This window comes from Endozoicomonas sp. ALE010 (assembly GCF_049310165.1).
Taxonomy (GTDB): Bacteria; Pseudomonadota; Gammaproteobacteria; order Pseudomonadales; family Endozoicomonadaceae; genus Endozoicomonas.
This window is the reverse complement of the sequence record NZ_JBLYNV010000014.1, coordinates 57,672-103,118: the sequence shown is the minus strand read 5'-3', so window position 1 is coordinate 103,118 and position 45,447 is coordinate 57,672. Positions and strand designations below refer to the sequence as shown.

40 protein-coding genes and 1 riboswitch (1 of these 41 cut by a window edge) are annotated in these 45,447 nt (G+C 50.4%); of the genes, 14 read left to right on the top strand and 26 right to left on the bottom strand.

From position 1 onward, the window contains the following. Positions 1-145 precede the first annotated feature (145 nt). Positions 146-664, top strand: a complete 519-nt coding sequence (locus tag ACO6UY_RS08575) for a hypothetical protein (RefSeq protein ID WP_101748481.1) — start codon at positions 146-148, stop codon at positions 662-664. Between the two features lie 131 nt (positions 665-795). On the opposite strand, the gene ACO6UY_RS08570 is transcribed toward ACO6UY_RS08575, so the two are convergent. Further along, the gene (locus tag ACO6UY_RS08570; protein ID WP_422447335.1) at positions 796-1,668 is read right to left on the bottom strand and encodes a tetratricopeptide repeat protein; all 873 of its coding nucleotides are present in this window, start codon (positions 1,666-1,668) and stop codon (positions 796-798) included. A gap of 219 nt (positions 1,669-1,887) precedes the next feature. Here ACO6UY_RS08570 and ACO6UY_RS08565 point away from each other — a divergent pair, with 219 nt between their 5' ends. From ACO6UY_RS08565 to ugpC, 4 genes are all read left to right on the top strand, one after another. After that, positions 1,888-3,192, top strand: a complete 1,305-nt coding sequence (locus ACO6UY_RS08565; protein WP_422447333.1) for an extracellular solute-binding protein — start codon at positions 1,888-1,890, stop codon at positions 3,190-3,192. 119 nt (positions 3,193-3,311) lie between these two features. Next, on the top strand, positions 3,312-4,148 hold the full coding sequence (locus ACO6UY_RS08560) for an ABC transporter permease subunit (protein ID WP_269676852.1): 837 nt from the start codon (positions 3,312-3,314) through the stop codon (positions 4,146-4,148). Then, a complete protein-coding gene (gene ugpE / locus ACO6UY_RS08555) occupies positions 4,148-4,996 on the top strand; it encodes a sn-glycerol-3-phosphate ABC transporter permease UgpE (RefSeq protein WP_422447331.1) in 849 nt (282 codons plus the stop codon). The genes ACO6UY_RS08560 and ugpE overlap by 1 nt, the downstream gene beginning before the upstream one ends. 12 nt (positions 4,997-5,008) lie before the next feature. Further along, complete coding sequence (ugpC, locus tag ACO6UY_RS08550) at positions 5,009-6,109, top strand: sn-glycerol-3-phosphate ABC transporter ATP-binding protein UgpC (RefSeq protein ID WP_422447329.1); 1,101 nt, start codon at positions 5,009-5,011, stop codon at positions 6,107-6,109. A 155-nt stretch (positions 6,110-6,264) separates the two neighbouring features. Here the strand turns inward: ugpC and ACO6UY_RS08545 are convergent, their stop codons facing one another. Both ACO6UY_RS08545 and ACO6UY_RS08540 read right to left on the bottom strand, forming a co-directional pair. Further along, complete coding sequence (locus ACO6UY_RS08545; RefSeq protein WP_422447327.1) at positions 6,265-8,169, bottom strand: DUF4105 domain-containing protein; 1,905 nt, start codon at positions 8,167-8,169, stop codon at positions 6,265-6,267. Between the two features lie 69 nt (positions 8,170-8,238). Continuing rightward, positions 8,239-8,790 carry a DUF3015 family protein gene (locus tag ACO6UY_RS08540; protein ID WP_422489633.1) on the bottom strand — a complete coding sequence of 184 codons (552 nt, stop codon included), beginning with the start codon at positions 8,788-8,790 and terminating at the stop codon, positions 8,239-8,241. Positions 8,791-9,180: 390 nt separating this feature from the next. On the opposite strand from ACO6UY_RS08540, the gene ACO6UY_RS08535 reads away from it, so the two are divergent. From ACO6UY_RS08535 to ACO6UY_RS08525, 3 genes are all read left to right on the top strand, one after another. Next, complete coding sequence (locus ACO6UY_RS08535) at positions 9,181-10,209, top strand: metallophosphoesterase (protein ID WP_422447323.1); 1,029 nt, start codon at positions 9,181-9,183, stop codon at positions 10,207-10,209. Positions 10,210-10,484: 275 nt separating this feature from the next. Next, positions 10,485-10,691 carry a hypothetical protein gene (locus ACO6UY_RS08530; RefSeq protein ID WP_422460440.1) on the top strand — a complete coding sequence of 69 codons (207 nt, stop codon included), beginning with the start codon at positions 10,485-10,487 and terminating at the stop codon, positions 10,689-10,691. A 241-nt stretch (positions 10,692-10,932) separates the two neighbouring features. Next, a complete protein-coding gene (locus tag ACO6UY_RS08525) occupies positions 10,933-11,562 on the top strand; it encodes a hypothetical protein (protein ID WP_422489631.1) in 630 nt (209 codons plus the stop codon). Positions 11,563-11,783: 221 nt separating this feature from the next. Here the strand turns inward: ACO6UY_RS08525 and ACO6UY_RS08520 are convergent, their stop codons facing one another. The 4 genes from ACO6UY_RS08520 to ACO6UY_RS08505 are packed head-to-tail and all read right to left on the bottom strand — an operon-like array spanning position 11,784 to position 19,641. Next, positions 11,784-12,830, bottom strand: coding sequence for a Wadjet anti-phage system protein JetD domain-containing protein (locus tag ACO6UY_RS08520; RefSeq protein WP_422447317.1), 1,047 nt, complete (start codon positions 12,828-12,830; stop codon positions 11,784-11,786). A 6-nt stretch (positions 12,831-12,836) separates the two neighbouring features. After that, positions 12,837-17,273 (bottom strand): hypothetical protein, encoded by a 4,437-nt coding sequence (locus tag ACO6UY_RS08515; protein ID WP_422460444.1) that lies wholly within the window; start codon positions 17,271-17,273, stop codon positions 12,837-12,839. A gap of 2 nt (positions 17,274-17,275) precedes the next feature. Beyond that, positions 17,276-18,169, bottom strand: coding sequence for a hypothetical protein (locus ACO6UY_RS08510; RefSeq protein WP_422460446.1), 894 nt, complete (start codon positions 18,167-18,169; stop codon positions 17,276-17,278). A 2-nt stretch (positions 18,170-18,171) separates the two neighbouring features. Next, positions 18,172-19,641, bottom strand: coding sequence for a hypothetical protein (locus ACO6UY_RS08505; RefSeq protein ID WP_422460448.1), 1,470 nt, complete (start codon positions 19,639-19,641; stop codon positions 18,172-18,174). Positions 19,642-19,824: 183 nt separating this feature from the next. Between ACO6UY_RS08505 and ACO6UY_RS08500 the strand changes: the two genes are divergently transcribed. Then, the gene (locus ACO6UY_RS08500; protein WP_422447309.1) at positions 19,825-20,718 is read left to right on the top strand and encodes a WYL domain-containing protein; all 894 of its coding nucleotides are present in this window, start codon (positions 19,825-19,827) and stop codon (positions 20,716-20,718) included. A 199-nt stretch (positions 20,719-20,917) separates the two neighbouring features. Here the strand turns inward: ACO6UY_RS08500 and parE are convergent, their stop codons facing one another. The 3 genes from parE to ACO6UY_RS08485 all read right to left on the bottom strand — a co-directional run bounded on the left by parE (position 20,918) and on the right by ACO6UY_RS08485 (position 24,044). Then, positions 20,918-22,810, bottom strand: coding sequence for a DNA topoisomerase IV subunit B (gene parE, locus ACO6UY_RS08495; RefSeq protein ID WP_422460485.1), 1,893 nt, complete (start codon positions 22,808-22,810; stop codon positions 20,918-20,920). Positions 22,811-22,884: 74 nt separating this feature from the next. Continuing rightward, positions 22,885-23,502, bottom strand: coding sequence for a YqiA/YcfP family alpha/beta fold hydrolase (locus ACO6UY_RS08490; RefSeq protein WP_422447307.1), 618 nt, complete (start codon positions 23,500-23,502; stop codon positions 22,885-22,887). Continuing rightward, positions 23,499-24,044, bottom strand: coding sequence for a TIGR00730 family Rossman fold protein (locus tag ACO6UY_RS08485; RefSeq protein WP_422447305.1), 546 nt, complete (start codon positions 24,042-24,044; stop codon positions 23,499-23,501). The genes ACO6UY_RS08490 and ACO6UY_RS08485 overlap by 4 nt, the downstream gene beginning before the upstream one ends. 303 nt (positions 24,045-24,347) lie before the next feature. Here ACO6UY_RS08485 and ACO6UY_RS08480 point away from each other — a divergent pair, with 303 nt between their 5' ends. Continuing rightward, a complete protein-coding gene (locus tag ACO6UY_RS08480; RefSeq protein WP_422447303.1) occupies positions 24,348-25,022 on the top strand; it encodes an ERCC4 domain-containing protein in 675 nt (224 codons plus the stop codon). Positions 25,023-25,053: 31 nt separating this feature from the next. Here the strand turns inward: ACO6UY_RS08480 and focA are convergent, their stop codons facing one another. Next, positions 25,054-25,908 carry a formate transporter FocA gene (gene focA / locus ACO6UY_RS08475; RefSeq protein ID WP_422489629.1) on the bottom strand — a complete coding sequence of 285 codons (855 nt, stop codon included), beginning with the start codon at positions 25,906-25,908 and terminating at the stop codon, positions 25,054-25,056. A 319-nt stretch (positions 25,909-26,227) separates the two neighbouring features. Between focA and ACO6UY_RS08470 the strand changes: the two genes are divergently transcribed. Next, positions 26,228-26,731 carry a hypothetical protein gene (locus tag ACO6UY_RS08470; protein WP_422447299.1) on the top strand — a complete coding sequence of 168 codons (504 nt, stop codon included), beginning with the start codon at positions 26,228-26,230 and terminating at the stop codon, positions 26,729-26,731. Positions 26,732-27,067: 336 nt separating this feature from the next. After that, positions 27,068-28,975 (top strand): ankyrin repeat domain-containing protein, encoded by a 1,908-nt coding sequence (locus tag ACO6UY_RS08465; protein WP_422489627.1) that lies wholly within the window; start codon positions 27,068-27,070, stop codon positions 28,973-28,975. 878 nt (positions 28,976-29,853) lie between these two features. On the opposite strand, the gene ACO6UY_RS08460 is transcribed toward ACO6UY_RS08465, so the two are convergent. The 3 genes from ACO6UY_RS08460 to ACO6UY_RS08450 form a co-directional block, all read right to left on the bottom strand. Further along, positions 29,854-31,317: a S41 family peptidase gene (locus tag ACO6UY_RS08460; RefSeq protein WP_422460487.1), complete on the bottom strand. Its 1,464-nt coding sequence runs from the start codon at positions 31,315-31,317 to the stop codon at positions 29,854-29,856. Between the two features lie 122 nt (positions 31,318-31,439). After that, entirely contained in the window at positions 31,440-32,603 is a 1,164-nt protein-coding gene (locus tag ACO6UY_RS08455; protein ID WP_422460488.1) for a murein hydrolase activator EnvC family protein, read from the bottom strand. A gap of 589 nt (positions 32,604-33,192) precedes the next feature. Then, the gene (locus ACO6UY_RS08450; protein ID WP_422460490.1) at positions 33,193-33,972 is read right to left on the bottom strand and encodes a hypothetical protein; all 780 of its coding nucleotides are present in this window, start codon (positions 33,970-33,972) and stop codon (positions 33,193-33,195) included. A 260-nt stretch (positions 33,973-34,232) separates the two neighbouring features. Between ACO6UY_RS08450 and ACO6UY_RS08445 the strand changes: the two genes are divergently transcribed. After that, complete coding sequence (locus tag ACO6UY_RS08445; RefSeq protein WP_422489625.1) at positions 34,233-35,204, top strand: ribonuclease Z; 972 nt, start codon at positions 34,233-34,235, stop codon at positions 35,202-35,204. Between the two features lie 73 nt (positions 35,205-35,277). On the opposite strand, the gene ACO6UY_RS08440 is transcribed toward ACO6UY_RS08445, so the two are convergent. Beyond that, positions 35,278-36,048, bottom strand: a complete 771-nt coding sequence (locus ACO6UY_RS08440; RefSeq protein ID WP_422447287.1) for a hypothetical protein — start codon at positions 36,046-36,048, stop codon at positions 35,278-35,280. Beyond that, a complete protein-coding gene (locus ACO6UY_RS08435) occupies positions 36,041-36,388 on the bottom strand; it encodes a hypothetical protein (protein WP_422447285.1) in 348 nt (115 codons plus the stop codon). The genes ACO6UY_RS08440 and ACO6UY_RS08435 overlap by 8 nt, the downstream gene beginning before the upstream one ends. Before the next feature lie 37 nt (positions 36,389-36,425). Here ACO6UY_RS08435 and ACO6UY_RS08430 point away from each other — a divergent pair, with 37 nt between their 5' ends. Further along, positions 36,426-36,992: a hypothetical protein gene (locus ACO6UY_RS08430; RefSeq protein WP_422489623.1), complete on the top strand. Its 567-nt coding sequence runs from the start codon at positions 36,426-36,428 to the stop codon at positions 36,990-36,992. Between the two features lie 103 nt (positions 36,993-37,095). On the opposite strand, the gene ACO6UY_RS08425 is transcribed toward ACO6UY_RS08430, so the two are convergent. The 10 genes from ACO6UY_RS08425 to ACO6UY_RS08380 all read right to left on the bottom strand — a co-directional run. Further along, a complete protein-coding gene (locus ACO6UY_RS08425; RefSeq protein ID WP_422489621.1) occupies positions 37,096-37,863 on the bottom strand; it encodes a hypothetical protein in 768 nt (255 codons plus the stop codon). A gap of 144 nt (positions 37,864-38,007) precedes the next feature. Then, the gene (locus ACO6UY_RS08420; protein WP_422447279.1) at positions 38,008-38,991 is read right to left on the bottom strand and encodes an ABC transporter substrate-binding protein; all 984 of its coding nucleotides are present in this window, start codon (positions 38,989-38,991) and stop codon (positions 38,008-38,010) included. Between the two features lie 3 nt (positions 38,992-38,994). Continuing rightward, on the bottom strand, positions 38,995-39,747 hold the full coding sequence (locus ACO6UY_RS08415) for an ABC transporter permease (RefSeq protein ID WP_422447277.1): 753 nt from the start codon (positions 39,745-39,747) through the stop codon (positions 38,995-38,997). A 3-nt stretch (positions 39,748-39,750) separates the two neighbouring features. Further along, positions 39,751-40,533, bottom strand: a complete 783-nt coding sequence (locus tag ACO6UY_RS08410) for an ABC transporter ATP-binding protein (RefSeq protein WP_422489619.1) — start codon at positions 40,531-40,533, stop codon at positions 39,751-39,753. Between the two features lie 15 nt (positions 40,534-40,548). Beyond that, a complete protein-coding gene (gene thiD, locus ACO6UY_RS08405; RefSeq protein WP_422489617.1) occupies positions 40,549-41,367 on the bottom strand; it encodes a bifunctional hydroxymethylpyrimidine kinase/phosphomethylpyrimidine kinase in 819 nt (272 codons plus the stop codon). A 143-nt stretch (positions 41,368-41,510) separates the two neighbouring features. Beyond that, a riboswitch (TPP riboswitch) is annotated at positions 41,511-41,611 on the bottom strand. Positions 41,612-41,664: 53 nt separating this feature from the next. After that, complete coding sequence (locus tag ACO6UY_RS08400) at positions 41,665-42,444, bottom strand: SDR family NAD(P)-dependent oxidoreductase (protein ID WP_422489615.1); 780 nt, start codon at positions 42,442-42,444, stop codon at positions 41,665-41,667. An 11-nt stretch (positions 42,445-42,455) separates the two neighbouring features. Further along, positions 42,456-43,031 (bottom strand): DUF3833 domain-containing protein, encoded by a 576-nt coding sequence (locus tag ACO6UY_RS08395; protein ID WP_422489613.1) that lies wholly within the window; start codon positions 43,029-43,031, stop codon positions 42,456-42,458. Next, positions 43,016-44,263 (bottom strand): class I SAM-dependent methyltransferase, encoded by a 1,248-nt coding sequence (locus tag ACO6UY_RS08390; protein WP_422447269.1) that lies wholly within the window; start codon positions 44,261-44,263, stop codon positions 43,016-43,018. The genes ACO6UY_RS08395 and ACO6UY_RS08390 overlap by 16 nt, the downstream gene beginning before the upstream one ends. Continuing rightward, positions 44,260-45,195 (bottom strand): DUF1365 domain-containing protein, encoded by a 936-nt coding sequence (locus ACO6UY_RS08385; RefSeq protein ID WP_422447267.1) that lies wholly within the window; start codon positions 45,193-45,195, stop codon positions 44,260-44,262. Before ACO6UY_RS08385 ends, ACO6UY_RS08390 begins: the two co-directional genes overlap by 4 nt. Positions 45,196-45,197: 2 nt before the next feature. Continuing rightward, a protein-coding gene (locus ACO6UY_RS08380; RefSeq protein WP_422460500.1) for an NAD(P)/FAD-dependent oxidoreductase crosses the window boundary here: on the bottom strand, positions 45,198-45,447 show its end. 1,160 nt of this gene lie beyond the right edge of the window; only the last 250 of its 1,410 coding nucleotides appear in the window; its start codon lies off the right edge, out of view; the stop codon is at positions 45,198-45,200.

Sequence of the window (45,447 nt, the reverse complement as noted above, 5' to 3'; positions counted from 1 at the left end):
TAGAACCACTATTCACTAAAAATTTCCGACTTTTTATCCTCAATTTTCTGCCATCCTCGCTACGGGCGCTATTCTCGGACAGCCTCCTAGAGGGGCTGATCTCACCCCCTTTCTGGGTATCATTTATACCCTTGAAAACTGGCGTTTGATTACCGAGATACTGGAAAAAAATGTAAAGCAACCAAAGAGAACCGGGCATGAGGCTGACGAGTTAATATGGCTGGCACCCAATAATCCTTTCTGGGGAGAATCCGAAAAAGTTCTTAGTTGCTTACAATATGTACGGGATAGCGCAAAAACCACGGGGAAAAAAGCCAAAAAGCTGTACCAGCCAAAATTGTATCTGCCGCTGGCAGAAAATCATGACCGGCTACGGCGGGTTTGTGGAATAGAGTTTGAGGATTTCAATAAAGATAGCCTGTTTGGCTACACAGGAGACTTCTGCAACGGCAACGTTGAGGTGATTGTTAACAGCGATTTATTTGCTGTCGTTATATATCATTTATCAGCACCGGATACTTCTCCCATACCTATTCCGTTTGGCTTTATGACAACGGATAAAAGTCATATTGCTCATATCCGATCGCGGGTAAAGGCTTTCTTGAATGATATCGATATGGCAACAGGTAAGCCTCATGATATAGGTCAGTTAAGGCCAAAATAGTTACGGTTCGAATAGGGTTCCATGTTTTACATGAAGCCTTTCCTACCTGATATGGAAAAATAGAAGGGCTTCACTTATTTTTCAGAATAAAATACTCATGTCCTCAGTTGGTTGGTTTTTTTGGACGAGAACTAACTCATTTCTACATCGGACATCTCTGGCTGTAACAACTTCTTAAACGACAGATGGCCATGCAGAACCTCAAAAGCCGTCTCACTGACGACTTCATCCTTTAATGCGGGAGATTGCAGTATGGCGGTTTCAAGGTCCCGTACTGCTTCATCATGCTGCCCAAGTGCCGCTTCTGCACAGGCCCTTTGCCAGTAGGCAAGCGCATATTCGTGATCATGATCAATCGCCTGATTGGTCAGTGATAGCGCCCATCGGGCCTCACCAAGATCCAGCAACGAGTCAGCCTTATAGGTCAGTGCCTCAACATCATCCGGGTTGATTTCCAGAATCTGGTCATAGATGTTGATCTGCTCATGGAGGTTTGTCTCAAGCCCTGCACGCATCCATAATGAATGAACCTGATTGGTTTGCGATATCTTTTCCTGGGCAGAAATAATCTGCTCCGAGCGCACGACCAGCTTCGTCTCAAGCTCATTCAGTCTTTTCTCATATTCCAGTGTCATCTGAGAAACCTGGCTTTCAACCTGTGCCTTAATGGTTTCACGAACCTCTCGCAATGAACGCCACCCAAGCAAAACCAGAATCGAAGCCGCGCCAGTAATGATGAAAAAGATATTGTTAACGGTATCCGTTGTATAGCGAACTGCTCGATCTGAGGCATCCAGCCGGGCCTCAGCAACTTTATTGATCAGTTCAGCCCGCATGAACTGCTGGTCCTGACGGAGATTCTTGAGCTCATCAAGAATATAGCGCTCAATGAACGGCTTATAGAGGGGTTCATCAATCTCAGCTGGGGTTTGAGCCTTAACTGAAGAGATGTTCAGCATTACAGAGCAGGCAAGCAACAGCTTGAGGATAAGTTTATGGGGCATTAATCCTCCCTGGATTAGCCATCGTCTGATAATAACTGCGTTAAAGCTCTACCTTATCCCGACACAGGAAAACGGGTCAATGAGCTAAAGTTTTAACCTGAATCAAACAAACGTCCATTAGAAACCGGCAAGTCGAGTTTCAGATTTTAACAAAACTGTCATTTTGAATTCTTAGGATGTGTTCTGTTGACTAATAAAATCAGAAATGGATCATTATAAATGAACATCAGAAAATTGATCGTGTTTGCTGGCTTGAGTGTCTCCTCTTTTGCGGCATCAATTGCACAGGGTGCAACCGAATTAACCTTGTGGCATGCCATGGGTGGCAGAAATGGTGAAGTGGTTGAAATATTAGTAGACCGCTTTAACCAGAGTCAGGATGAATACAGGCTGACAGCGGTAAACAAAGGCGGTTATGAAGACACGATGACTGCCGGTATTGCAGCTTTCAGGGCAAGAAAAGCGCCACATATCATACAGGTTTTTGATGCCGGTGCTGCAACTGTTATCAATGCGAAGGGTGCCGTCTATCCAGTGCAGGATCTGCTGGAAGATAATGGTATTGCCTTTGATAGCAACGATTATATCCCCGGTGTTCGACACTTTTATGCAGACTCTGCCGGCAAAATGATCGGAATGCCCTTCAACAGTTCCACACCTCTTCTTTATTTCAACAAAGAAGCCCTTGCCAAAGCCGGTGTAACTCCACCCAAAACCTGGGAAGAGTTTGAGCAGGCCGCGCCCAAACTGAAAGCCGCTGGTTATCTGGCATTGGCTCAGTCTCACAGCCCATGGATCTTTTCCGAGAACTTCCATTCCCGCCATAACCTGCCCATGGCAACTGGCAACAACGGTTACGACAGCACTGATGTAAAAATTCTCTATAACAACGATGCCCTGAAAATGCACTGGGGCAAAGTCAAAGAGTGGATGGATGATGGCTACTATGGCTATTACGGCAGAGCCTGGGGCGACAATCAGGATGCCTTTACCAAAGGTCAGGTGGCAATGTGGCTGGGCTCATCCGGTTCTTTCGGAAACTTGCAAAAGACGGCTGACTTTGAATTTGGCACAACCTATCTGCCCTACTGGAACAGCCTGATCGAAGAGCCCAAAAGCACCTTTATTGGTGGTGCAGCACTGTTCAGTTTTACCGGGCACGATGCGGATGAATACAAGGGCATTGCTGAATTCTACAAATTCCTGACACAGGCTGAGACTCAGTTGTTATGGCACAAGGAAACTGGCTATGTGGCCATCACCAACGATGCCTATACACTGGCCAAAGAGAGTGGCTATTACCAGGAAGCACCGGATGCTGAGGTTGGTATGCTGCAGTTGAGCCTTGCTGGTGGCGAGTGGACCAAAGGCTATCGTCTGGGCTACTACGTTCAGATTCGTGAAAGCCTCTACAAGAATTATGAAAAGATTCTCTCCGGACAGACCAGTGTGGACGATGCCTTCAATTCTATTGAGCGTGAATCCAACAAACTGCTGTCCCGCTTTAACGACACTTATAACTAAGTGGCTAATTGTTCTATCACCACAGTTACTCAGGGGCTGTGGTGCTTCTGGTAACATTTTTCGGGTTATAAATTGTTGTGCAGAAAAATCAGTTTCAACACAGTGCACTGCCGTATTTCTTGATATTACCCCAGGTACTCATCATCCTGGTGTTTTTTCTCTGGCCATCTGGCCAGGCTATTCAGCAGTCATTTTATATGGAAGATGCTTTCGGGCTTTCCAGCGAATTTGTCGGGTTGCGAAATTTTACTGATGTTCTGGAAGATCCGGAGTATGTCAGCACGGTGTTGTTTACCTTGTTTTTTTCAGTGATGGTTACCCTTTTTTCTCTATCACTGGCATTACTACTGGCGGTTCAGGTGAATGAAGTGTTGACCGGTGCCGGGGTTTATAAAACCTTTCTGATGTGGGCCTATGCCATCGCGCCTCCAGCGGCTGGCCTGGTTGGCAGTTTATTGTTCAGCCCTTTGATGGGGGATCTTTACAATGGTATCAACGCACTCGGCTTTGACTTTAACCATACCCGGGATGGAAGTGATGCGATCTTCGTTGTCGTTTTAATTTCTGTATGGAAGCAGTTAAGCATCAACTTTATTTTCTTCTTATCCGGTTTGCAGGGGATACCTGCTTCTGTTCAGGAAGCTGCAAGAATTGATTGCCCGGGTTCTATTAAACGATTCTGGACAGTTACCTTTCCACTTCTGGCTCCAACCACGTTCTTCCTTTTGGTTATCAATACGACTTATGCTTTCTTCGAAACTTTTGGCGTGATCGATCTGACCACCCGTGGCGGCCCCGCAGGCTCAACTACGACATTGGTGTACAAGATTTATCAGGATGGTTTTCTTGGCGCTGATTTGGGAGGTAGCGCCGCGCAGTCGGTTATTCTGATGCTGTTTGTTATTTGCCTGACGATTATCCAGTTCCGTTATGTTGATAAAAAGGTGCATTACTGATGAGTAAACCATGGACTCGCACCGTCATACGTCACGGTATTTTAATAATGGGCACCCTGATTATGGTGTTGCCTTTATGGATTGCGCTCATGTCATCCACCCATACGCCGGAGACATTGTTTAAGGAAGGGCTGCAATTTTTTCCCGGAGGGCATGGATGGGAAACGTACAAGGCCATTCTTGGCGGTAATGATGATTTATCAACACCCGCCTGGCGTATGTTGTGGAACAGTCTTGTGCTGGGTCTGGGCTTTGCTATTGGCAAGATCATTATCTCCACCATTGCTGCCTATGCCCTGGTTTATTTTCGGTTTCCCCTGGCAACACCGTTGTTCTGGATGATTTTTGCAACACTGCTGCTACCTCTGGAGGTCAGGATTATTCCTTCCTATGAAGTGGTCGCCCAGCTGGAGCTGCTCAACAGCTACGCCGGATTGATTATTCCCTTGATCGCATCAGCGACGGGCACTTTTTTCTTCCGGCAGTTCTATCGCTCAGTGCCTGGAGAATTAATGGAAGCTGCCCGTATGGATGGTGCCGGGCCGGTGCGGTTCTTTGTCGATATTCTTCTGCCTTTGTCGTCCACCATGCTGGCTGCAATTTTCATCATCATGTTTGTGGTTGGTTGGAACCAGTATCTCTGGCCATTACTGATGACAACAGATACTGACTACTACACAGTCGTCATTGGCATACGACAAATGTTTCAAACCATCAACGAAGGTGGTGACTTACCTCAGTTTAATATCGCCTTTGGCTTAACCATTCTGGCGACAATTCCCCCGGTTCTGGTTGTGGTGATCTTCCAGCGAATGTTCATCAAGGGGTTGGTGGAAACCGAAAAATAACAGGATATCAATATGTCTCGAGTGCAAATAGACGGCCTTGGAAAGACTTATGCCAATGGTGTTGCAGCCGTAAAAAACATCAGCATCGATATCGCTGATGGTGAGCTGGTGGTTGTCGTTGGCCCGTCCGGTTGTGGTAAATCAACGCTTCTGCGAATGATTGCAGGCCTGGAATCCATCACCAGTGGCGACTTGTGGATAAAAGATCAGCGGGTGAATGACAGGGAGCCGGCGTACAGGGATATTGCCATGGTGTTTCAGAACTATGCGCTCTACCCACATATGACGGTGTTTGACAACATGGCATACGGCCTGAAAAATCGAAAGCTGGCAAAGGCTGAGATTGACAAGCGGGTTAAAGAGGCTGCAAAAACGCTTGAGCTTTCTCAACTGCTGGATCGGAAACCAGGCCAGCTCTCAGGTGGACAACGTCAGCGTGTGGCCATGGGGCGCGCAATTGTGCGTAAGCCTGAGGTCTTTCTCTTTGATGAACCTTTATCCAATCTGGATGCAAGGCTGAGAGGCCAGATGCGACTTGAGATCAAGAAGTTGCAGCGTCGGCTTAAAACAACTGCCATCTATGTGACCCATGATCAGATCGAAGCCATGACGTTAGCCGACCGATTGATTGTTATGAATAATGGCATACCCGAACAGATTGGTACACCGGACGAACTCTATAGTAATCCGTCGTCGCTTTTTGTCGCCGGCTTTCTTGGCTCTCCCTCGATTAATTTGTTGAAAGCAACTCAGTTAGCTGACGGAATTGCATTGGGACATAGCCAAATTGCCACACTGTCGGGCAAACTCGATGGTGACTCGGCTATTTTGGGCATCCGTGCTGAAGATTTACAGCTGTGCTCAAAAGAGGATGCGGACCTGATACTGTCTGTGGAACTTGTTGAGCGGTTAGGCTCTGAGTTACTGGCGGTCGGTGTTGTAAAAGGCTCTAACGAGAGGCTTAGTGTTCGCCTTGATAAATCTGCCCAGATTGATGAAGGGCATGAGTTGCCACTGGAAATCAACCGGGATCATTGGCACTGGTTTGATGCTGACACAGGTCTGCGCAATGTAGACTGTTATCGTGAGGCCATTAGCGAAGCAGTGATTTAATGCTATTGATGATGCGGTTTTTTATCCTCAGCAGGGAATATAAAAACCGCTATTTATAAAGGAATACGCCATTTACCTGCCTTAAAAACGAAGAAAGGCGAAGTTCTGAATATCGGCAGCGGTTGTCTTGAGCCCGCTCTTTCTGTTAGCTGTCACTACCAGTAATGTCCAAAAAGCACGGTAAATTCATCACTTTCGTCATGTTCATAGGAAAACCTTAACTCCCGGTTTTTGCTAATCTGATATCGGGTATCAAAGCGGAAGCTGTTTAGGTCTGATCTGGAGCCATCAATTTGCTTCTTATGCTGGTATTCAAAAAGTGCATTTATCCGTTCAGAGATGCTGGCCACGGCATTGACGGTGATGCGGCCTTCCAGATTTCCGGCCCCTTGTTTGTTGTCACGAACGGCGGCACCAACAAATCCGGAGAGAGCCAGGTGATCGGTAGCCATTGCCGTGTATCCCCTGTCGCCCTCTAGCTGAAGTGTCAGACAGGTTTCTGAACAGTCGGGCCGGGCAGGCTGTAAACCCGCTTTCAGTCTCCACGAATCATACCCATCACCGGGAAGCCCGGTCGCTTCTGTTGCGAGGCTCTGAATACTGACAAAGTCCACACCATCCACAATGACTTTGTCGTCAAACATGGACAGTTCAACCTGGCCCATAATCAGCTCACCAAACTCAGCATGTTCTGCCCCTCCATCCAGACTGTCATAATAGGCAGGACGAATATTCACCGTCATACCACCGCCAAGCTCGTCATTGTAACGCAGCCCGAGTTGAATAAGGCTTGGGTCGCGCCCTTCATCGGGCGAGACGGGCTTTTCATAGGTGGGATTACTGCCACCGGGAGGAAGAGTGTAGCGGTGTGCCAGTACATTGTGATAGGCCAGCTCAATGGCGTGTTGATCGTCCTCTGAAGCGGTCTGACCAAGGAACTGATAATAATCAAGCAGGGTATCCAGTATTGAAAACCTGTCGTCCATACGTTCTGACTGGAAAATATCCGTATCGAGTATGTGCGGGTTGGCAATGGCTTGTGCAACCATGCTTTTATGTCGGTCCTGAAGCGTGCGAAAACGACTATAGAGACGGAACTGCCTTGATGGCTGAAAAGTAATCGCTTTTACCAAGTGTTTGCCGTTTAATGTGGCTTTGTCCAGTTCCAGAATTTGAGATTGCGGTATCACCCAAAAATCATTATCGGGGTTGGCTTTCACTCCATCGATAATCTCAAGCAATTCCCCAAGACGAAATGAGCAATTTTTATTCAGGAAAAAGTATTGGTATTCCTTACCCAAGACTTCCCATGTATGGGCGAGGACAAAATCGACCTGTTCAGGTGTTAAATCCAGTTCATACTCCCAGAGGTCACGCAGTTCCAGCTCCCCATAATTCTGATTATGAAAATAGTATTCAGCATGGCTGAAGCCTCCTTTATATCCACCAAACAAGCCCTTGAAAATGTAACTGACCGGGTCTTCACCATCTTCTACGATGGCTCCAAAATTGACACTGGTATCCAATAGCTGAGTACGGTCTTTGTCTTTTGAGTTCAGCTTCAGCAGGGTGTGGCCATAATAAGATGCCGGGTTACCCAGGTACCCCGAGGCAAAAATAATGCTTAATGATTTCGCATCACCGTACTCGGACCATTCAGAAAATTCAGGGCAGTGAACAGGCGTCACTGACTCATCTGTTAAACCAAGTTCCGACTTGAGCCACTGATACCTTGCAGGAAAACGACATTGTGCGTGAGAGTCAGGGTCACTGTCCACTGGCTGTGAGAATGCCTGTAGTGTTGCCAGTAGTTCAGCTTCCGGTTTGGTTCGACCATCGGGAGCCAGAAAGAATTCTTTGGTCTGAATTGCACTTTCAACTTCTGCACCCAATAAGCCGGATGGCTCATAAACCAGCAATTTTTTCCATGTATCGGTTATTGATAGCTTTTGGATGGTAGCAAGATGGATATAAGGATTAACAGAGGAGGTGTCAGGCTCAACAGCAAAAGAAGACAGCGATAAAAGCAACAGGCAAAGAGAGAAGATAGGTTTAGTCACTGCTTACAGGTCTTATGGTTTGACTGAGATATGGACTGGCGCTGTCTGCAGACAACGCCAAACATCAGATCAGGCGGAGCAGCTATCCGCTACACTGGCAACACCTGCATCCATCGCCTGATAATATTGAGTGGCTTTTTCCACGTCAGACAGGGTTGAATAGCTGGCAGCTGTCACGTTGCCCACCATGTCTTTGCGGATAGACTGAACAATCGTCGGGTGAGCCGATGCCTGACACCCCCGCACAGTCAACATTGCGGTCAAATGCTCACCTTGTCCAAGTGCCGTTTCTTCGGCCAGATTGTCGTAATTATCAATAATGAATTGTGCCGTTTTTACTTTGCTGCCATTACATGTTTCAGGGCTCATGGTTGCAGAAGTAACAGCCGTTGATCCAATATCCCAGATGACATTTGAGGTTACCGCAGCCCACACAGGACCTTCGGAAAACAGAGCGGCTCCAATACCACAGTCTGAATATGGGTTAGGACCGGATCCAACCGGCTTGTCGGCAGCGCTTACAGATGTGGCTACGCACAGGAGTGCAGAGGCAATGACTGGAAATTTTAACATTGATAAGCTTCCCTGATGATCATTCTGATTTGAGTCAAACTCTCGCATACGCTGTCCGTATGGCATATACAAGAGCTTAGTATGTAACAATACTTATCAGATCATAGAAATACAATGCAATCTTTCAGGTATTTGGTGGTTTAAATAAATTTAACGACAGAATTCGCCAACCTGAATATCATCGCAAACCTAACAATGAAACCATCAGGGTAGTGAAAGTTTAATGCCTATCTCAAGTACAAGTGCTGATACCGCACTGTCTATTCTGGCTGTTATTTTCTTTGTTATCATGTTAACCGGGTTTGCCATTAATACTGGCAGTCAATATTTACACAACAACTGTTAGATAACTATTGAGAAGGCGACTACTCTGTTGACATTATCTGCGTTTGGCTGCTTTCTAGCATTGAAAATTCACCACTCTCCGAGGGTTATCGGTTGTTTAAGCTGTTTTTGTCCAGCGTGCTGCTATTTTTTGGCATCTTGCCACTAGCCTATATCAGAAAGAACCTCATTATTGAAAACGAGTTGTATGGCCTGTTTTTTGGTAATTATGTCTATCTTGCACACTACTTGCTGCTTACTGTACTGATACTGCTGATCGTTCATTATCTGATAAAGCCTGTGCCGGTCTATCTTCGAAAATGGATTATTGCCGCTTCGCTATGCACAGTGACTGTCATTGGTTATATCAGCTATCGTTATACCGATGTCGTTCATACCCAAATCACTGTTAACAAAATCGCTGATAGAGAACAGCTGCGTATCGCCTTTATAAGCGACCTCCATCTTATGCCAACGTCCAACAAACAGCTGTTTGTGGATATGGTAGCGAAGGTTAACGCTGAAAATCCCGACATCATTATGTTTGGTGGCGATATTTTTCAGGACAGCCATACCAACGTTAATGAGGGATACAAAAAAGTTTTTGCTGAATTAACAGCAAAACATGGTGTCTATTCGATTCTTGGTAATCATGAATACTACGGTAACGATGTGGATGGTAATGTTGCCTTTATCAAGAATTCAGGAATTGAGATTCTGCACGATGAGGTACTCACTATTGATGGCATTCGCTTAATTGGCCGCGATGACATCGGTAATAAGTTTGCCGTTACCAATCGGATGAGTCTGAAAGAAATTTATGAGCGCGACAATGTTCAAGCCAGTGATCCGATCATTGTCTTTGACCATAATCCCGTCTCTATACCAGAAAGTATTGAGAACAAGGCCGATCTACAGGTTTCCGGTCACACTCATGCTGGCCAGTTTTTCCCTTATAATCTGATCTTGCGTCGAATGTACCCGAACGTCGTTGGCCATAAAGTTATCGACGGGCTGCACACTATCGTCACCGCTGGTGTTGGCGTGGGTTGGTGGAAAATCGTTGGGCCATGGCAAATGCCCTACCGATTTGGCACCAGAGGCCAAATTAATATTATTGATGTGAGCTTCGCAGCACTCTAAACAAGGCAGTTGAAATAAAAAGCAACGAGCGCAACAAGCCCTGCCAGACTTGTCCTGTGCAGGTCTTTTGGTCGCAATAATACAGTCATTTGCCCGTTTCCAGGGTGGTGTATTGTATTTAGGACTGGCATAAAGGCAGCTTGAGCCTTGAATCATAACAACGAATGTTGCGCTCGTTGCGGTTTTAATCAAGAGTGAATAACCTGGGGGCTTGTTGCAGTTAACAAAAACCTATCTTAGTTACTTGAACCTATTCACAATGAGTAAGTTCTGTTGTGAATGATCGATACTCCATCTCTCAGGCCGCTGACCATTTAGGGGTATCCCCTTCTCGCTGGGAGGCTTGTGGAAAACTCGTGCCTGAGCCTACTGTCGGCGGTCAACGACCTTACAGCGCCAGTCTGTTAATGACGAAACAGTCTCCACAGGCACAGCGCAAAACGGTGGGTTTCCAGTCATACCAGAAAGAAAAAGACCTGTAGTGGCAGCAGGAAGTGCTTTCGTTCTATTGCGCCTCTAAAGGCTGGCAGTACGAGATCATCAGTGATCTTGGCAGTCACAAAAAACAGCAGCTGATGGAGAAATTGAGCAAATTTGTAGAGGAAACCGGGTAGCCATGAGCGAAATAGACTCGTTTCTGACTGACAGCCTGTCACTGACCTTCCAGACCCGCCTGAACGTCTCCGCTGCCCAGAAGCCGCCCTGTCCGCTATCGCCGGGCTGATGTCGTCCATCGAACGTGGGTTATATGCACAGTGCCGTAAGGGACAATCATTGGCTTCCCTGAAAAACAAGACCATTGCCCGCTACCGGATTCCTGCCCGGTACTTTAATGCAGCGAAATCCAGCATTGAGGGTAAGATTCGCTCAGTCATATCCAACCTGGCAAACACTGAAGACAGTTACCAGCGTCGCATCTGGTCAAAGCATCGGCACATAGAGAAACAGACAAAGACACTGAACAAAGAAGAAAATCCTCAAAAGCGCGCTCAACTGCGCTTTGGCCAGCACCAGTCTAAACGACGTCTGTCAACCTTAAAGGCTCGCCTGCTTCGTATACGGCAGAGGTTGGAAAGCAATGACCCGGCTATCTGCTTTGGCTCCAAAGTCCTGTTTAAAAAACAGTTCCACCTGGAGAAAAACGGCTATTTTGGCCATAGCGAGTGGCAACAGGACTGGCAGGAAGCTTGGCTTAAAATCGGGCTTTGGCGTAGCCGCTCACCGCTCAAGAATCTTAAAGACTCTATAGGAACGGAATCTCATAGCAATTCTCCAGCAACCTATGAAGTAAGTCCCTTGTTGATATGCCTTGGGCGGATTACTACTTCACATCAGGGCTGTAGAGCTAATTAAGGAGCTGTCCTGAAATAATTTCCACATTTCTGGGTTTCAAAACTACGTTCGTCCTGAGTGCTGAGCTTGTCGAAGTATCGAAGGGCGTGAACTCCGGCCTCATGTATTGTGCCAATCACCCTTCGATACTTCGACAAGCTCAGCACTCAGGATGAACGGAGATCGAGTTCAAAATGTGGAAATTATTTCGGGACAATTCCTAAGATTGTTACCTGGCCACTTCAGATGTCAGCCACACCTTCTTGTGGTAGTCGTTGGTGGCCTGCTATCAACGCCTTCATTTCGCGGATAACAAAACGCGGCATCCAGTCGCATAGCGCCTCAAAATCAAATCGCTCGTTGTTTGCATTGCCCTCGGGCGTCATTAAACGATTGAGGATCAGCGCATGGTAAAGCGATTCATCCAACTGTAGAGATATGCCGTAATCATCAAGTAACTTGCAATGCAGTTGGTGGGCGATTTTCAAACCGGCCACATCCAAGTCACCAAAATAGAGCAATTGCGTCACTTGCTCCGACTCAAGCAGCTGAGATACACGCTCCGCCTGACCTGATACCTTGTTACCGGCACCATAAACAACCAGGGACCATCGTGTTTTGTCACGATTAATTTGGCACAGCCTGTAATACACGTCAGAGTTCTCAACGATCACAGCCGGAAGGTCGGGACGGCCTGATGTTTCATACGGCAGCGGCGGCGCACGACGGATAGCACCCATGTCAGCCAGTGTCAGCAGGACATGCTTCCAGCCATTGGCAGGCATGGAGTCCAACGTTTTTTCATCGCTAAAGATCAATAGCGAGCGCTCACGGTGCCCAAGCGTACCCGGGAATAGTGGCTTATCCCGTTCAGTTTGGCGAAACAGGTATGCATTCAGCCGCTGCAGACGCTCCTTTACCTGCACTGTTACTGGGCCGGTAATTCGTCCTGCCAGCCAGGGATGCCACGCGATCTCTTGCGCTGTCTTTACGGGGGCGCTGATACCGTTGTACACAAATGCACTGGGCAGACGTAGGCCCCGCCAATAGGGTTGCCACTTAGCTTCGTTTTTGGGCTGAGCTCGCCAATCACCCGCAATCAGCTCTTTAATCGCCTGACGCAGCAAATCAGGGATGTCATGGCTTCGTGATTCCTGCTGATGGGTACGTAGCACCTCTTCTAGTACTGCCTGGGCTTTCACAGTGCGGGCGCTTTTGCCAGCCATACGGCGGTGTTTATGGGCGGTCGACTCCAACCGGGAGAGCCACGTCGTTACAACATTCATCATAGCCCCCTACAAGACCGGCTCAGGCTGAGGTTTAGCGGCCAACGAGGCAGCCCATAAAGCTTGGCGGCTATTGTCAATAGTAACCAGATCCCGCCTTTTCAGCTTCTGTGTCTTATTCAGAAAAAGATGGTTATCAAACATCGACTGGGCGTTTTCATCAGAAATGCCAGTCAGATAAATGAGCTGAATGTTGTAGGCCCGGGCCATCTGAGTTTGAATGCGCAACAGGTCATCGGCATTCGACTTGCCAAGCGGGTTATCCGCCAGCAAGAAGCCTGCGCCTGAAATTCCAGTGTCATACTCACGTACTTTGCCTACCGTCACAAAGAGCAGGAAGGCCGAGGTGAGGAGCTGGCCTCCTGAGCCTTCAAGCTGAGTGATATGAGTCCACTTCGGGCGGCTAGCGTTGGTCTTCAACATGCGCACATCCAGATCCCCTTCGCTCAATACCGACTGAACCAGGTCAGCTGTAAGTACGTCTCGGTTGGGGGAGCGGGGTACTTGCCCCTTGGCGATCCAGTGCTGCAGGCGGGCGCTAGCAAAACTTTCGAGGTCTGCAGGAAGATCATTCAGCCGGTCCGTCATCTTCAGAATAGCGCGGCCAGGCAACACAGGGCAGTTGTCCGGTATTCTAACCGACTTGGCGCGCTTCAGAAGCTTGATGGCTCGATCCAGATGAGAAGTCAGTTGCTTAACGGTCAGCTTAATCGAGCGCTGGAACTGCTCCAGACTGTCCTTCACCGCCTCATACACCTCTGCTATCCCAGTGTCTACACGCTCCAAATCGCCCAGCACCTCTCGCCAGGTGGCGATGGACTCCAACCGGTGCAGGTATTCCTGACTGGCCCGATCATCTGGGTTCTTGGCGGATTCTTCCATAATCCGATTGCGATAGTGCCCCCAAACGATGCCTACTTGCGTTTCTTGCACCTTCAGCGTCTTTTCCAACTGCGCATACCTTTGGCTCTCAGTGCGCAGTGCATCCACATACTCGGCTATATCCAGAATCTTGACGGGCAGACCTGCCGCAGGTGTCGGTGTGTAAGACTGAATCATCGCCTGAGCGTTATCGGCCTTGTGAAGTTGCTCTTTCACAGCCTCTATATCTTTGGAAAGGAGCTTCTGCCGTTCCGCCAGGTGATTAATTCGCTCCTTCGCTTCCCTTAGGGCTGCATTGGTATCAGAAAGGGTTGTTTTTATCGTCTCAACCTCAGTGGGCTTTTCCGTCCACACAAAACCCTCGACTAATGCCTCGCGAGTCTCTTCACATTTCTGTCTAATATTTTGCAGAGTTGCCTGCGCCGTGATTTGTCGCTTCGAGCACTCTTGCTGTTGCCTCTCAAACTGTGTGATCCGGTCATTGATCAGCGCGAGAGCACTGCTGGCCGCAGCTTGAACATCACCCAAGTGCGTGCGGTAGGCGGAGTGAGTGGATAATTGATCATGCGCATCGTTCTGTGCCTGCTCGGCTTTTTCCCGCTGGTGCTTAAGTTCCGTGACCTTATCACCTTGGGCCGCCTCAAGTAGCTGCTTCTGTGCCTGAACGGCAGCGTCATGTGCATCTTGCGGGTTCCGATCAGCTCCACCTTCGGTTGCCAGCACTCCTGAATAAAGGGCTTGGTTACTCAGGCTGGCCCACTGGTCAATCTGAAAGCTGAGCCGGGTTGCCTCGGATCGGTCCCTTTCTGCTGCCTGTTCGGTCTGCTTTAACTCGTCACTTTGGGTCTCAAGGGTATCCTCGCACCGCTGTTTCTGCTCATTCAACTTCGCTAGTTTTTCTATTGCTGTGTTGCGCGCAGCCCATTCCGTTACCACAAAATCATCCAGAGTGTCATGGAATTTTTGGGCCTGCTGGTGCTGTTGTTGAGCACTTTCAAAGAGTGCTTGAGCTTGACCTTTTGCATCACGCAGCTTCTGCTCATGCTGTTTCGCCTGCTCCAATTTTTCTACCATCTCCGCCAGTGCGGAGCGAGCCTGATCTAGCTGATTGACCAGGTTCGACCAGTGCTTCCCGTATTGATCATTGTGCAAGCGCCAGTCACCCTTGAATGCCTCCAGCATCATCAGGTCACGCTCTGCCTCCTCCACAAGAGTCTCTTGCGAAACGACAGCTTGTTCCAGCTCCTGAAGCCTTGCCTCGTAAGCCGCCTGGCTATAGCCGTATTTATCGGGATTAGAAAGTACCGCCTGTACTGAGTCGGGTGACCCGCCCAGGAGATCCTTCGCCTCATCGAGTCGATGAATGGCAATCGGCACTCCTTTCCATGGCAGCGTGTCGCTTAGTTCGCTGACCTGTGCGAACGTTGCGTCATCCAGCGCAACCAGACTCAGATAGCGGCCCGGATTTTGGTCGATCACCCCCGCAATACGTTCCGCATCGTCATTGAAGGCGGAGGCGAGGTATCGAGGGAAGGCCCACAGCTTTTCACGCGCAATGCCCGCCGCGTAAAACCCCTCAAGCGCCTTCTTGATCTGCTTGGTGACCATTTCATGGCCCGTCTGCTTTAGCTCATCCCGCTCGTGCTGGGCGGCCAGCAGGCGCTGCCTAGAGACCTGCAGCGTTTGAGTATCGGTTTCCAGTACCTCATCGATCCGCAATCCGCACTGCGCGCTGTGCCAGTTGGCATCTTCAAGATCAAGGGCACGCTGAGTCAGCGTGGGAAGCGTATGGTAGTTACTAGTCAGCGCCTGTGCGCTGTCCACCCCCTCCTGATGCTTTTGCTCGACCTGGGTGAGTGTGTTCTGGGCTTGACTGCGTGCAACTTCGGCTTGACTGACCACAGAATAATGCGCCTCAAGGACCTGCTCAGCCTTGTCTGCATCGATTTTGGTTTGCGCCTTATGTTCTGCGGCATCTTGTAAGAGCGATGCCAATCGGTGCTGCGCTGACGCTGGGGTTTCATCCCCCTGAATCAGGCCATCCTCGCGCAGCGAATCCCGCCGCAATTCGCCTTTACGCCGGTCCTTTCTGCACTGCTTACTCTCAGCATTCAGACCACCTAGCTTGGCCCTCAAATCGCCAATGGACTCTCCAAGAGTCTGAATTTGCGTTTCAAGCGCTGCCAGCTGTCCCGTGACTTCAGACTTCTTCTTTTGGTGACCACTTATCGCTCGCCGCAGTACACCTAATGCCTCGCCAGCCGCGCGGTCGAAGATAACCTGCAGTGGTTTTTCCGTCTCGCTTTGGAACACCTGAAGGTCATTAACCGATTGGCGGTAGCGATCTTTCGCCGTTGCATAGGTTTTGTAATCGATAGCAGCATGCGCAATCTCTAAGTGACACTGATGAGAGTCCGCTTCATCATTGAGTTTGTCGACATTACGCTGTTGTTCGTTCAATTGATGTTGAGCAAGATCATGTTCGAGAAGCACCTTGCGTTTTCTATGCAGAACACGGTCAGATGTCGCTTGATCAGCCTCTTCCTGCAGCCTTTCAGACTGTTCCTTCAGACGGGTGTGCTCTGCCTGTGTACTCTCAGCAAAGGCTGTGAGGTCTCGCATAGCCTCGCGAAATCCTTCAGCCATTTCCTGCTGCTGCGCTTCTGCAGCCTCGAGTTTATGAGCCGGTTCAAGGAACTTCCGCCAGTTAGACAACACATCTCCCAGGAAGGATTCGTTACGTCGAATCGCTTCCAGCTCCCCCTGACGATGGACCTCGTGCGTCACCAACTCGCGTAGCTGTTCAGTTGTGTCCTTGGACATACTGCACGCAAAGAAGGCACCGAGAAAATCCTGTTCGGTCTTATAGTCGATGAATTTAGTTAACCCGCCCTCTTCAGAGTTGAAGGTCACCATGGTCTTGATAAGATCAACGTTGATCTGTTGCTCCACTAGAAACTCGCGCCACTCTTTATTTACCCGAGTCTTGCGCCAGTGCATACCACCGTCACCACCTGCCTTCTGATTAAGCCAACTCTCAAAACTGTGCAAGGTGTTAGCGTAGGGGCGCAACTCACGACTACGCTCGGCGCGTGAGTATGAGGGCACCTCATCAAACGGTGCATCCAGCAGGCTGTCGGGAGCGTCGCAGATAAAGAATAATCGTTCCACCTCATTCCCATTGCGCTGATGAGCGTGCCCCAGCAGCAAGGTTTGGCCGTCCTCATTCACCATCTCCACCAGGATGACGGACAGCTCCCGATAGAAGTAATTTTTATAGTGGTATTGGCTCTTGCGGCGGTTGGCCAGGTATTGAGTGAAGTCGTTGACAGATGGCTCAAAGACAGATAGTAGCAAGGCGATGTAGGTAGACTTTCCACCCCCGTTCACCAGTTGCTGATAGGTACTGACCACTGCCTTTGTATTCTTGGCAGGGGCTCTGCGCACTGCATCATCCGGCAGTTCGGAAGCTTGGGCGAGGCCGATGTAATTCAGATTGAGGTCCTTGTAGAAAGCCTCTTCGTGACCAGCGCCATCCATATAGACCCGTTTGATCAGCCACATGATCAAACCTCCAATTTGTGTTGTGTTTCTGCGGTTTCGATAGAGGCAGGCTGTCCTCCGTCCTCTGCGGATTGAGGATGATCGACTGATGTCGTCGCCTCAGCATTGCCTGGGGCAGATGGCTGCTCCTCTGTTGCAGGATCGATATCCATCACGAAGCGCACTGTCTCTTCAATGCCTGTATGGCGCAGATAGTGTTTGAGCTTCTGGGTCGGATACCAGTCAGATTCTCCCGACAGGCTGCTGTCCTCAGCCAGAAAGCCTTCCTCCTGCAGCAACTGTATCCAGCGCATTGCCATCTCAGTTTGCGAGCGAATACTGGAGACGCGCGCCACCTTTTCGTCGTAGATACGGGGGATGCGCTCTTCCTGCACAAACCGGGCAGCAAGGAGCAGGCCATCCACCGCCCCATCTACCTCGGCCTTGCGCTGCGCAATAACCTGATCGGCTACATCGTTGAGCTTGGCCACCACCGAGGCTGCACTGGTGCCTCTGACTTGACCAGACTCAACCCGAACCGAATCAGGGTTAGGAAACATGTCCGCAAGCAACGCGATAAGCGTCAGGCCTGCAAAGAGGCGCTGCTCCTTGCGCTCTTTGCCCATCTGCTCAGTGGTCACATCGTGTAGCAGGCGCTTATTAAGCCAACCCAGGGTGGGGGCATACGGACCACGACCATTGGCGGTCAACAACACCCCATAGCTCTCGTGCATACCGAGATAGTTCAACTTCATGCCAGCCGCGATGCCACGAATAATTTCCATAAACAGGACATCACCATGGAGTTCCAGAGCCCGCTGAATCGCATCATCAGCCATTTTGTATCCCAATGAGCTCATGATCGCTTGCGTGGCGATCTCGGCGTAGCGTTTAGCGTGTTGATCTGCGTCGTACATAACTACTCCTCGAGGGTCGGTACAGGGGCTGCTGTCAGCAAGATGATGTTGTCGGCTCGCCAAAGAGCTGATTCGATAGGGGTGTCGTCCACATCTACTTCAATGGAGGAATCGTTGTTGGTCGCCAAGCTGCCGATATGAAGCAAACAGACCTGCTGCTCCTGTTCGGATAACTCACCCTCCTCGTAGGCATCAAATACGTCTGCAAAACTGACTTGGCCCTGCGCTTTCAGACGGCTGGACACCCAGCTACTGCAATGACGGATCACCGAATCGGGAATGCCTTGCAGACTGGTTTCTATCGCCTCGGGTTGTTCGGTGGGGTCCTGGATCTCGTGTGGCAACACCTGATCGAACTGATCGATGTAGAGGTTCAGCACCAATTCCAGATCAAGCAGGGTGTGGCAATCATCATATTGGCAGCGCGGGGCCAGCAGGCATGCAACTAAGTCGTCCATGCTTTGTTCAGCTGCCGTTGGAGTGTGGGCCAGCAGAGGCTTAAGTGCGGCTTTTTCAAGTGTCTCCCGGAACAGGGTATTATCCCTCGGAATGATCAGCTTTAGACGGGCCTGCTCAAAGTCCTTGTTCACATCATGCAGGCAGTCCTGATAGCTCAGCGTGAAAGTGCTGACGTCGGCGAAGATTTCCTGCGCCTTGCGCAGCTTATTGAGCTTATCGGGGTGCAGTTCTGAGCGGCCATCGGCAAGCATTTCTGTGATGGTGGCGAGTGTGCTCTGGATATGCCCAAGCACCTCCTCGGTCTTATCGAAGGAGTCGCTGAGAATTGGCCGGATGTCCTGTGCGTAGGATGCACTTAAATCACCTGCCTGGGCGGCGCGCACTTTCATTCGCATACCAATCAGGTATTGCTCAAGTTGCCGCTGGGTCGACTGGATCTGGTGCACCGCTTTGTCGATCTCGCCACGACGGATAGTCTTGAGGGTGCGCCAAGCCAGTATGGCGGCACGTTCGATTGGCGTTTCATCAAGACGAAGGGTATAAAACATCATCCCCTCATCGGTCAGTGACCAGAGGATATCGTCTGAGCCGACAACCTGGTCATGACGCACCAGTCGAACCACCTGCTCGTCAGAATGTGCACGTTCGGTAAAGTCATAGAACCGCAGACGGAAAGGATCCTTGATCGCGGCGAAAATCTTGCCGGCTACCTGCACATAGCTAGCATCATTGTGTCCAGGATACGCCTCTCGCATGTGTTCCACTAGGCACAGTTCCGCCTCTCTACGGGTCATACCCGGCTGTCGCTCACGGTCGGTGTAGTACAGCATGGCGTCAAATAGGTACATGATGGCCGCAAGGACATCAAAGTCGATTCCGTCGAACGGCTTGCGTTGTAGGGCGCTGTAAATTGAATCGAGCGTTCGTACAACGAGCAACGCATGAGACTGAATGGTCAGTTCTCGACGCGCCATCGGTTCGTTGCGAGCTTGCTCCAGAAACTCTAGCGACATAGCATTCTCCGACTGAGAAGACGCCACTATAGCACCACGCAGTAACTCAAACAAAGATACTTTGCATAATATGATCTACATGCAATATTATTTGTCCTGAAATAAGTCAAGCCATATACTGGTTCCGAGTATCGGTTAGATCTCGAATTACACTCCGTCCACCAACGCCGAACAAAAACTGGTATGCATTACTCAACGTTTCTCGGTCAGCACAAAACATCGCTCAGTCATGCGCAGTGGCTGCGCTTACGTTATATCGAGCGTCAGTTGCTTTGGGAGCGCAAGGTCACATCGCGCATGATTGCAGATGAGTTTGGCGTCTCTGCGCAGCAGGCCCGGACTGACGTACGAACCTATTTGGAGCTGGCACCTGGTAACGTGGTTGACCAAAGCGGTAGCCGCAAGGGGTATTTTCCCAGCGCCACATTTTCGCCTGTATTGCTGGGGGAGAATGACCTGGTATGGCGCGCGACGGCAGAGTTTCAACCGCCGCAAGCGGCTCATGTGCAGGAAATCCCGATTATTCATCGCGCGGTACCCAGCCGCACTTTGTCGGTTTTCCTGTCTGCGATCGAGCAGCAGGGTCAGGTGCACGCGACCTATGCGTCCATGGAGAATCCGGAAGGTACGCCTCGAAGGCTGACCCCCGCAGTCATTATCACCGTCAACGGACGACAACATGTACGCGCTTATGATTGGGGCAGTTCGGCGTACAAAGACTTTGTTCTGGCACGATTCATAGGCGTCCCGGAAATAATTACTCCTGCCGAAGCTCCGCTAATTGAAGACAAGGCATGGGATATTGCGATCCCTGTGCGCTTTATTGCCAATCCTGCGCTGAGCAAGGCGCAGCAGAGGGTGATTGAGCAGGACTACCTGCTTGAGCCCCGCGAATTCAGCATTCGCGCGCCGATGATTTTTTATTTATGCCCCGAGAACAACCTACCCAAAACCGATGGCGAGTATGCGGAGGCTACTGATCCTAATGGCCACGGACCCTCCGTTTATCCGGTTCTTGCTGTTCACGCTCAAACGGGTGAACCCATTCACAAGTATCGTTGTGCGGGTGAGCATTAGAGTGTACTTCCCACGGTTTGGTAAACACTTCTGGGTACGCTCTGAGCTTAGGAACTCAGGCCATGAACAACCGTGATAAGATTCAAACTGGTAGTAAACTGATCGGTTACAGCCTCAATGTTTATCTGGAATTTTTCAGCAGTTTTTCTACTGCCCTTTTGCGTTTGTACAAAAATGAATAACGTCGATCTACCATCATTTAAGCAATTTCAACCAGATTCCCCCTGGACTCCAACCAGGTCTTGCGGTCCGAACTGCGCTTCTTGGCCAGCAGCATGTCCATCCGCTGAGTCGTCTCCTGCTCATTGTCGAGGGTCAACTGAACCAAACGACGAGTGTCTGCAGACATGGTGGTTTCACGCAACTGCAGAGGGTTCATTTCGCCCAGTCCCTTAAAGCGTTGCACATTGATCTTGCCTTTCTTTTTCTCAGCACGGATGCGTTCAAGAATGCCTTCTTTCTCCGCTTCATCCAGGGCGTAATAGACGTCCTTGGCCACATCAATCCGGTAGAGCGGAGGCATGGCCACATAAATATGGCCGCGTTCCACCAGCGGGCGGAAGTGTTGAACGAACAGGGCGCAGAGCAGGGTCGCGATGTGCAAGCCATCGGAGTCCGCATCGGCCAGGATGCAGATTTTTCCGTAGCGCAAACCATCCAGGTTATCCGATGCCGGATCAACTCCCAGGGCTACGGAGATATCGTGTATTTCCTGGGAGGCCAGTACTTCTGAGGAGTCCACTTCCCAGCTGTTGAGGATTTTACCCCGCAACGGCATGATGGCCTGGTACTCACGGTCACGGGCTTGCTTGGCAGAGCCGCCCGCCGAGTCCCCTTCCACCAGGAACAGTTCGGTCATGCTCAGGTCCTGACTGGCACAATCCGCCAGTTTACCCGGTAGTGCTGGCCCCTGGGTCACTTTTTTACGGGCGACCTTCTTGGCTTTGCGCATCCGTTTCTGGGCATTGCTGATGCAGAGTTCTGCCAGCAGTTCAGCTTCAGCGGTATGCTGGTTCAGCCAGAGGCTAAAGGCATCTTTTGCCACACCAGAGACAAAGGCGGCACACTCTCTGGAAGAGAGGCGTTCTTTGGTCTGGCCGGAGAATTGTGGGTCTGCCAACTTGGCAGATAATACGTAGGCGCAGTTTTCCCACAGGTCATCGCCACCGAGTTTCACGCCACGGGGCAACAGGTTCCGGAACTCACAGAACTCCCGGATCGCTTCCAGCAGGCCGGTTCTCAGGCCATTCACATGGGTGCCGCCCAGCGGGGTGGGAATCAGGTTGACATAGCTTTCCGTCAGCAGTTCACCACCCTCGGGTAACCATTGGACGGCCCAGTCTACCGCCTCGCTTTCCCCTTTCAGGGAACCGGTAAAGGGTTCAGCGGGCAGCACGGCAAAGCCTCTGGTGGCACTTTTGAGATAGTCATTCAGGCCATCTTCGTAGTACCACTCGGTCACGTCTTCAGAAATACGGTCATCAAATTCAACCCGCAGGCCAGGGCAAAGGACTGCCTTGGCCCGGAGAATATGCATTAGCCTTGGTACGGAAAATCGTGGGGAGTCGAAGTAGCTGGCATCGGGCCAGAAACGAACCGTTGTTCCGGTATTGCGACGTCCGCAGGTGCCGGTTTCGTGAAGGTCTTCATCCTTGTAGCCATCTTTAAAGCTGATGGCAGAAACAACGCCGCCACGGCGAACGGTCACTTCCAGATGGCTGGAGAGCGCATTGACCACAGAAACACCCACCCCGTGCAAACCACCGGAGAACTGGTAGTTCTTGTTGGAGAATTTACCACCGGCATGCAGGCGGGTGAGAATAAGCTCAATACCCGAGATGCCATGTTCCGGATGGATATCGGTGGGCATGCCACGGCCATCATCCACTACTTCCAGAGACTGGTCTTTGTGCAGGGTGACCTTGATATGGGAAGCAAACCCTGCCAGAGCCTCATCCACACTGTTGTCGATGATTTCCTGGGCAAGATGGTTTGGCCGGGTGGTGTCGGTGTACATTCCGGGGCGTTTGCGCACCGGGTCGAGGCCACTGAGTACCTCAATCGCCTCGGCATTGTAGTCGTTCTTTACCATGAGTCCTTGCTGACTGATCGCTTTATGATGTAAAGCGTGAAAATGGAGAGTGTAACGAATCGACGGTGATTTGTTCAAACGGATGTCGGAAAATCCTGTTCCAGAAAGTCAAATATTTCTGGTAACACGGTCTCAAAATGATCAAAAGTGTGGCTGCCACCTTCCTGTACGATCGCTCTGCATTGCTGATATTTTTCCACCGCCAGGCGGTAGTCCAGGGTTTCATCGCCCGTCTGTACCATAAGCAGTGTGTTGTCCGGTGATGCTGGTGGCTCTGTTTCCAGAAGGAGCAGCTGCTCAACATACTCTTCGGTCATAACCCAGTCGGCTCCCGTATGGAAGTTTTTCTGGGGGCCGAGAAAGGCTTCGAATCGTTCATGGGGAACGACGGCCGGGTTAATCAGCACCAGTCTTGCCTTTTTCCGGTGGCCATTATCCAGTAGCCAGCGTTGCAGCCAGGTTCCCAGGAAGCCACCAAGGGAGCTGCCAATGATGTAGATATCCCTGAGGTTCAGCGACTTTTTCAGGTGGCTCTGTATACACTGCACAATATCCGATGGAAAAACCGGCAGATCTGGTATCCATAATTCAATATCCAGCCGGTTATCCCGGACATACCCGGTGGTTTGGATAGCCTTGCTTGACTGGGATGAACTGTTCAGACCATGCAGATAAACCAGCAGCGGCTTCATATTTTTGCCCCTATCATTCTATTCACCAGTTCTGCCGGGGAGTGGTCAATCACCAGCTGTTCAAACCAGTAGCGGGTGATAAAGCCTTCATCCACGGCATTCTCCAGCCAGGCCACCAGGTGATCATAATAGCCAGCCGTATTCAGAATGGCGCAGGGTTTACCATGGTAGCCTACCTGCTTATGGGCAATTTCCTGAAACAGTTCATCCATGCTGCCAACACCACCGGACAAGGTGATAAAGCCATCCGCCAGCTCACCCATGGTCTGCTTGCGCTGGTGCATGTCCTGCACATGGATCAGTTCGCTCAAGCCTTTATGGGCCTGCTCCTGTCCGACCAGGGCATGGGGAATCACCCCAACCACCGTGCCACCTCCGGCGATGGCTCGATCAGCGATAGCGCCCATCAGTCCAACATTACCACCGCCATAAACGATGGTGATGCCTTGCTCTAACAGCGAGTCCACCAATGCCTCAGCGGCCTGACGGTACGCTTCCTTACGACCAGACCGGGCACCGCAGAAGATTGCCACTGACTTCATTGCTTATCCCTCTATTTCTCTGCATGGCAATAAGTAGCTAACCATATGAAATCATATATTTCTGACTCCTTGTTCAGGCACTCCCGGCAACCGCTCCTGCGTTGCTCTAGCTCCTGCATCCATGCAGTCGTGCTTCGTTACAACTCCGGTCACATAGCTACGGCTATGTTCCCTCCGTTGTGCCTCGCATAGCACCTGCCCAAGTAGCCAGAAATATGTGATTCCATATGGCCAGCTACTTAGCAAGCATACACAATTAGCTATACTGCTGCCTGTCCTAATGATCAGAATAACGCTCATACCATGCATAATATCGTGATTGACATTGATTATCGGGAAAGGGCTTCAGGGATTGTTGACATACTGCAGGGGCGGGAAGGGATTGTTGTGAACACCGTCTCTCTTGATAGTGGAGATTATAAAATCAACAACGACTGGCTGGTTGAGAGAAAAACGCTGACCGATCTGGCGGCCTCCATTATTGATGGTCGGTTATTTCGGCAGTTGAGCCAGTTTAGTTTTCCTTATCGCAAAGTATTACTGATTGAAGGAACTACTGACATGTTGTGTTCATCGGGTATACGACGAGAGTCTATTCAAGGGGCTCTGGTCACAGTGTCACTGTATTTTGGTATTCCCGTACTTCGTTCCATGAACCCGAATGAGACTGCTGCATTATTGATTATGGTGGGGCGACAATGGAGCAAGTTCAGAGGGCTTATGAATTCTGCGGGTATGGGGTCCCGGCCTGTTCCATCTAAAAATCCGGTCCGGCAATCGTTAAATATGCTGCAGTGTTTGCCGGGTGTTGGCTCGCTGAAAGCCCGGGCTCTGTTGCAGAAATTCGGTTCGATTGAAGCGGTCTTGCTGAGTTCGGTTGAAGAGCTGGCACAAACCAGGGGGATTGGCAGAAAAACAGCGCAGGGCATCAAGCAGATGTTGAAGCATTCCTACGCTGGCAAAGCTGAAACTGAATGACCACATCATAGGTCATTCAGTTAAACCTTGATTAACCTTTAACACGAAGGTGCACAAACCACTTGCTCAAACCCACCATCACACCACCACCAATGATATTACCGATGGTAACCGGCAGCAGATTCATAAAGATGTTGCCCAGGCTGATCATGTCGAAATCGGCAGCGGTGTAACCAATCGCCTGCCAGAACTCAGGGCCAGCCACAGTCTTAACCATGTAGCCCACTGGCAACAGGTACATGTTGGCTACGGAGTGCTCAAAACCCGCTACCACAAACGCCGCTACCGGCAGAATGCAGGCCATCATTTTACCCGCAGCTGTGCGTGCACTCAGGGTCATCCAGTAGCACAGGCAAACCAGCAGGTTACAGAGAATACCCAGAATCATGGCCTGGAGGAATGGATGGCCCAATTTGGCCTTGGCAACATACATGGCAGAGAGGCCTACCTGACCATTGCCGCCTTCCCAGACCCCGCCACCAATAATCAGCAGGGCAAAGAGAATAGAGCCGATAAAGTTACCAACGTAAACCAGCCCCCAGTTTTTAACGATGTTACGGAACTTCAGTTTACCCGTTGCCTTGCCCATCAGCAGCAGAGTACTGCTGGTAAACAGTTCGGCACCGCAGAGCACTACGAGCATCAGGCCGGTACTGAAGACAATACCACCCACCAGTTTGGACATACCGTAAGGCATGCTTTGGGCACCGGCCATCACTACGGTATAGAACATGCCGGCAATGGCAATAAAGATACCGGCCATAATCGCCAGGATCATGGTTATCTCAGGGTGTTTTTTGGCTTTGCCTATTACTGCCTGCTCAGCCAGCTTTGCCATTTCCGCAGGAGGAACCGCACCATAGTTGGGCATATTTTGAACTTGCATGGGGTTATCCACAGCCAATCGATGTTGGCGCTAAGTCTACCAGTGAGAAGAATCGGGTATCAGAGTGGTAAATTCATCGGGTATTACGAAAAATACTTAGTACATGGCGTGAACACTTCATAAATTGAATCAATGAACAAAAACAGTGCATTAAAAAATAGATAGAGTTTGTGCAAAAGAACAGTTGCTTCTTGTGATAAATACAGCGACGATAAAATGAGTTGTGTTATAAAAATGCTGTTCAATATCCACAGGCATCGAGCATACCGTTTTCCGGTTCTTCACACACCAATGGAGAAAAGGATGGAGGGAAAATGCCATGAATAGTCATCTGCTGATCATTGCCCTGGGAGTCACTGTTCTCGGCTCTGCGCAAGCAGACGACCATGGGCAGATGCCTGGTGATGTTGAACTGCTGCCGGAGCAACACGCGGCAGAATCCCCGGATAAGCCCTCTACCTTGGAACTGAGCAACCAGTCATTAAGCCCGGCTGATAACGCCAGAGGCCTGCGCATTGATTATCAGCCTTTTGATAACAACTTCAGTATGTCGGCTGGCAGTTTTCGCCATGCGGCAAAAGATTCACAGAATTCACGCTACAACAACAAAACCTATCTTGGTGTAGGTTGGAAGAAAATGGTGGATCAGGCAAGGCTGGGTGTTCGGGTTGATATTGGTGCTGTTTATGAAAATAATGAAGGCAGCAATCTTGCCGCCCCTACGGTTAACAGTTTGAAATCCATCTCAAGAAACAACGTTGATGAAACGACAACTGCCCGCTGGCAGCCTGTGATCAGTTTTGGGGTTTCCTATCGTTTCTAGCGCATCCAAGCCTTAATACCCACGCATCTTCACACCTGCAGAGGACGGCCTTTGACAGTCCATTTAAATGGCTTGGCCATCCTCTCATTGAAGAACTCAATAAAACCGTAGAGCCGTACCTTCAGGTCCTCTTTGGAAGTGAAGCTGTTCCTTTTCAAAAACCTTCTGACCAGGATGGAAAACCAGATTTCAATCTGATTCAGCCAAGACCTGCTTGCGTCTCGTGTTTTCGTGTCACATCAAGACAAAAATCACCGACCTCGGATAACAAGGCGGAACTTTTTTACAGAGCGATTGCTCTAAGCATCCACCTATTCGGACAGATGGCAAGTTACCATGCAACCACTAAATACCGGGGGTTACCCTGGCTTGCTACCAGCCAGTGCTGCCGGAACCTCGAAAACTTCGGAGAAAGTAGACGACACTTATTTACCGACCTATGCAAAACAGATTCCCCGTATCTCTGTTCCCGACGATCCGGGAATATCCGGCAGAGTCGGGTTACAGCCCACTTATGGTCATAATCTGTCTGTGGCCGTGCAATCCGGAGTCAGGACTGACGGTCTGGCTGCTGCAGGAACCGGCGACAACCGTTGTATGGTCGCACATTGCACCGGCGCTGCCAGTAAGGTCCCTCTGAATTGTGCAGTTGAGTGCGGGGATATCAATATGGTGGCATGGCTGTTGCGCAATGGCACCGAGGTTAATGGCCGCGAGGAAGGGTTGCGGAAGCAGCATAAAGCCCTCAGGTTCCCCGGCAGAGAAGGGTTTACCCCATTGACCCGGGCAGCCATGTACGGGTTAGTTGACATCGCGAGGTTACTGCTTGAGTCTGGAGCTCGTGTTGACCACCCCGATTGCAAGGGCATGACGCCACTGGCCACAGCTGCGGCCTTGGGTAACACTGAACTTATGCAACTGTTGATTGATTGCCAGGCGGATATTAACAGCAATACCCTTGGCTGGCCGACTCCCCTGACTCAGGCTGCCAGGAACGGACAGGTCGGGGCGATAAGCCTGTTACTGGAGCATGGAGCGGATATTTACAGCTTTGCCTACGGAGGCGGAACGCCACTGACTCAGGCTACCATGCATGGGCATACCGAGAGCGTACGAATGTTGCTGACTATGGGAGCCGACGCCAACAGTAATAGTTCTGGAAGGGGGACGCCACTGTGCAAGGCTGCGGGCAAGGGTTATATTGAGATTGCCCGGCTACTGGTGAGTCATGGAGCCAACATTAACAGGTTTGATGGCGGCTATTTCAGGTCAAATTCCCTGAGCGAAGCTGTCAAGCATGGGCATGTTCAGCTGGTTAAGCTGTTGCTGGAACATGGTGCGCATTGGCAAGGTCCGGGTATGGAGAAAGGTCTGCTTAGAGTAGCTGTTGAGAAAGGTTGCATCGAGACCGTGAAATTGCTGTTGAAGCATAATGCGGATGATGTAAACGGCGGAGGGTTCAGACCACTTTCACCACTGTCAGGGGCAGTCAAAAAGAGGGATATTGATTTAGTGAAACTTCTGTTGCAATTCGGTGCAGATCCTGATTGTAATGCCTTAAGTGGTGTCTATCCCCCCAATCCGCTGGCCACTGCGGCTGAATTTGGGCGAATTGAATTTGTTGAACTGCTGTTGCAATCCGGTGCCGATGTTCACGGCCATACCTTTGGGAAGAATTCGCCCTTGACGCTTGCGGCGGCTGCAGGACATTACCAGGTGGTGCAGTTATTGTTGCAGCATCAGGCGGACGTTCATAGCCGTACCAAGGGTAATGGTACTCCGTTGACACAGGCGGCGGCTCAAGGGCATTACCAGGTAGCGCAGTTATTGTTGCGGCATAAGGCGGATGTTAATAGTCACTCCTCTGGTCTTGCTACTCCTTTGACGCAGGCGGCTATTGCAGGGCATTACCAGGTGGTGCTGTTATTGTTGCGGTATAAGGCGGATGTTCATAGTCGTGACGTTAGAGATGGTACTCCTCTGTTCTGGGCCAACAAACGAGGGTTCTGGAAAATTGCTTTTGAACTGATCCACTACGGCAGCTGTCCAGAGAGAAGCCTGTCACCGAATGTTATCAGTACAGTCACTCAGAAATTTGGCTTCAACCCACAAGAAACTACTCTCAGTCTGGAAAGTTTGTGCAAGAGGAAGCTGCATGATTTGCTTGATAGACGAACAATATCTTCTTTAAATTTGCCTTATGGTTTGAAAAATGCACTTCTGAAGGAAAATTTTTTCCCATAAGTCCATGGCCTCCGCAGTTCAGCTGCCTGGCTCCCTTATAACCAGAGCGACAGATTCCCACGTTCCACAAAAGAACCTGAAATCAGTTCATGTCCCGGACAGCGCCCAGTCAGTAACCGGATTACCCCCTGAACTTCTTCATCTCGCCTGGGGGCATCTTCCGCTGCGGCGTCATGATAGATGATCGCCAACGACAACAGGTTTTTTCAGATTCAGAGAAATACATCAGATCGAATTTCTCCAGTAGCTCGATGTACCACATCAGATTGTTCCGGGCCAATATATGGCAGCAGGTGTGATCCGGCTTCCTTACCCCATAAAAATGGAACATAAAAAGGAACATCCCACTTTCACCACCAAAATAACGTAATCATTTGATTTTGAAGCATATATTCTATTCGAATATATGGTTGGCACGATATTTAATCGTTTAAAATCAAAATGTTACCAAGGGGTGGTGAAGGTCGGAACATAAAAAGGACACCCACTTTTATCGGTCGAAAAGTCTATGGGTGTCCTTTTTTTTTCTGCTTTTTTTTTTCTGGGTTAACAGTTTGAAATCCATCTCAAGAAACAATGTTGATGAAACGACAACTGCCCGCTGGCAGCCTGTTATCAGTTTTGGGGTTTCTTATCGTTTCTAGTGCATGGTTTCAATGCAATTGATGGGCTCTTTCCTTGACCTCCAAACTCCGTTCGTCTTGAGCGGAGTCGAAAGGCGTAAACTCCATACCCTGAATACTGTGCCAATCACCCTTCGACTCCGCTCAGGGGGAACGGAGATTGTACGTCAAAATCATTGAAACCATGCACTAGTGCAGATAGGCGCTAATACCACACCGCTATCAGGAACCTCGGTAACGAGGCACAGTCGTCTTCTATGGCGTGGTTTTCATTGGCTTAAGCGCAGCCGTCTTCTTTTCTTCCGGCTTAACGGCAGTAATCGTATTAATGTGCATCCCTTTTAATACATTCAACGCCTGATTCAGCTGATAATCCTGGGCCAATAGCTCCGCTGCCTCTTTCTCTGCCTTACTGGCCCTGGCTTTCTTACTGTTGGATGAATCATCTTTATTGCCATTGCTGAGATGTCGTTGCAAATCGGCTTCCTTATACTGCTGAGGGGCATCAATCGGGGTTACTTTGGCACGCTGGACCAAAATATCCGGTTTAATTCCTTCGGCCTGGATGGATCGACCATTGGGCGTATAATACAAGGCAGTGGTCAGTTTTAATCCCTTGGCTGCATCAACACTCAACGGTAAAACGGTTTGTACCGACCCCTTGCCAAAAGACTCGGTTCCCATCAGCACAGCTCGCTTATGATCCTGCAGGGCACCGGCAACAATTTCGGAGGCTGAGGCTGAACCGCCATTGATTAACACCACCAACGGGACGCCCTCTGACGGGTCATCAACCGATGCGCTAAACCTCAACTCAGAGTTTGGAATACGACCTTTGGTGTAAACAATCAACCCTTCGCTGATAAAGGCATCGGTAACGCCAACCGCAGCCTGCAGCACACCACCCGGATTGTTGCGCAGGTCAAGAACCAGCCCGTTAAGCTTGCCGTCTTTCTGTGCTTGCTTGAGTTCTTTCAAGGTATCCACCAGCTCATGGCCGGTATCCGCCTGGAACTGACTGACACGAATATAACCATAACCCGGCTCAAGATGTCTGGCCCTGACACTCTGGACTCGGATAACCGCCCGTTCCAGGGCAATCTCAAGGGGCTTCTCCACACCCTCACGGACAATCGTCAGCTTGATCGGGGTGCCTGCCTTACCGCGCATCTTATCCACCGACTCTCCCAGGCTCATTCCCTTAACCGATACATCATCCAGCTTGATAATCAAATCCCCGGCCTGAATGCCGGCTTTTGCGGCAGGTGTGTCATCAATGGGGCTCACCACCTTGATAAAGCCATCTTCCATGCCCACTTCAATACCCAGGCCACCAAATTCTCCGGAGGTATTTTCTTCCAGCTCTTTGAAGTCATCCGGTTTCAGATAAGCAGAATGAGGATCAAGCCCGCTGAGCATTCCCTGAATGGCATTTTCCAGCAACGTCCTGTCATCGACTTCCTCAACATAGGCTTTTTTGATGCGTTCCATGACTTCGGTGAAGGCCCGAAGTTCATCAAGCGGCAGCTTTCCTTTTGGCTGCTCACCGTGCCCTGTGTCCTGGTCTACTGGAGACTGGCTGTTGATTTCAGCGGCAGGAGCCTTTGGGGGCTGTTCTTCCTGAACAGCCGTATCAGCCCAGCCATTGAATGCCAGTCCGGTAGCCAGCACCAGGGCCGATGCCTTGATAAGCCGGTGGAGGTTAAAAATCAAATTCATGAATGCTCCCGAGCATTATTTAATTCAGTGAAGTATAGAAATTACTTATCGGTATCACCGTTTGAAACTACACTGAGTTCGGGATACTCTCCGACAGTGGTACATGGTTTGGATTCCCTTACTCACTTACGGCCAAGCCATAAAGATGGGTCTTGGGGTTTGCCCTTCAGGCGCACTTCAAAATAAACGCCCTCAGTCTGCTGCCCTCCACTTTGACCACTCAACGCCAGTGGCTCACCCGCCAGCACCGTATCACCTTCCTGCCTGAGAAGGGTGTCATTGTGAGCGTACAGCGTCAGGAAATTATCACCATGGTCAACGATCACCAACAGGCCGTAACTGCTCAGCCAGTCGGCAAAGATAACCCGGCCATCATGCACGGCATTAACTGTTGTTCCGGAGGTTGCGGCAATAAACATGCCCTGCCAGCGCATGCGTGTTTCCGGATTCTGATCGTTGAACTTAAACAACACGCGTCCTTTTACCGGCCATAACAGCTTGCCTTTACGATTGTTGAAAGACTCACTGTTACCGAGCTGCCGACTGATAATACTGGCCAGCACCTTATCCAGCTTTTCTCGCTCCTGTTCCAGCTGTTTAAGCGCTTTTCCTCCCTTTTGATAACGACTCGCCAACTCACTCAACCGCTGTTTACGTTCAGACTGCTGTTTGACCAGGGACTGCTTTTTCTGGTCAATCACGGCTTTTTCCTGATTCAGTCGGGAGAGGAGGGTTTGCTGGTCATGTTCCACAGATTTCAGTTCCGCAAGGGTTTTCTCATACTCACGGATAGACTGAAGTTGTGCCTTTTGAAAGTAATCAAGATAAACGAGTTGTCGGGAAACACTGTCCGGATCTTCCTGGTTCAGCAATAGCTTGATGCGGCTGTCACCCAGACTCTTATAAAGCGATTGCAGACTCCGGGCAACCTGAACCTTTTGTTGTTCACTCTTTGCCGTCAGTCGCTGCTGACGGCTCTGGAGCTTTTTTATTTCGCCCTGCCCCTCCTTAAGGCGAGCTTCCAGCGTGATGATATCGGTGTTCAGTTGTTGAATGGCCTTGTCGTTCTTCTGCACCTGTTTCTGGGCAGAAGTTCGTGCCGCATTGAGGGATTCCAACAGCTCTTTCGTATGTTGGATATCACTTTCAATGGCTTTGATTTCTGCTTCGGTTGCCACCTGTTCATTACTGATACCCAACTGAGGAATGATTGAGCAGGCAGCAAACAACAGTGCTGTGAACATTTTTTTATATCTGCCCGGGAGCAGCGAATTGAAAAGCATCATGGGAGGTGTCTTTGGCTATTGGCGAAAATTCTAAGTAGTTGGCCAAATGGAATCGTATATTTCTGGCTAAGTGGGCAGTTACTATGCAAGGCACAACGTAGGGAGCATAGCCGTAGCTATGTGACCGTAGTTGTAACGCCGCAGAGTGACTGCCCACTTAGCCAGAAATATACGATTTCATTTGGTTAACTACTTATCAGTATGCCTGCAATTAAAGACCAGATATAGACAGGGGGTGACACTCAATTCAATGAATGCCACGGGCGGTTACTCTTGATTAAAACCGCAACGAGCGCAACATTCGTTGTTATGATTCAAGGCTCAAGCTGCCTTTATGCCAGTCCTAAATACAATACACCACCCTGGAAACGGACAAATGACTGTATTATTGCGACCAAAAGACCCGCACAGGCCAAGTCTGGCAGGGCTTGTTGCGCTCGTTGCTTTTTATTTCAACTGTTCAGGCAAGGCGATATTTCGGATAGGGTCGCTGTATAACTCAGCTCTACCGGCACCTGTGATACCACTTATCATCACCAGCGCCTCAAATCTGCAGCCGCAATAGGGAGTGAGAAGTACTGTCCCCACATCATCTCCCCGGAGTCAGTTTGTGACTGTCATTGATTGACTTAAGCGATATTTTCATTTCGCACAAAAGGTTTTTCGCACTACCCTGCTCGAAATCTAACTGAAATAGTTTATTGATCAGGTTTGTGACATTCCTCATGGTCCATTTACGGGATTTAATGCCAAAATCAGAGGGTTTCTGGCTTTCCAGGATTGTCCTGAGTTCCTTTTTTTGTTTATCCGTTATGCGATGAGCCTTCATGCTGATGATGTGATCAGATGTTGAGCTATATATTCCACACAGTGGCCGTGGCGTTGGATGTTGTCTAAAGAGTCTGGACAGTTCCAGCTCTTTCCTGTTTCCCGACAAAAAATCCCGAATATACTCATCAAGGGCATTTTTAGGTAAGAATTTTTTCGATTCCTCAATCAGCCCCTTATATTCTTTTAACTCCGCTAAACGTTGATAGTACTCCTGCTCCCGGGTACAAGAATCCGCTGTTGCAGATTCCGGAGGGTTATAGCAGTCCATATCGTTAGCAGTCGGAGGGGTTCTTTGCTCACTGTTATTTCCGGGAAAGTCAGTTTCTACTATTGGCATTTCATATCGTTCGAACGTCTGATTACCCATTATGTTGAACGATGGTTCATCATGTTCGCTAAAATCATAATATTGCTGACCTGTGAAGCCCTCGCCAAAATACCCCTCGGAATAAACAGGCCGAACAGAACGATAACCTCTCTCAAAACAGCAAGCATCACCTTCAATCCGGGCACCCGCACTGGCAGCCATTGCCCTCATGGGTACCACCTCTGTGCAATGATGTGTGCAAAAGCGGGCAGGTTCACCTGCAATCCGTGGTAACTCAACGTTGCCATAACCTACGAAGGTCGGTGTTGGAGCTAAATAAATATATCCGGGATAAATCATGAAGAAAGCCCAAATAAACAATAATTAACGTGATCGATATCAACTAGACAACTAAATTGGCAAGAAATTTCATAAGTTCGAAGTATTCCTCTGGTACAATACAAGTTGCATTGTGATTAAAGCAGGTGTTCATGAAACTGACTTTTCTGGGAACTTCGGCCGGCATGCCCACCACCGAAAGAAATGTCACGGCACTGGCACTGGCCATCGATGATGCCAGGCAATGGTATCTTGTGGACTGCGGTGAAGGTACGCAACATCAGCTGCTTCGCTGCCGCTATACCCTCAACAATCTTAAAACCATCTTTATTACTCATGTTCACGGCGATCACATGTATGGCCTGCCCGGGCTGATTACCTCTGCCAGCATGCAGGGTCGGCAGGCTCCCCTGACCATCTGCGCGCCTGACGGCGTTCGGCAGTTTGTGGAGGCGGCATTACACTATGCCGATGTTCTGGAACTGCCATTCAGTATTGAGTTTATACGCAGCGACCAGCCAGCTTTTCACTACCAGGATGCCCGGGTTGCTGTCACGGCTCACCAGCTCTCCCATCGTGTGCCAAGTTTTGCCTATCGTTTTGCGGAAAAAACACTCAGTACCCAACTGAACATTCAGCAACTGACGACACTGGGCGTTCCCAGGGGAGAGCTATGGGGGCTTTTGCAAAAAGGGCAGGCCATTACTCTTGAAGATGGCCGGACGATACTCCCTGAACAGGTTCTGCAACCACCACCCGCCAGCCGGGTTGCCATTATTGCGGGTGATAACGATAAGCCGGAATTGCTTATTGATGCACTGCAAGGCAGTCATCTATTGGTTCACGAAGCCACACTCACCGACGCCGCCCTGCAAAAAGCCGGACCAGTCTGGATGCACAGCTCAGCCCGAATGGTTGCTGAAGCAGCAGAGGCCAGCGGTGTTCCCAATTTGATTCTTACCCACTTCAGTGGCCGCTATCAGCGTTCTGCTGAGGCTGGAGCCAACAGTATCCATGCGTTAAAGGCAGAAGCTGAAACGTACTATTCGGGTAATACAGGCATGGCCCGTGATTTCAGTACCTGGGTAGTGGATAGGGACGGCCGACTGGTTGAAGCAGATTGAAATCTGGTTTTCCATCCTGGTAAGAAGGTTTTTGAAAGGAATACCTCCCCCATGGGTAGCGTTTATCCCTTACCTATTTTTTCCTTTTCACTCTGAGGTCTGCGCTGATGCCATAAATATTTACATCGACCTGTTCTACCACCATGAAGTCATTGCCAGAAGTGATAATACGGCGTGCACGATCAAGTACATCGCCTGCCGACGTGTGATCAAACTCCAGGTATTCACCGCTCAGGGCAATAACAACATCCTCCATGGAACGGGGCAGCACATCCTCGGATACGTTGATAACAATTTTTGAATCAGAATCCAGTCGGATTTTTCCAGTGGCCTTAAGCAGGGGCTTATTCCAATTATGATCTTCTGGAAAAGGATCAAGTTTTGTTATGGTGATATACGTGGTTCCTCCGGAGCCATTAAAGTCAGCCACAACGGATCCCTGTTCAAACGATAACGTACCTTTATTCCTTACATTACCGCTGCTGGTGATGACCCCAAGGGAAGCGACCGCCCCCATACTATTGACAAAGTGCCCATCACTCCAGTAACTGCCAGCGGTCAGTGTTCCCTCATTGATGGCCGTAAATATACTTCCGGAAATATTCAGCCCCATAGCAACATTAACGGAGCCACCCGCTCTATTGGTAAAAGGGCCGTTGACATTCATATTACCGTTTATGTTGATTGAGCCAGCGTTATCGATACCGGCAGAATCATAATTTTCGCTCACAGAAAGCATATTGCCCCGAACCATGACCTCTTCAGCCATTACCGGGGAAGCCAACGCAGTTGAAAGCCCGGCCGTAAGAACTAATCTGATAAACGGCTTTTTATATTTATCCATGTGTCTTATTTCCTTCATCCCGGTTTAAACAGTAGAAATTTCTGCTCTCACGTTTTACTGTCGACACACACAGGGAGAGTTTTAAAAATCGTGATGTAGAGACAGGCTCAGCTCCCATGGTAGCCAACTCACGACCCGGGCATAAATGGGATGAACCAAATAATTGTTTTGGGGTCAAATGGTCGTGTTTATAATCCAGACTGGGCTTTATTTTGAAACCATCACCCACTGCATCACCATCATTTTTCTCCCATCCAAACACTGCTGGCCGGGTTGATCCAGAAGCCGGTTCAAGCGGGATTTCTGGCCATTCTACCGGTACATTCAGTGGTAAAGGCATCTCAAACCGTCCGCCTCATGGAGATACAGCCACCCCCTTGAGTGAAGGCAAATGTATTGAAGATGCCTTTTGGGAAAAAAAACCATTACAGGGACGACAAATCACTTCTTCAGATGTGCTTGCAGCCTATGGCAACGATAAAACGTCGCTCAGGGGTGGCCTCTTCCTGCAAAAACTGTGCTTGCAGAAAATTCCACACGACAACAGAAAAGTGACCCCGGATGACGTTATTCAAGAATTCAACCGGGTGCCAGATCAAAATAATGAGTCCATGCTGGCGATAGAGCATTTCAAAGATGAGTTAGCCAGCGCCCATGCCGCCGAGGAAGCGCGGTTGAAAGTGGAATGTTATCTGAGGGGGGATGTGGGGAAAGGCCTGCAGGTGACTAAGGATGAGGCGTTGGCAGCCATTGAATTTCTTCGCAAGGAAGAGTCGTTCCCATTGCCGTTAGCGCGCGTTAACAGTCAATTTAGCCTGAGGGACCTGGCGAGGCATGGCCAGCGTGCGGCTCCTGTTGCCGTTCAGAGAGATAACCCTTTCCGTATGCCCGGTAATGAAATAGAAAATGCTTCAGCCAATCAGCGTTACCGCAAGTCCGGCTGAAACCATTATTAAAAACAGGCGGACCGGGTTTTCCGGACAATCAGGCTCCGCCGTTAAATTTGCTAACACCGTGTTGATTTTGAACACAGAGCTTATTCCTTACCTATTTTTTCTTTTTCACTTTAAGGTCTGCGGAGATGCCAAAGATATCCACCTCGACATGTTCTACCACCAGGAAGTCATTGCCAGAAGTGATAAGATGGCGGCCCGCACGATCAAGCTCTGAGCCCGTCGAATCGTGATTAAACTGCAGGTATTCACCACTCAGGGCAATAGCAACCCTGTCCACGCTATCGGGCATCGCACCCTCGGCTACGTTGAGAACGATCTTTGAGTCAGAATCAAGTCGGATTCTTCCCGTGGCCTTAATCAGGGGCTTATTATATTGATTTTGGAAAAAATTAAGTTTTGTTATGGTGATATAAGTGGTTCCTCCGGAGCCATCAAAGTCAGCCACAACGGATCCCTGTTCAAACGATAACGTACCTTTATTCGTTACATTACCACTGCTGTTTATCACCCCAAGGGATGCGACCGCCCCCGTGTTATTGATAAAGTGCCCATCACTCCAGTAACTGCCAGCAGTCAGTGTTCCCTCATTGGTGGCGGTCAATGTACTTCCGGAAATATTCAGCCCCATAGCGACATTAACTGAGCCACCCGCTCTATTGGTAAAAGGGCCGTTGACATTCATATTGCCATTTATGTTGATTGAGCCAGCGTTATCGATGCCGACAGAATCATAATTTTCACTCACAGAGAGCATATTGTCTCGGACCATGACTTCTTCGGCCGTCACCGGGGAAGCCAGGGCGGCTGCAAGCCCGGCCATGACAATGAATCTGAGTACTGGGTTTTTATACCTGTCCATGGGGCTTATATCCTTTTTCCAGAGTTAAACAATAGATATTTCAGACCATTCGCTTTCTGTCGGCATGCTCAGGGAGGAATTTAAAAATGAGGTGGCTATCGCAACAAGCAGGTCTTGACGATAGCCGGTGACGTCCATTCCGGATTAAAAATCCAGCATGTAGTCCTTGGTGTTTACCGGAGTTTTCAGCTCTCCAGTCGCTTGCAGATAGTCAGCAAATGCCTGATAACGGCCCGCATCCCTGGCGGCAGGTCGCAGATCAAAACGGGGAATGGTGTCAAACCAGGCGCGGCGGTTCAGTTCATTATCCAGTTTCTCCGGGCTGTAATCCCTGAAGATCTCCCAGGATTTTTCCGGGTTATTCACAATATATTGAGTGCCCAGTTCAATCGCCCTGAGAAAACGACGAATGGCGTCTTTATCGTGCTGCTTGCTGTTGGCGATAAAAATCAGTTCATCGTAAGGCGGGATATTGTTTTCCTCGTAATAGAACATACGGCCCTTACGCCCTTCAATCGCCAGCTGATTCAGTTCGAAGTTACGATACGCGCCCATGATGGCATCCACCCGGCCACTCATCAGGGAAGAGGAGAGGTTCCAGCCCACATTGACCAGTTTTACATCCCCGGCACCAAACCCGTAGGGTGCAAACAGCGTGTCCAGAATGGCATTCTCTATGCCGCCAATATTCAAACCGATGGTTTTACCTTTCATATCCTTCAGGGATTTGATCGGGCTGTCATCCAGAACCAGCAGGCCGTCCAGGGGGGTGGCCACCAGGGTTCCGGCCCAGGCAAGGGGAAGGCCGTTGGCTACTCCGTGAATCATGCTGGGCTGATAGTAAACGGCAAGGTCCACCTTTTCTGCCGCCACCAGTTTGGGAGGAAGGTTGGGGTCTGCCGGTTCCTGAATAGTCACCGTAAGCCCCTGGTCTGCAAAGTAGCCATTCTGCCGGGCAATGATGATGGGGCCGTGATCCGGGTTGACAAACCATTCCAGCATCAGGGTCAGCTCTTTCAGCTCCCTGGCCGGTGCGGTGCTGGATACCTGACTGGCGCTGGCCTGCAGGCTGACGGACAGCAGCCATGCCATTGCCCATAAAAAAGTGTGTTGCATCAGTTTATTCATTTCTTATTCCTGGGAAGTCTCCGGTTGCCACGGAATGAGTCTGCGTAAAACACGGTCGGTCGTGTAGTAAAGGGTCACGGAACAGAAGGCCAGCACGGTGAGCGCAGCAAACATCTGGTCAGTCCAGAGTCGTGCATTGGCCTGAAGCATGAGATAGCCAAGGCCAGCGCTGGAGCCAACCCACTCCCCGACAACGGCACCAATCGGTGCCACCACAACGGCTACCCGCAGCCCGGAAGCCAGGGCTGGCAGTGCCGCAGGCCAGCGGATATGGCGCAGAATGGCCAGCCGGCTGCCGCCCATGGTCTGGGCCATATCCAGCCAGCCCTGGTGGGTATGGCGCAGTCCGTCATAACAACAGGTGGCCACGGGGAAAAAGATCACCAGAATGGTCATCACCACTTTCGACGTCAGGCCGTAACCAAACCAGAGCATCAATATCGGTGCGAGCGCAAAGACCGGAATGGCCTGGGTAATCAACAATGGCGGTAAGAGCCAGGGTCTTAACACGGTAAAATAGACCAGCACCAGCGCCAGAATAATACCCAGCAGAACACCAAGTAACAGACCCAGCAGCATTTCACTGAGGGTAACCAGCGTGTGTTCCCACAGCAGGCTGGCATTGTCTACCATGCTGTTGGCCACCGCTAACGGACCGGGAAGGATGTAGGATGGCATCTCAAAGGCCATCACCAGGGTATGCCAGAGCACCAGCAGGCCAATAAGAACCACAAAGGGTTTGACGGAGTCTTTCATTCTTTATGGCACTCCAGCCTGTTCATCAAACGACTCATGACGTAAACGATCCAGCAGTTTGCCCTGTAAGGCCAGCAGGTCATTATCATCCAGTGAGCGGGGTGTCTTGCCCGGTGGCGTAATGGCATCCGTCAGTCGGGCCGGGTGCCCCCTCAGGTGATAAACCTCATGGCCAAGGCGCAGGGCTTCCAGGGGATCGTGGGTGATTAACAGCACCGTACGGTTCTGTAACAGCTCACAGGCCAGATCCTGTAAATTCAGCCGGGTGATGGCATCCAGTGCGCCGAAGGGTTCGTCCATTAATACCAGTGGCCGGTTTTCCATCAGCGTCCTGGCCAGTGCTACCCGCTGGCGCTGACCGCCGGACAGGTGCTGGGGCAGAACGTCGGCTTTTGCGCTCAGGCCTGCCTTTTCCAGAATGGACATGGCCTGGTCCCGAACCTCGGCTGACAAGAGTGGACGACGGGTGAACACATCGGTCAGATTGCGGCGCAGGCGCTGCCCCAGGGTGATATTGTCCAGTACCGAAAACCAGGGCAGCAGCAGGTCCTGCTGCGCCATCCAGGCGATTCGGTGATGAACCGAAAAGCCGTCCTGACAAACCACTTCCCCCGTTGTCTCGCCCGCAGGCAGACCGGCAATCAGACGCAGCAGACTGGTTTTGCCCACCCCGCTGCCGCCCAGAAGGCAGGTCCACTGGCCGCCTTTAAGGGTCAGGTTGAGGTCGGTAAAAACACAGTGGTTGCCAAATCTCAGGCTGGCCCGGCGGATAATCACATCAAACATGCGTTGCGGTATTCTCTATGACCAGGTTCGGTAAAAGTGATGGACCGGGCCATGGCCAGAACCGATGTTCAAATGGTCAGCATGGCCAATGGCACCGGCAATGTACTCCTTGGCAGAGCGCACGGCGTCGATCAAAGGGTAATCCCTGGCCAGCAAGGCGGTGACAGCAGACGACAGTGTACAGCCTGTCCCATGGGTATTTCGGGTTGCCACCCAGGGAGACTCAAGTTGGTGCAGGGTGTTACCGTCATGGAACAGATCAACAGCCTGATTATTGCCCTGGTCTGAGGTAAGGTGGCCGCCTTTCAGCAATACTGCACTGGCTCCCAGGGCCATCAACGGGTCAATCATGGCGACCATGGCTGCCATTGACTCAGGTCGGGGGCAGTTCAGCAGAACCGCTGCTTCCGGCAGGTTGGGGGTAATCAGGGTGGCTTTGGGAATCAGTTTGCGACGCAGGTTATCGATGGCGGCTTCCTGAAGCAGAACATCACCGCTGGTGGCCACCATCACCGGGTCAACCACCAGGTATTTCGGCTGGTAATCACTGACCGCGCGGGCAACCGCATCAATCACTTCAGGCTGGCTCAGCATGCCCACCTTGGCGGCAGAAATGTTCAGGTCGGAAAAGACCGAGTCCAGCTGCTCCCGGACAAAGGCGGGTGAGACATCAAAAATACCCTGAACACCCACCGTGTTCTGTGCGGTCAGCGCAGTGATCACACTGCAGCCGTAGGCACCAAGGGCTGAGAAGGTTTTCAGGTCTGCCTGAATGCCGGCACCACCGCCACTGTCAGAACCGGCAATGGTCAATGCGATGGGTGTAGAAGACATAAGCTCGCGCCGCTCCACAAGAGAAACTCCATATCATTAGGACTGGCGGGAACAACGGGCGGGGTGTTGCGGCTCCTGTCGGGGCAATAAACTGCATTGATTAACAGGCATGCACGATGGTCAGTACATAAGGGGTTTAGCAGTTCTCAGACCCGTCGGTTTCCTACGCCAGCATTATCTGGTTCAGGTTCAATGGGTGTATCTCAGTTCTGCCATCACTGGCAGAACACCCCAACCAACACCGGCGGAGTCTAGGGGGTTTGCCAAAGGCTGTCCAGCGATTGAGTGAATTGGTGCTTATCCGGTCTTACGGACCAACCAGAAATAAAGCGAGTAGGGCAGGTGACGCAGAAGCCCCAGGATGGCGGCAAACATGCGCGGGAAGCGAATCTCGAACTGCCGCCCCTTCATCCCTTTGACGATGACCTCCGCCGCTTTATCCACCTCCATCAGAAAAGGCATGGGGAACCGGTTCTTGCTGGTCAATGGTGTTTTGACAAAACCCGGGTTGATCACTTTGATATCAATACCCTCTTGCCAGAGCTCTGAGTTCAGGGATTCCGCCATATTGATTAACGCCGCCTTGCTGGCACCATAGCCTGCTGCTTTGGGCAGGCCTCGATAGCCTGCCAGCGACGCATTAATGGCAATCACCCCTTTACCCTGTTTTTTCATGGCAGCGATCAGTGGCTCAAGGCAGTGGCAGACACCCATCAGATTCAGCTCCATCTGTTGGCGCACTACATTGCTGGTAAACTCCGCAGCAGGTGAAGCGATATAGGTACCGGCATTTAAAATCGCCTGGTCAACGGCACCATGATGATCAATGATTTTGTTGACCGTCTCATTTACGGCCGTTTGATCCGTCACATCCAGCGGATAGGGAACGATCCTGCCCGGCAGTTCCTCTGATTGCCTGGCCAGTGCTGCCAGCCGATCCTCATTTCGGGCACTGGCCGCTACGGTCATTCCTTCCCGGGCCAGGGCAATGGCAACGGCTTCGCCAATGCCCTGGCTGGCTCCGGTGATCCAGACCACCGGAGCATTAGAAGGCGCTGTATCCTGAGTAGAATTCATATCTGCTGCCTTTATGGTTTTTCTTCTGGCCCGGGTTTTTCAAAGGCGACCGTCAACGTACCCAGCTTGATCCCCCATTTGCTCATGGTGGCGACATTCAGTAAAACGCCATCTTCTTGCAGGAACATCCAGTCATCAAAGGTCACCACCCACTCCCGGCCACGGATGGGCAGACGCATCTGGTATTTGAAGTTAAAGGCATTGCCGGCACTGCGACCAATGGCCTGGCCAACGACATCTCCGGCGGTTCCCAGGTACTGTCCGTCACCCATAATGTTGACCTTCCAGATACGGGTTGACTCGTTACCATCGGAATAGATGAAGCGTTCATCCAGAGTCAGTACACCGTCTTTGACTTCTCCGGTCATCAACACCTTGAACCGCTGTTGAACATTGCCGAACCGGTCCTGAAACATGCCCCAGGCAACGGTTTCCCCGGCAAAGTAGTGTTCAATTTTCAGACTTGGTTCACTAGCTGCATAATCTTCAATATTCATGGCTGAGCACCCCGTCAGCATAAACAGTAGGGTCAGGAGCCAGGCCCGTCCCGACGTCCAATCTTTTATTGTTGTTAACGCGACTCGCATGATGCGGCCTCCCCTGACACAGGTTTGGTGAGTTTGTAGAGGCAAACATCAATACTCCTGAATTGGAAACCGGTCGTGCAGTAATCCAGGTAAAATTGCCACAGGCGTTTAAAGCGCTGATCAAATCCGAGCTGTTCAATGGCAGGCCAGGCCGAAAGAAAAAGCCGTTTCCATTCATCCAGCGTTCTTGCATAGTCGAGACCGAAAGAGAGGGTATTGGTTATGGCCAAACCGGCCTTTTTGGCCTGCTCTTGCATCACCCTGTCACAGGGCAACATACCGCCAGGGAAGATGTAGCGCTGAATAAAGTCAACACCGCGGCGATACTCCTCGAAACGGGCGTCGTCAATCAGAATGGCCTGGATAACGGCGGAACCTCCGGGTTTCAGGCTGCGGTACAGTTTTTCAAAATAGACCGGCCAGTGCTCTTCACCCACGGCCTCAATCATTTCGATGGAAACGATACGATCATACTGCTCATGGATATCCCGGTAATCCGTAAGACTGAACTGATGGGACTGGTTGTCCGACATCTGTTGCGCATAGGCCAGCTGTTCCTGCGACAGTGTTATCCCTTTGTATGCGCCCTGGTGCCGCTGATTCAGCGCCCGGGCAAAGCCGCCCCAGCCACAGCCTATCTCAAGCACGGAATGCCCCGGACGAAGCTCAAGCCAGTCGATAATGGTGTTGTACTTATTGCCCTGTGCGGTTTCCAGGTCCTCATGCTCATCAAAATAGAGGGCGCTTGAATAGGTCATGGTCGGGTCAAGCCATAGCTGGTAAAAGTCGTTGCCCAGGTCATAATGCGCGGCAATATTGCGACGGCTGCCGGAGCGACTGTTACGGCGTATTTTGTGCAACACCCGGTTAAACAGATTGCTGAACCAGTTGGCAGTCATCACCTCCTGCAGATTGTCTTCATTGGCCATGGCCCAGTCGGTCAGCGCTTTCAGGTCCGGAGAGCTCCAGTCGCCATTAATAAACGACTCTGACCAGCCCAGTAACCCCTGGCTGCCTTGCTGGATTAACCCCACCGGATTATGGATATGCAGACAGGGGATGGGTGTACCTGACCGGAACTGCCCCACCATCACACTTTCGTTGCCATCAATGCGCAGCTCAATTCTGCTCACCCCCGCCTTGACCAATCGTTTTTCCAGCCAGGAGAGTACATTTCTCAGCGCAGGGAACCAGGGTTTGCTGGTGATCTCCGTGGAGCTGGTTGAGTTCATGGTTTCTTCCCCCTGTTCGCTGTATTGTTTTGTGAAAAATATTTTGCTTTCTCACCGTTCATCGCGGCGTAGGTCGCAAAATTTTTTTCTTTTGCTTTTCGCGTTTCTGCACGGGTATGGCTGAAAAAGAAATGTCTTGGCGTGTGTGAGTAAATCGATATGCCCTTTAGCCAGAGCCGCAAGGCTTCCCAATGGATGGCCGCCATGACTTTCATGGTTTGCAGTGGCAGCAGCATGGTCTGTTTTACGATAAAACGATCGGTGATGGTTTTGCGCAGCCCTTTGAACACGGCAGTGAACAGCTTGCCGCTGGCATCGTTCAGGTTAATGGCGAGAGTAACCTTCTCTTTGGGGGGCTGGATCCGGAAATGGTAATAGCAGTCCATGGGAAAGAAAGGGGAAACATGCAGTGCTTTATCGGCCTGTTGTTGAAGGGTTGGTTGAACAATCTGCCTGCTATGCGCTATCAGTCGTTGATCGTCCGACTGCTTTTCAGGCTGCTCTCCAGACTCGACGGCCGCCACATAGGAATGCCTTTCGCCAAAGGTATTGCTGACTTCATAGACGATGGCGGTCAGCTGTTGATCCCGATAGCAAAAGTACACCGCCAATGGGTTAAAGGTGTAGCCAAACATCCGTGGATAACAAAGTAAGCTGACGTTATCCGGTGTCTCAATATTATAGTCGTGAAGCAACCGGTTGATCTGTTCCCGCAACGGTGTCTCTGAACCATCACCATGATCACGGGGGTAAAAAGACACAACATTAAACCGGTTAAGGGAAAACAGGGAGAGCTGCTGATCCAGCGCCTCAATGGTGTCCAGATCCAGCAACCAGGAAGCCACCTGATAAGAGAACCGATGTTTCTTCGGTTTGAACCGGTGGTGCATCAGCTCGCCAACATAAATAGAAGAACCTGAGGAAGACTCCATTCTCAAGATTCCTGCTGCCGAGGCTCAGAGGATTCAAGTTGCGTGCTGTCAACACCCGGGTCAAAAAAGCTGCGGCCAAACAGATCCGGACGATGGAGCCGGTCATTTTCCCCTTTGACCTGCCAGGGGCGGCGAATGCCTCCAAGGCTCTCTGCGACAGCCAGGCCGGACTGTAGTCCATCTTCATGGAAGCCATAGCCCATCCATGCACCGCAATACCAGGTACGGTTTCTGCCCTGGAGCTTCCAGATT

Excerpts from the sequence above, each read along its gene's own strand:
- ACO6UY_RS08570 (WP_422447335.1), bottom strand. The coding sequence starts at position 1,668 with ATGCCCCATAAACTTATCCTCAAGCTGTTGCTTGCCTGCTCTGTAATG.
- ACO6UY_RS08565 (WP_422447333.1), top strand. The coding sequence starts at position 1,888 with ATGAACATCAGAAAATTGATCGTGTTTGCTGGCTTGAGTGTCTCCTCT.
- ugpE (WP_422447331.1), top strand. The coding sequence starts at position 4,148 with ATGAGTAAACCATGGACTCGCACCGTCATACGTCACGGTATTTTAATA.
- ugpC (WP_422447329.1), top strand. The coding sequence starts at position 5,009 with ATGTCTCGAGTGCAAATAGACGGCCTTGGAAAGACTTATGCCAATGGT.
- ACO6UY_RS08540 (WP_422489633.1), bottom strand. The coding sequence starts at position 8,790 with ATGCGAGAGTTTGACTCAAATCAGAATGATCATCAGGGAAGCTTATCA.
- ACO6UY_RS08525 (WP_422489631.1), top strand. The coding sequence starts at position 10,933 with ATGTCGTCCATCGAACGTGGGTTATATGCACAGTGCCGTAAGGGACAA.
- ACO6UY_RS08520 (WP_422447317.1), bottom strand. The coding sequence starts at position 12,830 with ATGATGAATGTTGTAACGACGTGGCTCTCCCGGTTGGAGTCGACCGCC.
- ACO6UY_RS08515 (WP_422460444.1), bottom strand. The coding sequence starts at position 17,273 with ATGTGGCTGATCAAACGGGTCTATATGGATGGCGCTGGTCACGAAGAG.
- ACO6UY_RS08510 (WP_422460446.1), bottom strand. The coding sequence starts at position 18,169 with ATGTACGACGCAGATCAACACGCTAAACGCTACGCCGAGATCGCCACG.
- ACO6UY_RS08505 (WP_422460448.1), bottom strand. The coding sequence starts at position 19,641 with ATGTCGCTAGAGTTTCTGGAGCAAGCTCGCAACGAACCGATGGCGCGT.
- ACO6UY_RS08500 (WP_422447309.1), top strand. The coding sequence starts at position 19,825 with ATGCATTACTCAACGTTTCTCGGTCAGCACAAAACATCGCTCAGTCAT.
- parE (WP_422460485.1), bottom strand. The coding sequence starts at position 22,810 with ATGGTAAAGAACGACTACAATGCCGAGGCGATTGAGGTACTCAGTGGC.
- ACO6UY_RS08490 (WP_422447307.1), bottom strand. The coding sequence starts at position 23,502 with ATGAAGCCGCTGCTGGTTTATCTGCATGGTCTGAACAGTTCATCCCAG.
- ACO6UY_RS08485 (WP_422447305.1), bottom strand. The coding sequence starts at position 24,044 with ATGAAGTCAGTGGCAATCTTCTGCGGTGCCCGGTCTGGTCGTAAGGAA.
- ACO6UY_RS08480 (WP_422447303.1), top strand. The coding sequence starts at position 24,348 with ATGCATAATATCGTGATTGACATTGATTATCGGGAAAGGGCTTCAGGG.
- focA (WP_422489629.1), bottom strand. The coding sequence starts at position 25,908 with ATGCAAGTTCAAAATATGCCCAACTATGGTGCGGTTCCTCCTGCGGAA.
- ACO6UY_RS08470 (WP_422447299.1), top strand. The coding sequence starts at position 26,228 with ATGAATAGTCATCTGCTGATCATTGCCCTGGGAGTCACTGTTCTCGGC.
- ACO6UY_RS08465 (WP_422489627.1), top strand. The coding sequence starts at position 27,068 with ATGCAACCACTAAATACCGGGGGTTACCCTGGCTTGCTACCAGCCAGT.
- ACO6UY_RS08460 (WP_422460487.1), bottom strand. The coding sequence starts at position 31,317 with ATGAATTTGATTTTTAACCTCCACCGGCTTATCAAGGCATCGGCCCTG.
- ACO6UY_RS08455 (WP_422460488.1), bottom strand. The coding sequence starts at position 32,603 with ATGATGCTTTTCAATTCGCTGCTCCCGGGCAGATATAAAAAAATGTTC.
- ACO6UY_RS08450 (WP_422460490.1), bottom strand. The coding sequence starts at position 33,972 with ATGAGGGCAATGGCTGCCAGTGCGGGTGCCCGGATTGAAGGTGATGCT.
- ACO6UY_RS08445 (WP_422489625.1), top strand. The coding sequence starts at position 34,233 with ATGAAACTGACTTTTCTGGGAACTTCGGCCGGCATGCCCACCACCGAA.
- ACO6UY_RS08440 (WP_422447287.1), bottom strand. The coding sequence starts at position 36,048 with ATGGATAAATATAAAAAGCCGTTTATCAGATTAGTTCTTACGGCCGGG.
- ACO6UY_RS08435 (WP_422447285.1), bottom strand. The coding sequence starts at position 36,388 with ATGCCTTTACCACTGAATGTACCGGTAGAATGGCCAGAAATCCCGCTT.
- ACO6UY_RS08425 (WP_422489621.1), bottom strand. The coding sequence starts at position 37,863 with ATGGACAGGTATAAAAACCCAGTACTCAGATTCATTGTCATGGCCGGG.
- ACO6UY_RS08420 (WP_422447279.1), bottom strand. The coding sequence starts at position 38,991 with ATGAATAAACTGATGCAACACACTTTTTTATGGGCAATGGCATGGCTG.
- ACO6UY_RS08415 (WP_422447277.1), bottom strand. The coding sequence starts at position 39,747 with ATGAAAGACTCCGTCAAACCCTTTGTGGTTCTTATTGGCCTGCTGGTG.
- ACO6UY_RS08410 (WP_422489619.1), bottom strand. The coding sequence starts at position 40,533 with ATGTTTGATGTGATTATCCGCCGGGCCAGCCTGAGATTTGGCAACCAC.
- thiD (WP_422489617.1), bottom strand. The coding sequence starts at position 41,367 with ATGTCTTCTACACCCATCGCATTGACCATTGCCGGTTCTGACAGTGGC.
- ACO6UY_RS08400 (WP_422489615.1), bottom strand. The coding sequence starts at position 42,444 with ATGAATTCTACTCAGGATACAGCGCCTTCTAATGCTCCGGTGGTCTGG.
- ACO6UY_RS08395 (WP_422489613.1), bottom strand. The coding sequence starts at position 43,031 with ATGCGAGTCGCGTTAACAACAATAAAAGATTGGACGTCGGGACGGGCC.
- ACO6UY_RS08390 (WP_422447269.1), bottom strand. The coding sequence starts at position 44,263 with ATGAACTCAACCAGCTCCACGGAGATCACCAGCAAACCCTGGTTCCCT.
- ACO6UY_RS08385 (WP_422447267.1), bottom strand. The coding sequence starts at position 45,195 with ATGGAGTCTTCCTCAGGTTCTTCTATTTATGTTGGCGAGCTGATGCAC.